The organism is Bradyrhizobium sp. 482_C4_N1_8, from assembly GCF_052075965.1.
Lineage (GTDB): Bacteria > Pseudomonadota > Alphaproteobacteria > Rhizobiales > Xanthobacteraceae > Bradyrhizobium > Bradyrhizobium barranii.
On record NZ_CP197231.1, the window covers coordinates 5,774,287 to 5,831,957 of the forward strand.

A 57,671-nucleotide genomic window follows, 5' to 3' on the forward strand; every position below is an offset into this window, starting at 1 on the left:
TCGATGTTTCCTGCTTATCGGTCCCTGCACGGATCGATGTGGGGGACGTGGGACCGCGCTCACAACACGCTGCTGGAGATTGCCTCTGAAGGAGGTCTCCCGCTTACGATGACGATCGTTGCAGCCTGGGGTTTGGCGCTCGCTGTCCTGATCAGAGGGATAAAGGTGCGCAGGCGAGATCGTATCGTTCCCATTGCCGCATTGTCGATTTCAGCGGTCGCTTTGGCTCATTCCCTGGTGGATTTCTCGATCCAGGTACCCGGATTTGCAATCACGGTATTTGGGCTTCTCGGCGTGGGACTGAGCCAATCGTTCCCGAGCGGCAATCGGATTCAATGAGCCCCGCGCTCCCGGCCCAGCACCTATCTGGCAGGATTTACGATATTTAAACTTCAACCGCCCGCCGAGCGATCGGGCGCGCGGACCAATTGTGTCTGCCTCCCCACCGTGATATTGATTTTTAATTAAACTTTTTCGTAAGTTAATGGGAGATTTAATATGCCATTTGATCTTTATCGCAAATGTGCATTTGCCGCCACTGGCTGGATCCTGTTACTGGCTGCCGTGGGGCTCTCCACGCATGGAGCTATGGCACAGCCGTCCCTGACCTCGGCCGATTTTCAGAGCAATCCCGGAAGCGTACTGGAGCGAAACAAGGATGGAGGCGCCATCCTGCTGACATTAATTCGAAATCTCGCGGTCGACGATCCGGCGACGCTAGCATCGATTTTAACTCTGCTGTCGACCGCCAACAAGGATCAAAAATTGGCGATCGGTGGCGGGCTCGCTCAAGCAGCCAAGATCGTGATCGTCTCTAATCCAACCTACGCCAACGAAATTCAGCAGGCGATCATCCGGACAAAGGATCAGGACGTCGTTCTCGCTTTTGCAGCCACATCCGGAGATCAGCCGACTGGCGAAACGGGTGCGGGTGGCGGCGCGGGCGACACAGGCGCCGGATCGGGTGGCGGATCTGGCGGGCAGACCGGCTCCACGAGCTCCAGGTTTGGGACGCCGTCTGCGCCATCGATCGGACAAGGTGGTGTGACGATCGGAAACTTCTCAATCTCATCGGCCGCATCCAGCGCGTCAGCCCCCAGTTCAAACACGACAAATAGAATATCGAACAGTGTAAGCCCCTAGAGCCACACTGACTCCCGATGGCCAGCATTCCACGATTAAGCGCGACGCTCGTCGGTTATTCGGCGACCAGATTTCCCATTGGAACGACGGCGCGCCTTGACGCAACACGTCGATCATCCGAAAGTCCCCATGTTGTATTCTGATAAGTCACGGGTCGATTTTGAGTTGCCGCGACCGCCCGAATCGGCGGCAGAAGGCCTCAATCGCCTTGTTGGATTCTTGCAACGCCAGTACTTGATCATATTGATCACAGCGCTCTCGATCCTTGCTCTCGGCCTCGTATACGTGGTGACTGCGCCCCCTCGTTTCACAGCCCAGACCACCCTGATCATAGACACCCGCAAGGTTCAGCTCTTTCAACAGCAGTCCATTCTGGGAGACATCCCGATCGACTCGGCGTCAGTGGAGAGCCAAATCGAAATATTGAAGTCGGAAAAGGTAGCTCTCTCCGTAATTAAAACACTTCATTTGATCGAGGATCCGGAATTTTCCGGATCACGATCCGGACTTTTTTCCTCAGCTTTTGGCTTGGTGTCCGCCGTGCTCGGCTCAAGGGACACCGCCTCAAACTTTGAGCTTACGCGGTCGGCGATCCGGACCTTTCAGTCTCAACTCACCATTAAGCGGATTGGCCTGTCATATGTGATTGAGATCAGCTTCAAGTCGCTGAGTCGCGATCGCGCTGCGGAGATCGCCAACGCCGTAGCCGAAGCCTATATCGTCGACCAGTTGGAGGCGAAGGACCAAGCAACCCGACGGGCAAGTGCCTGGCTGCAGGACCGCATCGGTGAACTACGCAATCAGGCAACCTTGGCGGAGCGTGCGGTTGTCGACTTCAAGGCAAAGAACAACATCGTAAACACCGGTGGCTCCGGCGGGCGGCTCGTCACAGAGCAACAGGTATCCGAACTCAACAGTCAGGTCGTGGTCGCGCGGGCGCAAACCTCGGAAGCCAAGGCCCGGCTTGATCGGATCGAAGCGGTATTGCGAGCCGACTCTCCCAATTCAACGGTCAACTCAACGGTAGCAGACGCCCTCAAGAGCGAAGTGGTGACAAAGCTGCGTTCGCAGTACCTGGACATCGCAAATCGCGAAGCGGATTGGGCACGCCGGTACGGAACGGGTCACGAGGCAGCCGTCAACCTTCGAAGTCAAATGGCTGAGATTCAGAACTCAATTCTCAACGAACTTCAGCGCCTCGCCGAAACCTACAAAAGTGACTTTGAAATCGCCAAGCAACGCGAGGTCGGCGTTCAACGTGAGTTGGAGAATGCGGTCAGCCAATCGAAGGCGACGAACCAGGCCCAGGTGTCATTGAAAGAGCTAGAGAGCGCTTCCCAAACCTACCGAACTCTCTATGACAACTTTCTGCAGCGCTACATGGAATCAATTCAGCAGCAATCCTTTCCAATCAGTGAAGCGCGCGTAATCTCTCAGGCGGCTCCTCCGACGCAGAAAAGCGATCCAAAGCCAGCGCTAGCGCTCGGCCTCTCCGGAATCGGAGGACTGATTCTAGGACTTGGCCTGGCGATCTTGCGCGATCTTTCGGATCGGGTGTTCCGAACCGCCGAACAAGTCGAGGCGGAACTCAACGCCACATGTATTTCACTCGTTCCAAAGATCAGCGCCGGAAAGACCCCTCGCGATACTTTGAATAATCGGGTGGGAACAAGCGATCGCGCCAACCGAACAATCACGAGAAATCGAGGCTTGATTTGGACCGCTTCGAACAATCCATTCTCGCAGTTCTCGGAAGCGGTCCGCGCAATTAAGCTGGCTATCGATGTAAGTTGGGATGCGAAATCCTCCAAGGTTATCGGAATAACCTCGGCGATTCCTAACGAAGGCAAATCGACGTTGTCGGCGTCGCTCGCACAGCTCATCGCCCAAACCGGAGCTAAGGTCTTATTGGTTGACTGCGATTTGCGAAACAGTGCGCTCTCCAACCGCATCGCTCCGGCAGCCGAATTTGGGATCATCGATGGGATAATGGGCAGAAAGCCGCTTTCCGAGCTTCTGTGGCGGGATTCGAAGACGAATATGTCTTTTCTGCCGGGCGCTGTCAGCTGGGACAATGAAGTGCATCCCAATGAGCTTCTGAATTCGAGTGAAGCCAGGCAATTCTTCGACGTCCTCCGCAAGAACTACGATTACGTTGTGGTCGATCTTTCGCCGCTTGCGCCGATCGTCGATGTACGTGCGACCACACAACTCATGGATGCCTATGTTCTTGCGATTAAGTGGGCGCATACGAAATTTGATGTCGTCGCCCAAGCGCTCAGGTCGGCGCCTACGATTCAAGATAACATGCTCGGAGTAGTGTTGACGCAGGCTGACGCTAAAGTGCTGCAACTCTATTCGGGATACGGGAATGTCTATTACGGCGAGAGGCCGGCCTCGTCAGTTTCCACTGCACGATAAAGATTTGAATGCTCGAACTGTCTAGAACACAGGTGTCTTTGCTTGTGCGCGCCTTCGTTGGCGGCTTTGCCCTGATCGCGATACTTTGGGGATGTTGGACGCTCCCGCTGTTTTGGAATCAAGGCTTCGATGAATCGGTCGCGCGCGGAATAATTTCTGGTCGCGCGTTTCGGCCCGAAATCCTTTCACCGCTCAAGTCGGACCTTGATGCGATCGAGCAGTTGCCGTTCTGCAGAGCTTCCGCCACGAGAAGCGCAGCAATCATTCGACTGAGGATTGCCGAGCAGACGCTCTCGGTAGGCAGGCCCGAGACCATCGATCAGGAGTTCGATGCGCTGCGGAGGGCCCTCGTCACCACACTGTCCTGCTCGCCAGCCGACCCATTCTCATGGCTCGCACTCTTTTGGCTAAGCAACAACCAGATTGGGTTCAAGTCCGAAAACCTCCAGTACCTGCGTCTGTCTTACGAGCTTGGTCCTAGTGAAGGATGGATTGCGCTGAAGCGCAATCATATCGCATTTTCCATTTTCGAGGCGTTGGACCCCGCGTTGGCGAAGACGGCGATCAGAGAATTTATTCAGATTTTGAATACCGGTCTCTACATGGAAGCCGTTGAGATATTCACCGGTCCAGCGTGGCGCGTTCGCGATCAGATATTGCCACTGCTAACCGAAGTTCCGATACGCAACCGCGAAATCTTCGCGGATGCACTTCGCAATCGGGGCTCCGAAGTCATTGTGCCGGGCGTATCCGACCGACGGCATCCTTGAACCTCACGCGGATCGATTTGACATGCGGAGACCAATTTGATTTCGCCCTCGACCCAAGATGATTCAATGCTCCGCAGCGGCGAAGAACGTAGTTTGCACCTGATTGAAGGACGACTTCGCGTCGCTGTTGCCACGCCGCTTGGTCTCGATGGGCGCGGTGGTATCGATCGCTTAAACGACAGCATATTTGAGACCATTGAGCAGCAACAACCCCACTTGAACGTTGAGGCAAGTCGCCTAGTCACGCGAGGTCAGCGCGGACTCATTGTGGCTCAATTTGTTTTCGCCATTGCTTTGTTGAAATTCGCGTGGCTGGTCCTCTTTCGACGAATTGACGTGCTGCACATACACCTATCGAACTGGGGAAGTAGCTATCGAAAGACGGTTATGGGGGCAGCAGCTCGCCTCTTGAGGGTCCCCTACGTGGTCCACTTGCACGGATCTGGATTTGACGAATTTCTGGCGGTTGCCCCAACCAGGTTGGCGAGAGCCGTTGACCTTCTCTTTCTGAAGAGTGTGCAGATCGTCGTACTGGGCGAGTATTGGGCTCACGCCGTTCTGATGCGTGTGCCTCAGGTTCGCGACAAGATTACAGTTCTGCCCAATGCCACGAAGCTAAGTTCGAAACCGCAACTTCAAGCCCCTGATTCCCGGATAAGAATTACGTGCTTGGGGCAACTCGGCGAGCGCAAAGGTACCCCGCAGCTGATAGCTGCATTGCAGATGTTGTCGCAGAGACAGGACTGGACGGCAACGATTGCAGGCGACGGCTCCGTTGAAGAAAGCCGCAGGGCTGTGGCGAAACACGGTCTCGTCGGCAGGGTGCTTATTCCGGGCTGGTTGAGCTCTGAGCAAGCCGACGATCTTCTTTGCAAGACCGATATCCTGGCGCTCCCCTCGTACGCCGAAAACCTCCCCATGGTGATATTGGAAGCATTCGCCCACGGCGTGCCCGTGATATCTACCCCCGTTGGCGCAATTCCGGAAGTCATTGCCCCTGAACGAAACGGCTTCCTGGTGCCGGCGGGTGATGTGTCGGCCTTGAGCAGAGCGATCGAACGATTGATCGAAGATCCCGAGCTACGGTTGCGATTGGGAAGCACCGCTCGCGAAGATCAAGCTCAACGATACGAAATCAACTCCTACGTCGAGAAACTAACCGTCGTCTGGCGGAAAGCGTCCTTTATTCGCAAGTCCATGTGACCGCAACAACACCGAGAATAGTGGTCAACCGGCGGCCCGCACAATTTTAGATTGTCCAGTAAAGCCACCCTCCCCTTTGGCGTTAAATCTAAGCAAATCAAACCACGCATCTAAAGTCTATTTATCTTCCTCATTAAATATGCATTAAATCAGATATATAAATTGCGGATTTATATCTTGGGTGTTTTCGTGAATATTAATGTTGATGTGTCAGCGGCGAATTGCGTACCACTATCTCAGGCATTGCTGGTAGGCACTCCCGTCTCGACAATCAGTCTGAACCAACTCCTCGCCGCTTTTGAGACATGGACCCTGGACTCGCAGGACCGATATGTGGTCTTTCGCGATGTGCACGGCATCATCGCAGCCCGCAACAATGCTCAGTTGGATCTTGCTCACCAAACCGCCGATATTGTTGCACCTGATGGAATGCCGTTGGTTTGGGCCCTTCGAGCGGCGGGAGATGGTCCAGTGTATCGCGTCTGCGGCCCGGATGTGCTGCCCGCGGTCTGCCAGCACGGATTGTCGCGAGGCTGGCGTCACTATTTCTACGGAGGCGCCGAGGGCGTCGCAGATCTCCTTGCTGAAGCACTCGTCAAGAAATACCCCAACCTAAAGATTGCAGGAACGCAATGTCCACCTTTCCGGCCTCTCACCCCTGAGGAGGATGAGATCGCTTGCGCGAAAATCCGAGCTGCTGCGCCTGACTTCGTCTGGGTAGGACTTGGAACGCCAAAGCAAGAGATCTGGATGGGCCAAAACAAGGGGCGATGCGGTGGCGCAACTATGCTCGGCGTTGGTGCAGCGTTTGATTTCCACGCCAATCTGGTTCGGCGGGCGCCATCTTGGATGCAACGGAGTGGGCTGGAGTGGGCCTATCGCCTTTTCACCGAGCCAAAGAGGCTTTGGAAAAGATACCTGGTAATGGCGCCCATATTCGTGGTGTTGGCGGCGCACGAGATAATCAGAAGGCGATGGTAGTCAGGAAAGATCAGGGACCACGATCGCGCCATGCACAGCAAGCCAATGCTTCTTCTAAGGACCGCTCGTAGCCGGCTGCGATAGCACCTGGGTCAACTTACAGGCTACAGCAGCTCGACAGACGCACACTCGCGCTGACCATTGAGAGCCCATGGCCTACGTCGAAACTCGCACAGCGCTCTGCGTCAACCGCAGATCCAAATCGTCAAGCGGATTTACGACGCCCAGTTGCATTGCGCTTGTTTGTGCTGATTAGAAAATCAACCAACTTCCGACCTGCCTTGAGATGAGGAACCAACCACTTTGGTTGCTTACCGCGACCGGACCACGTCTCGGATGGGTCGTTGGGATTTTGGTACTTGGGAAGCACCGGCGGATACTTCCGGCGATCGTTGGCCTTCAGCGGCCTGCCTGAGATCCTAGGCTTTTCGATCTGGGCGCCGCCACTAAGCTTCGCGAGACGCTCTTCTAACCCCTGCTTTTCAAGCAAGATCCGGTCAGACAAAATTCTGCAAACTTCCTCGTGAAGTTTCCAGAGTTCGTCGATAGATAGTGATTTCAAATCGAACGTGCTTGGCCGCATTTTTCGCTCACAATTGATGAAACAAACTTCGTTCCACCAAATCCCGTAATAGTGGTTCGATCTGTTCCGGCAACGCACCAGAAGTTGCAGCGTTCCTACTGCCCGTCCATCTTATGTAAACAGCAGGCGATTCGGGCAATATTGCGCATGCGCGAATTGGAATACTCTGCCGTCCGGAAATAAATTGGTAAATTCTCTTCCTTGAATTGATGCGATCGCTTGGGCGAATGCTTCTGCTGCCTAAAATGTCCCCACGCCCTGATTAAACCTTGCGCAATCAGCTGGCACCCAATGAAGCGCGGGATTGCCGGCACAACCGCATTCGAATTTCCGAATTTTTCGCTACAGCAATAATCTATTTAAAGTATCCCGGCGACAACAATTAAATGGATCGATACCACTTCTTTGGAGTACCCCGTTCTCGCAGGTCTGCAACGGTTGGCGTTCCGCTGCTGAGACGACATAACTTCGGCAAATATCTGCGACGACCCAAAGGGCGGCGGCCTATCTTGCGAGCGCCAATTGAACGGTACCATGCTGCTCAGGCGACAGGTGGCTGTCGGCTCGGGGTAAGGTTGACTTATTAGCTTAACGTATGAATTTAATTGCGTTGCCGCTCGAATATATTATCGGTCGGTGGGAGACAATTGCCACCTCGACTTCAACATTGGCAAAGCACGCAACTGCATATTTGGCTCGGCCTTACAGCCAGCTATCAGAAGAAAAGAAAACGGTTTGGAATCGCATGGAACACATTGATTTAGCGCAACAATTTCGAGAGTTAGTCGATTTGCGAAGGAGGGTTGGTGAAGCGGAAGCGAATAAACTCAGGCAATCTTCTCAATTGAGGCGCAACGTTCTTCAGAAGCCAAATCGGGGCCCTTCAAGACGCGTAAAACGGCCGAGCAGCCGACGCTAGCGTACCAGCAGATGATTACCGTAAAAACACGGGAATCAAAATCTTGCAAGCGCTGCATTAAATTGAGAGCTACCCGGAAGAACGCTGCGCCAAGCAGGGGAGCCGAGGCTTAAGTCCGGCTACCCCAACCGCAGGGCACGTATATACTCCATTTAATTGCATTCGCTCATTTGAGAACCTCAGAATCGTGTGGCTGTTAATTGGCTTGTCGCTCACCTTACTGGTCTTCGTTGCAGCCGCTTTCGTCGTATACGTCGCGTTTAATCTTCCTGAAGATATCTATTTCGACGAGGATTAGAGAGGAGGCCAGCTACGCGAAGCTGTTCACCTATCCAGCGCGCTACCTTCAGCAAACGCTGTCCTGGATTATTCGTCTCACCTTTCCTGCGGTCGGCTGCACTTCCGTTGACGTTATGCAAATCACTCATCGCAAATTGACGAGGGTTACCCTTGCTTGCCGATGCGCGTTGTTGGTTGCGAGCGTCCGGCGTCGGCATAAGAGCCGCTCGCCTGGGCCGGAGCCTGTCCAAGCCACGTGATCGGGGTCGAATTGGGCGCGGTCATGGCTAGACCAAAACAGCGGCGCATGGTCGCCGATCACCGGGCGGTCGGCTGTCGCCCTGGCAGGGTCGCGCGCTATCTTCGCGACGACAGCAAATGCGTCGTGCCAAAGTTCATCCATCCGGCAAACCTTGGGTCGCCCAAAGACGCCGCCGTCGATCCCGCAACGAAAATCCGTCAGAGCTGACTGGGCGCGACCGGAATATGTGTATTCAACGTGAGCTTATAGATACTGCCCCGAAGCTCACTACATACGGGGGCCGGGCCCGAAATGGCGAGAGAAGCGCGGTCTGGATCAATCCATGAAATCGTGAGCGCTTCATCGCAGATCGTGTTTCCGAACTCCTCCCCGCGCGACGCTCAACCCGCCGCTACAACAGCCGGCTTGGCCTTCGGCGCCTTGTCGACGCGCTTCGACCAGGAGCGGTAGTACGCCAGCACGGTCATCATCAGGATGCCGACAATGCTGACGACGATCTGCATCCAGATCGCGCCGGAGACCTCAACCAGCGCGACATGTGCAGCAAAGGACAGGAATATGCCGGAGCAAAAGACTTCGAGCGACTGCTGACCACATTTGATCGCGGGCCGAAAGATCGCCCATTCCAGCCCCGGCCAATCGCGTGGCAGCAGACGAACGACGAAGAACGCGAACACGACGAAGTGCAGCAGGCGATAAGGCGCAAGATTGGTCTTGTCGTTCGGATTGAAGGCGCCGTAGACCTCAGGCGGAATCAGTTCGCGCAGTTCGTCAAACCGGGCCGCCATTGTCATCACCAGAGCGAACAGAAGATAGCTGATGCCGAGCACCAACGCGGTACGCGACCGGATGAACGGCATCGCCTGTGCCGATCCGCCAAGCGCGAACCAGGCTCCGAATGTGAACAGAAATTGCCACGCGAATGGATTGAAATACCAGAGGCCAGTTGGATAGGCCGAGAGGTTCCATCCGAAGCGCCTGGCCATGACATAGAGCAACGCCGAAGCAGTCAGCGTCATGTTGGGTCTGCGCAGCATCAGCCAGAGTATCGGCGGGAATACGCCCATCAGCACGATGTAAAGCGGCAGCACATCCATGTTCACCGGCTTGAAGCGCAATATCAGCCCTTCGAACAGGAACTGCGCCGGATTTGCCAGGAAGCCCCGGATGTTGAAGTCATCGGTGAAACCAGAGTTGCCGGAGCGCTGCGCGACATATCCGATTTCGGCGAGATAGAGCACGAAGAGGAAGACGTGGGCGACGTAGATCTGCCAGACGCGCTTCAGAAGCCTCGTCGCGCCAATGACAAACCCGCGTTCGAGCATCATCCGCGCGAAGACGAAGGCAACGGTGTAGCCGGAAATGAATATGAAGAGATCCGCAGCATCGCTGAAACCGTAGTTGCGCGTTGTGACCCAGTTCACGATGTTGTTGGGGATATGGTCGAGGAAGATTCCCCAATTTGCCACACCTCGGAACAGGTCCAGCCGGAGATCCCGGCCTTTCGTCGGCAGCGTAGCGAGAATCTTCATCGTCAACGCACCGAAGCCTTGCCCATCTCTTCCATCGACGATTTGCCTGCACAGCGCCCGGATACGGCGTCTAGAGCCCGCCCCCAAGCATTGCGACATAGTCGCCGTCAGCGTAGCGGCCCCATGACTGCTCGTATTGGACAATCATGCGCATGTTGGATGTGAGGTCGGCAGAACAAGGACGAGGCTGGCAGAGCAGCTCCAACTTTCAATTTGCCTCCGGGAAATGCCAGCCTGTCCATGAGTCGCGACGCGCCACGCGACTGCGCGAGGCAGGCCTCGATCGTACCCGCCTGTCCATCGGCTCGAACCAGCAGCACTCCGCACTCAATCCCTGGAGCTCGTTGGGACTACGGGTTCTCGCCACATGGGCTGATGAACCGGCCCGAGCTCTCTTACGCTTGCCGCGCATAGGCGGATGCTCGGCAATGATCGGCCGCGCCAGGGGCTTCGATTCCGCCACGAAGTCAGCTGAGGAATCAGCGTGCATTTGATCAGTCCTCTCATCAGGCAGCTGCTCGGCCAATTCCTGGATCGGTATCGCCTCGAGGGACGATGGCGGCATTGCCGGCTGGCTGGTATCCAGGACGACCTTTTCCGGCCATTTGCGCGCGGATGAGATCCGGATGGTGGCTGCGTCGATACCATTCGCCCGATCAGGAAATCTGTCCGGCAGCTTCGGCAGAGACCAGCCAATTATCAGCAGAAGAGCAGCGAGTGCGCCGCCGACAACGGCAAAGTACCTTGCCATGGGCAGAGCCGATGGCTCCGGCAATTTCGCCAATCTCGATCTACCCATCACAGCAATGCTTGGCCACTCTCGCGCAGCACGGCATGCCATGCCCCGCTGGAGGGACGACCCGACTAGAGGAAATTTTCCTTCACCATCTCCCAGACGTCGCCTCCGCGACCGTGCAGGACGGCGCGGGCGGAATAGAGCGCCATCCCGATTGCAGGTTCGACCTGCATGAATGGCGGCATGACGAGCTGCATCGGGTTGACATGCACGTGCAGAAGCGCGGGTCCCGGTTGCGCCAGCCAGTCCTTGACCGCGGTCTCCAATTCGCTCGCGTTCGAAACGGTCTGGCCCCAGAGACCCAGCGCGCGCGCAACGCCTGCAAAATTCGGGTTCTTCAGCTTCGTGAAGGTATCGAGCATGCCCTCGGCCTTTTGCTCGATCTCCACGAAGCCAAGCTTGCCGTTGTCGTAGACGGCGATCTTGACGGGCAACTCCTGTTGGACGATCGTCATCAGATCTCCGAACAGCATCGAGATTCCACCGTCGCCGGCCATGCACACGACCTGCCGGCCGGGTTCTGCCTTTTGGAGCCCAATGGACGACGGCATGCCATTGGCCATCGTTCCATGAAGCAGGCTTGCGAAAATACGGCGCTGGCCGTTTGCCTCGATGTGGCGATAGGCCCAGGCGGCCGGGGTGCCGTCGTCGGCCGTGAACAACGCATCCTTCGCCGCATGGCGGCTGATCACCTGTGTCAGATAGCTTCCGGGAATATTGCCATCGTGACCGGCAGCGACCTTGGCCCGCTCTGTTTCCCGATATTTCGCATAGCGCTGGAGATATGCGCCTCGGAATGAGGCGTCGGTGCGCCCGGCGAGCTTCGGCAGCAAGGCCTCCAACGTCGCCTTCACATCGCCGACGACACCCTTCGTGATCGGATGCCGTCGCCCCAGATGGGTCGGGTCGATATCGACCTGCACGATCTTTGCCTTGTCCGGGTAGAATTGCCGCCAGGCAAAGTCGGCGCCCAGCATCAACAACGCATCACAATCCAACAGGGCATGATACCCGGCCTCGTTGCCGAGCATCCCGGTCATTCCAATGTTGTAGGGATTGTCAAACTCGAGGAAGTCCTTTGCGCGCGACGTATGCGCGATCGGCGCCTTCAGCCTGTCGGCGACCGCGAGAATTTCCTGATGGGCTCCTTTACAGCCCGATCCGCCATACACGACAACATTTTCGCTGCTGTTGAGGATATCCGCGATCTCGTTGATATCCGCATCGCTCGGTCGCGTGACGGGTCTGGCGACGTGCACCGCATAGGGGATGTTATCATCCACGACCGAGGCGGAGATATCCGCCGGTACGATCAAGACAGCAACACCGCGTTTCGTCAGAGCCGTTTGGCAGGCGATCACCGTTTTCCGGCGCGCCTGTTCCGGGGTATGGATCATATCGCAGAAGACGCTACAGTCTCGGTAGACCTGCTTGAAGTCGACCTCCTGGATGAATTCGAAGCCAAGTTCGTCGCGAATGATCTGACTTGCGATCAGGATGACGGGTGCACGGTTGCGATTGGCTTCGAATATCCCGTTGATGAAATGCAAGCTTCCGGGACCACAACTGCCGGCAACAGCGGTCAGGCGATCTGCGACCTGCGCCTCCGCCTGCGCGGCGAACGCCCCCGCCTCCTCGTGTCTCATCGATATCCACTCGATCTCGCTTTTTTCGAGCGAGCGGGCGATCAGATTGAGGGTGTCGCCGACGACGCCGTAACAATGCTTGACGCCTGCGCTCTGCAAGGTCTCCACAATGATATCCGCGACCAGCTTGCCCATGACATTCAACCGTGGCTATGACCGTTCCTGCCACAGCGTGCGCCCAACTGTGCTGTCAGGGCTTGGATCAAAATGCGAGGACTTGAACCCAACTGCGCAGACGGCGCACGGCTTCGGATGGCGCACCTTTCAACCGACGTCCTCGGCTGCGGATCGGAGTTGGCCGAGCATTTGCACCGCGCGGTTGCGGGCAGGAAATGATATCCCGGCCGGCACGCGATCAAGACTCGCGCTGAGATATTCGTGAGCTTCCGGCAAGCGATCCTGTTTCAGCAACAGCCCGGCCAGGTCCGTCGCGGCCGTCAATTCGAACAGGGTGGCGAACTGGCGTTTGGCCCAGTCGATTGCCGACAGCAGGCTTTCTTCGGCGTCGAAGCGATCCTCCGCATATCGAGACGCTAGGATGAGCCCTTTCATCCTGAACAAGGCAGACATGTGCAACAATTTTCCGGCACGCTGCTGTTGCTCGATCGCATTCACCGTGAGGGTCAGCGCCTGCTCATGCTCACCGAGGTCCATAAGCGCCGCGGCCAGATCGCAGGTAAAATCCATGTTCAGCATCTCGTGGCGCTGGACGTGAAGCTCTTCCAGGGCTCGCTTCAGCAATTGTATCGCTTCGATGCGATTGTCTTGAAGAAGCAACCATCGCCCCTTCAAGCCCGTCGCTATGGCGCGATAAGGCATCAGGGAATGCGCGACAGAGAGCTCACTCAGCTCACCAATGTACTGGTCCGATTGGCTCAGATCCGCCATGGCCAGAAACACGGGAAGGACCAAAGCCAGGGACCGGCACAACGTGACGGGGTTGCCCGACCTCTTGGCTTCCGCTCTGGCGCGCCTTGCATAGTCCAGCGATTGGTCGAGCAAGCCCCGGTACAGGAGAGAACGTGCCATGCCGACGAGCAGGAAGCTCGTATAATGAAAGAGATATGGTTCGGTTCGAGAGCGCGGTCGGGACGCCAGGTGCCGGAGACCCGCTTCGCAATGCAGTTGTGTGGCGAGGTGATTTCCCGACAGATGTTCGGAAGCCGCCAGCATTGCTTCCGCCAGCGCCATGTCGTCGTGACTCCCCGTTCCCAAAGCCAGTTTCTTGCTCCGGGTGGCGATCTCGCTCGCACCCCGGATGTCCATGGTCCAGTGCGAATACATGAAAAGTCCGCTTAGAACCCGCAGCTCGTGGGCGAGATCGCCCTGTTCGATTGCAATATCCAGCGCGTTTGCGAAAGCGGTCCGGACGCGTTGATCGTTGCCTTCCGTATGCATCAAGGCCAGCGGGATCGTTGCAGAGATCTCCAAGGCGCGGCGGGAGTATTGATGCGGATTTCCCAGGCCCGCCATCGCGCGTTCGGCCCATGCCTGGCATTCGATCAGCAGCGACAGCTCCAGAAACACCTGCGTGGCGGCGGCGGCCAGTCTCGTTGCCGTCGCGGCATCGCCGCACGGCCCAAAGCTCCATTCGAGGGCCGCACGGACGTTGCTCAATTGGTCGGAATAGGCCGCAGCTCTCTCTGCGCCTGGCAGGCTCGATAGAGCCTCCCTCAGCGTTTCGAGATGTCCGGCGAGGTATTCCGCATGCCGGCCGAAGACCATATCGACTTCGTCATGCTCCTCCAGTTTTGCCAGTGCGTATGCCCGGGTCGTGTTGGGCAGCCGATATTGCGCCTGCACGACATCAATCCGGGTTGCTATCAACGACTTCTCGACCAGCCCTGCGACGGCGTCGAAAATGTCCTCGACTCCCGCACCGGGTTCACCGGCGACAGACCGCGCGCCATCGAGGGTGAAACGTCCAACGAAGGGAGCTAAGCGTCGAAACACGATCCTCTCTGCGTCAGACAGTAGATCGTAGCTCCAATCCAGCGTCGCCTTGAGCGTCCGATGCCTGGCGACTGCCGTCCGATGGCTCAGTCTCAGCAATTCCAGCCGGGACACCAGGAGGTCAACCGTGTTCTCAAGGCCAAGGGAGGCGACCTGACCCGCGGCCAACTCGATCGCGAGTGGTATCCCATCCAGCTTTCGGCATATGTCCGCGACGAATGGCGCCTCCTTGTCGGTGAGAACGATGCGACCCGCTCGCGTGGCCACGCGCCGTACGAACAGCTGCACCGCCGGATACCGCAGAATTGCATTTGCCGTCTGCTCCGAGTCGTCTGGCGGAAAATCGAGAGGAGGAACCCGGCAGCAATGCTCACCCTCAACTTTCAGCAATTCCCGGCTCGTGGTCAGAAGATGAATCTGTTCCGTTTGCTGGTAGAGTTGTTCGGCAAGCGACGCGACCGCCTCGATCACATGCTCGCAGCTGTCGAGTATGATGAGGAGCTTCCGCGACCGGATGAGGTCGACCAGCTCCGGGCCGGGATCTTTCGATTTGAGTGAGAACCCCAGGGAGGTCGCAACGGCCGCAGCAACATGGTGCGGATCGGTGAGGCTTTCCAGATCGACAAAATAGATCTCGCCGCCGATCGCCTGGGCGACGACGCGGCCGACGGCCAGAGCGATGGTTGTCTTGCCGATGCCGCCGGGGCCGAGCAGTGTCACGAACCGGTCATTTCGAAGCCTGTCGCCGACCTCGGTGACGAACGTCTCGCGTCCGATCATCATGATCGGTCGCACCGGAAGCCTGCCTTGCCGCCAGGACCTGGCGGTCCTGCTTTCCGTGGCGCCCCCAAGGGAGGCCAATGCGCCGACGAACGAGTAGCCCCGTCCCTTGATGTTTGCGATGTAGCGGTTGCCGAATTGGCCGTCACCAAGCGCCTTGCGAATCGCGGCCACGTGGACCCGGATGCTCCCCTCTTCGACCGTCACGTCCGGCCAGACGTGATCGATCAATTCCTGCTTTGCGATCACCTTGCCAGGACGCTCGGCAAGGTAGATCAGGATGTCGAGGGCCCTGCTGCCGAGGGGCAGCGCCACGCCGTCGCGCCACAGCGCCCTTTCTTTGCTCGAAAGCTCAAAGGGGCCGAATAGCAGATTTCCGCGAGGCTCATCGTCAGCCATGGCTCTTGGCACCGGCTTGGGGTGCTTTTCCCGGATGTTCAGTGGTCCGCGCGAAACCCAAGCGTGCGTTCTCGATAGACATCGGCTGGCTTCCGGCTCCTCGCGTGGACTTTCAGGGATCAGCACGCAGCGACCGGCATGCGGCCTGCATACAACTGACAATGCCCGGCGCTTCCCTCTCGCTGACAGAGATCGTACAATTTCACCATGGTTTGCATCCCCCGAATGGGGGGAGGACTGACGTGGTTAGGGGGAGCCTTTGATCCAGCCGCACTCCAGCCATCCGACTCATGGAACGGGTCCGTCGCCCGGCGGAGGACAGCTGCCATTTCTCGCGACCAAGATCCTGCCGGCACGATTCGGCGGGCTGGTCGCGCGCCCCCGACTGCTCGCGATCTTGTCGGACCTCCCGGCCAAGCGACTGGGTGTCATCAAGGCGCCGGCGGGCTTCGGCAAGAGCTCATTGGCAGCCACCTGGGCCGAGACGCTCGAGCAAGACGGCAATGCCGTTGCGTGGCTGACGATCGATCCGGACGACGACGAGGCCACGCGGTTTCTGTTTTACGTTTCCCAGGCCCTGCATCACGCCTGCCCGGACGTCGGCGCCGGCGCGATCGCGCTGATCCTCGAGAACAATTTGATCGACCCAACGGCGATCCTGTCGAGCCTGATCAACGATCTGGCGGAGATGGAGGACGACGTTTACCTGTTTCTCGAGGACTATCACTGGGTCAGCGCTTCTCGCATCCATCAGACCGTCGCGTATTTTTTGAAGCACGCACCGTCCCACTGTCACGTGGTGCTGACGACGCGTACCGAACCTCCCCTGCCGCTCGCGACCTTGCGAGCCCAGAACCAGCTGATCGAGATCGATGCCGAAGCCCTGCGGTTCGACATGCTGGAGACACAGGCGTTTCTGGACGGCACCAAACCCGGAGTGCTGGAATTCCCCGACGTGCAACTCTTGCAGCGCAAGACCGAAGGCTGGCCGGCCGCGTTGCGGATCATTTCATCCATGCCTTCGCAGTCTGGATCCGGCCTGAAGGAATATGTCCACAATCTCTCGGGCTCGCAGCGTCCAATTGCCGCCTACCTGACCGAGATGCTGGATGGGCTCCCGGTCGAACTGGTCGACTTCATGCTGCGAACGGCCGTTCTCGACCGGCTCTCCGGCGCCCTCTGCGAGGCCGTAACGGGTTTGGGCGCGAGCCGCACCATCCTGGCATCGCTTGCCCAGCGCCAGATGCTACTCACGCCGCTCGACAACGACGGCGTTTGGTTTCGCTATCACACGCTGCTTGCCGAATATCTGCGACAGCGGCTCGAGGCGGACCGTGGCATTGAAGTTCCCGAACTGCACGGGCGTGCGGCTCTTTGGTATGCCTCCCACGAATTATGGACTGAAGCGGTCCAGCACGCGATCGCGGCCGGCGCTCCTGACCGCGCGATCGGCTGGATCAAAAATTGCGCGATGTCCTTGATCAAGAGAGGCGATCTCTTCACCTTGCTGGAGTGGCAACGCCAGTTTCCCGACGAACTCATGCGAGGTCAGTGCGAGGTCCGATTGGCGATCGGATGGGGATTGGCGCTTGCGCTTCGCTTTGACGAGGCCCTGAAGCTTGCAACCGACATCGAAGGCGACATCGCCGCAATGCCTCTGCCTGATGGCAACCTGCTGTGTGAATGCCAGGCGATCCGCTCCGTTGCCATCGCGCTGAAGGATGACAGCGAAAGCGCGCTGCCTCTGGCACAGGATTGCGTCGACCGTTCATCCGATCCCTGGACCGCGAACGTAGCATCAAACGTCGTTCGCTTCAGCCACATGAAGGCGGGCAGCCTCAAGCAATTCCATGCGACGCCATGGATTCCCTATTCGGTCGAGGAGGATCGCAGGAACGTATTTGCCTCGGTGTATCGACACTGCCTCAACGGGCTTACAGAAGAGCGGCAGATACGCCTCGCGGCGGCAGATAAGCACTACCGCGAGGGCTTCCGGGTCGCCGAGCAGGATGTCGGGCCGAATTCGATTGCAGCGGCCTTGCCAGCAAGTCTGATCGCGCGAATCAAGTACGAGCAAGGCCTGCTCGATGAGGCGGAAGCCTGGGTCATCGATCGCCTCCCGCTGATTAACTCGGGGACAATGCTCGACTGCGTGTGGAGCACTTATTTCGTGATCTCCCGGGTCGCCGCTGCACGGATGAACTTCGAGCGGGCCCGCACTCTGTTGGAACGAGCTGAAAATCTCGGCGTCGCGCGGGATTGGGGACGACTCTCGGCCGGCGTGATCGCGGAGCAGGCGCGGCTCTACCTGAACGACGGCCGGTTGGATGAAGCCGCCGCATGCGTCGATCGCCTGGAACGCCTTGCACGGAAATACCCGGCACCGAGGCCTGGCGCCTGGTCGGAGATCGGATGGTACCACAAACTGGCCCGCGCTCATTTGCTGGGCCTGCAGGCTCAATCGGACGAGGCCGCTTCAATCCTTCAACAATTGCAGCACGAAGCCGAAGCGATGGAGCACCGTCAGTTCCTGATCTGCATTGCGATTCGTCAGTCGACAGTTCAGCTCAGCGCGGGCAAGGCCGCGGAGGCGGTGAGCCGGTTTAGTCGCGTGCTTGCCGCGTGTGCGGCGGCCGGTCTCTATCAGACCGTCCTCGACGAGGGGCCAGCCATTTCAGAGCTTCTCCGGGCGACACGGGAGGGAGGAAACCTCAAGGCGGATCTGATCCCCTACGTCGATCGTCTCGCGGCGGGTCTGCAGCGAGCACGACAGGATCGCTCGGCTACGGACTCAAGCGCACGGATTCTCAGCGCATTGAGCCGTCGCGAGACCGATATTCTCACGCGGATCGCGGATGGATTGTCCAACAAGGAAATCGCCCGAAGCCTTGATATCGGTCCCGAGACGGTGAAGTCGCATCTCAAGAGCGTTTTCACCAAGCTGGGTGTGGAGAAGCGCGCGCAGGCCGTGTCACGCGCGCAGACCCTCGGCATTGTCACCACGCGGTGAAGCTTCGCCCCGTCATCCGGCTTGTCGCGCACGAACGCGGGTCCGCTCGAGGACCAGCCTCGCCGACATGAGATCCGGCGTTTCGAAGCCCTCGGTAAACCGGCCGTAGATGGCTCCGATGAGATCGTGGGCCTTTCGGGTTTGACCCCGATCAATCCAAATCCGCGCAAGCTCCAATCCCGCCCGCAGCTCGAACGAAAGCGCCGATTGTTGCCCGGCCAGGGTCATCGCTTCCCCGAAACACTCCGCGGCCAGACCAAGCTGTTGAGGCTCTCGGCACACAAAGGCCGCGCCTTTCGCCAGCAACAGCGCCGGAAGGTGAAGAGGCCTGTTCGATCCGAGCTGCGTGGCGATCGAACCGTCAATGAGAGCCAGCGCTTCCGCGCGCTCGTTCTGTTTCGCCAGGCCGAGCGCCAACTCGGAGACGAAATCCGTTACAAGCATTTCGTATCGCAGGATCCGCAGTTTTTCCAGGCCGTCTCGCAGATGACGCATGCCATATTCCGTCTGGCCGACACGGACCAGATAGCGCCCCCTAAGTCCTGTGGCGACAGCCCGGAATGGCTCCAGCGAATACTTCTCCGCAGTCAGCTCGAGCGCGGAGAGGTTCGGTTCGACCTGCCCCAAATCGTCAATCCAGAAATAGAAAGGCATCGTCAGCATGAGAGCTCGACACAGAGCGACCGGATGATCCGATCTCTCAGCCTCCTCGATGGTTCTTTCGGCATAATCCGCCGCCCTATCGAGATTGCCAGCAAACCAATGTGACCGGGTCAGGTTGAACAGCGAGGTGGTTCGCAGATCGAACAGATATTGAGTTGCGTTGAACCGTCGGGACGCCGGCGACCTGTGCAGAGCCCGTTCGAGGTATTTTGGCGCGCGGACGTGGTCCGCAAGGATATAATAGGCGGCCCCCAGCATCGAATCCGCAAGCGCCGCATCTTCCGGATTTCCGGTCTTGTTCGCGATCGACTCCGCGCGTCGCGCAACTTCAAGGCTGCCCGCCGCGTCGATCGTACGATGAAGATACATCGACAGCCCGCTGAGAAGACGCAGTTGCTGGTAGGCATCGTCGTGCCGCTCTGCGAATGCCAACGCCGTATTGAAGGCATCGCGAACCCTCTCACTGTTCCCGGCGGTAAACATCAGCGACAAGGCAAGCGAAGCGTGGACCTCCATCTGGTCGCGCGGGTCGCAGTCCGCAGCTATCCGATTGATCGCCTTCTCCATCCAGTCCCGGCACTCCACGAAAAGCGACTTGGCCAGAAACAGACGCGAGGCCGCCGCCGCCAGTCGTATGGCCGCGCTGCCGTTTCCACGGGGGCCAAAGCTCCATTCAAGCGCGGCTCGGACGTCTCCCAGATAGTGCTGTATCGCGCTCCCCGGAGGCCGTCCGGACTCCAGGTCGAAAAGATTGTCGCGGCTGTCCTCCAATGACCGGCTCAAATGGATCGCGTGGCGCGCCGCCATGGAATTGTGTTCGCCGCTCGCAGCGAGTTTCTCCAGGGCATAGGAGCGTGTCGTGTCGAGCAATCGATAAAGCATCTGTCGATAGCTGGGCCACGCCACGATGAGCGATTTGTTGACAAGGTTTGCGATCGTTCCCTCGATCTCGGACCGGTCAGTACCCTCCTGCTCTGCAACCGTACACGCCGCTTCCAATGAAAAGGGCCCGATAAAGATTGCGACTCGTCGCAGCACAATCCGTTCGGCCTCGGACAGGTGATCGTGGCTCCAGTCCAGCGTCGCCTTGAGCGTCTGATGCCGAGGATTCGCCGTCCGGCGACCGAACTTCAGGAGATCGATGCGCGAACCCAACCTTGCCACGGTATTCCCGACGCCGAAGACAGCGGCCCTTCCGGCGGCGAGTTCGATAGCGAGCGCAATGCCGTCAAGCTTGCGGCAAATCTCGGCAACCATAGGAGCTTCGTCGTCACTAAGCGAAAAGCTGCCGCGGCGAGCACTGACGCGTTCGGCGAACAACCGTGCGGCCGGATAAGCAAGCACCTCTGACGCAGTCGGCTGCGGCTGCTCCGGCGGGCAGTCCAGTGGACAAAGACGAAATACGCGTTCGCCAGGAACGCGCAAGGTTTCCCTGCTGGTCGCGAGTATGTAGACGGCCGGGGTATTCCGGACAATATAGTCGACTATCTCCGCGGATCTCTCGATGAGATGTTCGCAGCTATCGAGAACGATAAGCGCCTTGCGAGCGCTCAGGAAATTGAGCAGCGCCTCCTTCGGATCGGCTGGCTGCGGGACGAGCCCGACCGCGGAAGCGACAGCACCGATGACTTGCTCGTTGTCGGTCACCGTTGAAAGATCGACAAAGAATACCGCCCCGGAGAAATCAGCAAGCGCCGCGTGCCCAACCGACAGGGCAACCGTGGTCTTGCCTATGCCGCCGGCGCCCAAAATAGTCGTGAGGCGCTGGTCAGTCTGGAGCAAACGCTGAATCTCAAGGACGACCTTGCTGCGGCCAACCATGCGGCCCAATGCCGGCGGCAAGCTGGACAATCCCGAAGATGCGTTACCGCTGTCGAGGGCTGCGGGAAGTGGCGTGACCGGCGCAATGAATCTATACCCACGGCCCTGGATATTCGCGATGTACTTGTCACCAAATTGACCATCGCCCAGTGTCTTGCGCAACGCCGATAGATGGACACGAAGACTGCCTTCCTCGACGGTTACGTCAGGCCATACCCTGGCGATCAGTTCGGACTTGGGGACGACCTCACCGGCATTTTCGAGCAGAGCTATCAGAATGTCGTAGGCTCTGCCGCCCAGTGGAAGGATCTGGCCCGCCTTGCTCAGAGAGCGCTCGGATACATTCAGCTCGAATGGGCCAAACCGAAACCGGATTGCACACGATGAGCCAATTGGTTGGACGGACATAACCTATTCCGCCAAAAGCACGACGTCGGCAATTGCACCGTTCGTCGTCGGTCTTGGGCAAATACACCCGGCCCTCCGAGGGTTACCCCAAACCTTCTCCAGCGACAAGCCTCAGTGCATCGAGTTGGCGGCGCCATCGTGCAAATGTGAAACGGCTAGTACCTGCTTGGCCAACCGTAGGTCGACGGTCTCATGGCCTTCTCGGAATTTTGCGTGGGTGGACTGCAAGGTCTGCCACGCGCGCTCCTTCAGCTCGGCTGATTCTTCTGCAATGGCCAGGCTGGTCGCGGCCCTGAGCTCCCACGATAAGCTGGCTTGACTGGCGGCGAGTCCGAGCGCCGACAGAAAATACTGTCTGGCAACTTCAAGCCCCTCGTCGTTGTACACGGCCAGTTCGCCTCTGATGCGGCGCAATTCCGCGGCGTACCAGTGGGTCTCGTCAAGATTGATCTTGGCCCGTTCGAAGACGGCAAGCCCCAGCTGCGGATGCCCCGCGACGGCCGTGCATCTTGCGAACTCTGCTTGCAGAAACCAATTGAAGACTCCATATCGCGCCGCGGACAACTTCTCCAAACCTCGGTAGAGCGTCGCAGTAGCTGCATCGCCCTCCCCCCGCCTGACGCCGTAGAGAGCCTGCATGCCGAGGCCGAACCCCTGGTAGCTCTCCACATTGTATTTTCCGGCGTGGTCGACAAGTTCGTTGGCAAGCGATTCGGTCTCGGGATCGTCCGGGCTTGCCAGATAGGTATTGAAGCTTGCCCAAGCCAGCGCCACGCAGAGCGGTACCGCGTGATCCAACTGGCGTGCCTCAGCGATCGACGTCAGTTTGAGGCGTCGCGCCTGATCAGGACAGCCCCGGAGCCAGGTCACATTGGCCAGTACGGCCAGGGCATCTACTTTCCGATCGTAGCCAAACCGGGTGATGAGAGACCGACGGGACGCTTCGTCGTCGCGGTGCAGGGACAACTCAAAGCAAGCTTCAGCCTGTGATATTCGCCCACTGTGGTGGTACGTTACGCCACGCATGTAGTTGGCCATTGCGATCGCGCCACGATTGCCGCTCAAAGCAGCGACATCACCGCATCGATCTGCCAATTCCGTCGCCTCGGCATAATTTGGAAGCCGGATCTGGTGGGCCCAAAGAACAAGCAGGGAATCGAGCTGGCATTCGGTGTCGTCAAGGCACTCGGCCAGAAGGCGCGCTTTTTCCCAGCTTGCGTACGACTCTTCGGTCATGCCATCCGTGAACATCATGCAACTGGCGAGCGCGGACTGAACGATCATTTCTTGGCGCGAGCCGGCACTCGCATTGTCGAGCCGGCCGATGGCCTTCGTCATCCAATCCCGGCATTCGGTAAGAAGGGCCATTGCCATCCAGGTGCTTGCTGAGGCGGCGGCAAGTTCAACGCCAATTTTCGCATCACCTTCGACCGAGAAAGCCCAGTTCAGAGCCGCTCTGACATTGCCGACCTCGACCCCGAGCGCCTGGATCCTCTCAGGAATGTCCATTGAAGCACCCTGTTTGAACAAGTCGCCGAAGTAGAGGGCGTGACGGCGGCGCAAACCGACCTCCTCGGCGCTTTCGGCCAGCCGTTGGGACACAAAGGCATGAGTGGTGTCGAGCAAGCGGAGCCTCGCGCTCTGTCCCTGAGCGGCAATCATCGATTTCGAGCGGAGCTCCCAAATGCAATCCGAGACGTTTGCTTCATCGATCGTTTCGTCAGCGACCACGGCGACCGCTGCTTCGAACGTAAATCCGCCGGCGAAAACACTGAGCCGGCTCAGGACGCGCTTCTCGGTCACGCCAAGCAAGTCGTAGCTCCATTCCAGCGCGGCGTTCAAGGTCTGGTGCTTCGGCAACGCCGTTCTGCGCCCCACCCATGACAGGTTTAGTCGGTCGTCGAGTAAGCTTGCCGCCTTGCTAAGGCCAAATATGTCAACTCTGCCGGCGGCGAGTTCGATTGCCAATGGAATTCCGTCAAGCCGCCGACAGATCCTTGCCGCAATCGGCGCATCCGCATCTGTTAGCTCGAAGTCACCGCGTACGGCCCGCACGCGATCGACCAGCAGTTGGACCGCGGGATATTGCAGCACGTCGTGCGCCGACTTGTTGTCTTCCCCAGGGCATTCGAGCGCGCAGAGTTCGTAGATCTGTTCACCTTCGACTCGCATCGCCTCCCGGCTGGTCGCGAGCAGATGCAGTGTCGGGACACGGCAGATCAGTTCTTCCGCCACGGCCGACGCCTCATCGATAAGGTGTTCGCAACAGTCGAGAATGATGAGTGTTGACCTTCCCTGCAGCCGATCAATCAGGGCTGGTACGACATTGCTCGTTTGTACCGACACGCCTAGTGCTGCCGCTATTGCTGGAGCTACGCGCGAAGCGCCGCCCAGAGCACTCAGGTCGACAAAATAGATCTGGCCATTGAAGGTGGCGCTCATTTCGTGGGCAACCGCCACCGCTACGGTGGTTTTACCAATCCCGCCGGGGCCGACGATCGTAACAAATTTCTGCTCGGCCAGCTTCATCTGGATCGTGGCGAGCGCCTCTCTTCGTCCGAGCATCCGAACCAGGCGCGCAGGCAGTCGGGGCCTCGAAGATGGATTGAGATCCCCCGACATTGGCAGGGAAGCTGACGTTACCGGTACGACGAAGCTGTACCCTCGCCCGGGCACGTTCGCGATATACCGCCGACCGGGGTCACTCCGATTGAGGGCCTTGCGGAGCGCCGAGATATGAACGCGCAGGCTGACTTGTTCAACTCCGCTCTCCGGCCAAACGCGCTCGATCAGGGTTCTCCTGCCGACGACCTTGTTGGCTTGCTCCACCAGGACAATGAGAAGGTCCATGGCGCGCGCGCCAAGCGATACGGTCTCTGCGCCATTCGTTAGAATCCTGCCCCCGATCGACAGCTCGAAAGGGCCGAAGCTCAGCACTTTGCCGCGCTGATCGCTCATGGGATATTCTCGTCCAAGCCGGGTCTTAAGCTGACCTCGTCAGGGATGCCGCGCTCGCGTCGCCAATTGGCCGGGCTCCGGCCAAAAGCGTGCCTGAAGAGCCTACATAGGTGCGCCTGATCGGAAAAGCCAACGTTCAGGGCTATTTCGCTCAGCGAGGCCGCACTGGTCATCATCAGGTGGCAGGCTCGCTCCAGGCGCCTTCGCACCACATAGGCATGCGGCGACTCCCCAACAGCCAGTTTGAACTTCCGGGAAAAGTGCGCCGGGCTTCGACGTGCGACCGCACTGAGATCCCGAATGTGAATGGTACGGTGCAGATTGCTGTCGATGTAAGCTCGCACGCGCAAGATCTGCCAGGCCGCTAGACCGCCCCTTGTGGAGCCGCTAGCGCCCGAACATCGCTCGATCTCCGCTTGCAGGATGTGGGATGCCGTCGCCAGCGACACCCTCGCCGCATCTCGATCACGCTCCAGCTCTCGCCTCGCCGTTTCAAGCAGCGTGGCCAGGCTACTCGCAACCAAGTTGAATTGTTGGTCGGATGCGAGGGAAGATTCTGGGGCGGTAGCCGGAAGTCCTGTCATATTCGTTCCCTCGACGCTTAGCCCGACCGCCCGGATCGGCGAGAGAGTGCAGCAAGGGAAGCCCCTTGGCTTGTTAAGTAACGTTCTGAACAGTTAAATTCGGGCAAATGCTCTTTTGCTGAGCAAACGTTCGATGACGCGAAAGAGTTGTTTATTTTCAACAATATAGCCGCCGATAGCGGCCCTGCGACGGACCTCCTAGCGAAGCGGCGGCTGCGCACTTCGCCGTCCGGGCGCGAGAGGTCACTTATAAAGCACGGTCTTCGAGGATTTTCAGATCGCTGGTCGAATAGGAAAGCGAGTACCGGAAGCCCGACTCGATCCGACGCGGCGCGAGCGAGTGGAGCTCCTCACCGTTCGCATCCGGAAAATTGAGCTCTCCTGTTCCGATCCATGCACCGGCAACGGTGAGATTGTCGGTGACTGACATCGCCAGCTCGTCGACGGCAGGCTTGTCCCGGCGGCCGGCCACTAGGCTCGGAAAGTAGCGCAGCAGGACCGTGGGGCGGCCGAGCAGAGACAATCCGTCTTCGACCGGCTCGCGCAAGGTGACGCACGCTTCCGCAAGACGCTGGCCATGCGCCGAAAGGCTGGCGCCAAACCGGCTGCCTGACGCCATCGGCGCCGCGGCGGGCCCAGGAGCCACAAAGGAGCGTGTCTGAAAGATGCTCCCCGTCTTCTTGGGAAATCCCTGTGTCCAGCCGCGCGCCAGCGCAGCGTCATTGTCGACATAGATGTACGGACACCACATGACCGGGATGTCTACATACATTGCGTCGACCAGGACAAACGCCTCGCGATACTGATAGCGAGCCGGTTCGAGGTATTCGTCGTCCTGGGCGGTGAATTGCCAATCCAGAAACAGCATGACGGCGTGACCGTTTGACTCAGGATCCGGCGAAAGACCATTCGGCAATGTCGCTGCTGTCGCGTCGGGGTCGGTCCAGAATTCGACTCCGACAGCATCGCCAGCGTAGTGCCAGGGTGGCGGCGGGGTGAGAGCGGCCTGGCCGAATGGCGACTTCGGAACTGTAAAGCCCTTCAGCATTCCCGTGTCCTGATGCATCGCTTTCGGCATAGAGGCTACCGGAACCAGCCCCGCTTGATTTGATTGAAATGCGCCGGTTTGTTGATTCCTGCCGCAATCCGGAACACGTCTGTTGGCATCAGCCGGCCGCTACGCTGTCAGGTCTGCCAGAACTTCGATGTCGGTGACGGAATAGGAGAACGAGAACCGATATGCGCGTCCAACCTTGAGCGGACCCAGCATCTCCAATTCCTCTCCGTAGGCCTCCGGAAAATTGAGGTCACCCTCGCCGATCCAGATGTTTGTGACCAGGGAATGATCCGAGATACATCGAACGAGTTCGTCCACAGCCGGCTTGTCGTGCATGCCCGCCGAAAGCCGCGGAAAATACCGCCGCCCCACAATCCGGCGATCGAGAAGCCCGACAAGACGGTCAGCCTTTTCGCGCAAAACGACGCTCGCCCGCACCAGCAAGCGGCCGTGAGCAGACATGCAGGCCGAAAATCTGCTATCATTGGCGAGAGGCGCCGAAGCCATGCTCGCTGCGGCAAAGGTGCGGGTCAGGTGCACAGTGCCGAACTTTCTCGGATAGCCCTGAATCCAGCCTCTCATCAATGCAGCGTCGTTGTCCACATAGCAGTATGGGCACCACGCTATTGGGGTCCCCTTCCACATCGCGTCGAGGAGAACGCTGAACCCGCGGCACTGATATCTGGCCGGGTCCAGATATTCCTCGTTCTGCGCCGTGAACTGATAGTCCGTGAAGAGTGCGACCGAGCGGCCTCGACGTCGCTCATCAAGCTCCACGCCAGAGGGGAATATCTGGACCGATACATCGGGATCATTCCAGAATTCCACCGCGAGCACGTCACCAGCGAAGTGCCAGGGTGGCGGTGGGACCAATGCAGCAATCCCCCGAGGCGACCGAGGAGCCGTAAATCCCTTGAGCATGTCCTCGCCCCGCCAGCAGTCGGTGTCAGGCGCATCATTCCAGGATCGAACACTAGCGCCCGTATCAGGCGCGACGCTTGGACGAACGTGTGACGCCTTGGCGGTTCATGCGCACTCGCGGTTGCTACAGACCGGCCCGAACCGGGCAGATGCATATTGCCCGCTCCCCCACAAGGCCGTTCCAGGACGCGGTGGGCCGCGGCAGGGTCGAAAGCTACAAACGCTGACATTTTGCGACAAGCCCGTGCTCCGACGAGAGCGTATCGGTGTCAGCCTGACGAGGTCGAGTATCGGCCTCGATTGATCAGCACGAGATTCCAGATGAAAACGAAAAGTTCAAACAAGCGGATGCCACGGCGGTCGATATCCCCGGCGTGGGGTGTGTCCCTGTGCCTGCTGCTCGCCACCGCCTGGTCCGCGCCCTCGTTCTCGCAAGGAACACCGGAACAGCGCGCGGCATGCACGCCCGATGTGTTCCGACTTTGCAGTGCGTTCATCCCCAATGCGGACGACATAACGATTTGTCTCAGAGAGCGGAGCTCCGAACTCAGCGATACCTGCAGGCAGGTAATCCAGGTGGATATCCCGCAAATCCCCGGCGCCAGGGACAGCAATAGCACTCGCAAACGCCCCACAAGATAGTCGGCCCGTCACAGCATTACGACGCGATGGGCGCCGTCGAGCGCCTTCCGATCGATGTGGCCGACCAAAGCTGACGAACACGCACTGCGCGAGGACGGCATGCTCGAACGACAGCAGCCATCCCCGCGACGCCCTTCAGCGTTGCATCCTCATGCCCATCGGCATGCTCGACGGCATCATCATGTTCGTGTTCATGTCTGCCACGATCCACATCGTGCCGGCGATCACGACGAATACGATGAGAGCGCCAAAGGCGAGCGCGAGCACGTTGTTGGTGCTCTCCGGCCCGCTGGTGATGTGCAGGAAAAACACCAGGTGAATGCCCATCTGGGCAATGGCGAGGACGGCGAGACCGAGGACTACGCCGCCTGGCCAGAGCAGCGTCGTATTTGCAGCCCAGAATGACGTAGCCGTGAGAAGAACCGCCACAAGCAGGCCGATCGTGTAGACGAGAAGCTCGGATGGAGCCGATGCGTCCATCTCGCGGCTCGGCCTGTCTCCGGGTGCGCGTTCGTGTCGAACCTCGGTCATGAGCTCACTCCCATCAGATAAACCACCGTCAGTACCCCGACCCAAACGATATCGAGGGCGTGCCAGAACAAGGAGAAGCAGAGCAGGCGATGCTGCACCCTCGCGGCGAATCCAAATACCGCAACCTGCACCATCATCACGGTCAGCCAGACCAGTCCGAGCGTAACGTGCAGCCCGTGGCATCCGACCAGCGTGAAGAATGCGGACAGAAACGCACTCCGCTGCGGCCCTGCGCCGATGGCGATCATGCTCAGGAATTCGCGGATCTCGAGAGCAAGGAATATGGCTCCGAGCACGAAGGTGATCAACGCTCCCAAATAGGTCCTGAAATAGCGGCGCGAATTCACGGCCAAGGACATCAGCCCGCAAGTGTAGCTCGAAAAGAGAAGGCAGGCTGTCTCGATCGCGACCGTCGTCTGGTTGAACAGCTGGGCGCCGGTCGGGCCGCCGGCCGTGGAGCGCACGAGGACCGCGTAGCTCGCGAACAGCGCGGCGAACATGATGATGTCGCTCAGCAGGAAGATCCAGAAGCCATAGGCGACCACGATCCTCTTTGGAGCAGGTCCCGCTTCACTCGCACTTGGCAGTGCCTCTTGCGGAATCTGATCGATTGCGACGGCGATATTCATGCTGCAACTCCAGCCTGGTGGGCCTGCACGAACCGGGCGATCTCCTCGGCCGGCACCTCAACTTCGTTGTGTCGGCGGAATGAGAAGGTAAGTAGCGTCGCGAATGCGCCGAACATCCCGACGCCGGCCAGCCACCAGATGTGCCAGATCAGCGCAAAGCCGATGACGACCGCGAAGAAGGCCGTAACAAAGCCGGTGGCGCTGTTCTTCGGCATTTCGACGGGCTCGTAATTACGCGCCGGCGCTGGCTCGTCCCTTGTCGCCAGTGCGCGGCTTTTGCTGCTCCAGAACGCATCCAGTCCGGCGACCTTGGGTTGGAACGCAAAGTTCCATGCCGGCGGCGGGGACGCCGTCGCCCATTCGAGCGTGCGGCCGTTCCAGGGATCACCGGTCACGTCCCGCAATTCTTCGCGATTGCGGATCGACACAACGAGTTGGACGATCTGGCAAGCGACGCCGACCAGGATGATAGCGGTGCCGAATGCCGCCGCTATCAACCACGGCTGCCAGGACAAATTGTCGTAATGTTGCATGCGCCGGGTCATGCCCATCAGGCCGAGCACGTAGAGCGGCATGAAGGCGACATAGAAGCCGACGAACCAGCACCAGAAAGAGGCTCTGCCCCAGCGTTCGTCGAGCTTGAACCCGAACGCCTTGGGAAACCAATAATTGTACCCCGCCATCACTCCGAACACGACGCCGCCAATGGCGACATTGTGGAAGTGCGCGACCAGGAACACGCTGTTGTGCAGCTGGAAGTCGGCCGGGGGCACCGCCATGAGCACACCGGTCATGCCGCCGATGACGAAAGTCACCATGAAGCCAATCGACCACAGCACCGGCACCGAGAAACGAACCCGGCCGCCGTACATCGTGAACAGCCAGTTGAAGATCTTCGCGCCCGTCGGCAAGGCGATGATCATGCTCATGACGCCGAAGAAGCCGTTGACGTTCGCGCTGGCACCCATTGTGAAGAAGTGGTGCAGCCAGACCAGGAAGGAGAGGATACAGATGGCCATCGTCGCGGCGACCATCGAGCGATAGCCGAACAACGGCTTGCCGGAGAAGGTCGCCATCACTTCCGAGAAGACGCCGAACGCCGGCAGGATCAGGATGTAGACTTCGGGGTGCCCCCATACCCAGAACAGGTTGGAGTACAGCATCTGATTGCCCTGGCCTTCGAGCGTGAAGAAGTGAAAGCCGAGATAGCGATCCAGCGCCAGCATCGCGAGCGTCGCGGTCAGGACCGGAAAAGCCGCGACAATGAGCAGGTTGGCGGCAAGCGCGGTCCAGCAGAAGACCGGCATGCGCATATAGCCCATCCCCGGTGCCCGCAATTTGAGGATGGTCGTGACGAAATTTATTCCCGCCAGCAGGGTACCGATACCCGATATCTGCAGAGACCAGAGATAGTAGTCGACGCCGACACCGGGCGAGTATTGCAATTCGCTCAGTGGCGGATACCCCCACCAACCTGCTTTCGAGAACTCGCCGACCGCCAGCGAAATGTTGACCAACAACGCGCCCGAGGCGGTCAGCCAGAAGCTGACGGAATTGAGCGTCGGGAATGCCACATCGCGAACACCGAGTTGCAGCGGTACTGCGAAGTTCATGAGCCCGACCACGAACGGCATTGCCATGAACAAGATCATAATCGTGCCGTGCGCCGAGAAAATCTGATTGAAATGTTCGGGCGGCAGATAACCTTGTGCACCGCCGGCTGCGAGCGCCTGCTGCGCGCGAATCATGATCGCATCGCTGAAGCCGCGCAGCATCATGACGAGCGCCAGTATGCAATACATGGCGCCTATCCGCTTGTGGTCGACCGAGGTGAGCCACTCGCGCCATAGATAGGGCCAAGCTCCCTTCGCCGTGATAAATCCGAGAACGACCAGCACGACCAGGACCATGAAGCCCGTTGCACCCATGATGATCGGCTCATGGAGAGGAATCGCGCTCCAATCGAGCTTTCCGAGGAGATTCATCGCTCTGCCCTCTGCGAGGTTGAACAAACTGATAGAGAAGAGTCTTGATGGGAGTCTTGGGTGCCCATCCCAGCATTTACGATGCTGCTGAACAGATCGGAGACGACGCCACGATAGGTGAACGGCGCGACCGCCTTGCTCGGCTTGACCAGATCGGCGTAAGCTTGCTTATCGAGGATCGAACCGGTTTCGCCGGTCTGCCGAACCCATTGCGCAAATCCACCGTCGGTCACTGCTTCGACCGTGAAGTGCATGTAGGGAAAGCCCTCGCCGCTGAACATGGCGGAGATCCCTGGATAGGTTCCGAGATGGTCCGCCTGCAGGTGGAGGCGGGTCGCCATTCCCGACATGGTGTAGATCTGGCTCCCGAGCTGAGGCACGAAGAAGCTGTTCATGACGCTCGATGAGGTCAGTTCAAAGCTGATCGGCGTCCCCACCGGCACGACCAGCTTGTTGACGCTCGCGATGCCCTGCTCGGGATAGATGAACAGCCATTTCCAGTCGAGCGAGACGACTTCAACGTTGACAGGCTTGACCGTCGAGCTAATCGGCTTGCCCGGATCGAGATCGTGTGCGCCGATCCATGCGACGCCGCCGACCAGGAGCACCGTCATTGCGGGGATGGACCAGACCAGCAGTTCAAGACGTCCGGAATATGTGAAATCCGGCCGATAGCGCGCACGCTCGTTCGATGCACGAAACCAGAAGGCGAAGCCTAGTATCGCAAGGATCACTGGGATCACGATCGCAAGCATGATGCCGAGCGCGTTAAACAGAATTTGCCGCTCGGCCAGCGCGATCGGCCCTTTCGGATCGAGCACGCCTTCGGTGCAGCCGCCGAGCATCATGGCCCCGGTCAGGAGGGCTGCCAGTAAGCCGTATCGCATGTTAGAGCTCCCTGGGACTGTTGGTGCGCCATGCGCTCCGGGCGACCTCCGGCAGGCGATCAGCATGCACCGACGTGGCAATGCCCGCATGCGAGGCACGCGTGCGCCGGAATGACTCGCCGCCATGGTCAACCAGGAACGCTGCGAACAACGCGAACAGATAGAAGATGGAGAACACGAACAGCCTGTGGGCGGGACGGCGATCAGGCCCGATGCTTCTGTCCAGCAGAAATGCAAGCATGAGGAAAAGCGCCCCGCAGATCGCAACGGTGACGCCGTAGATCACGCCTGCGAACCCCAGTGCCCAGGGCAGCTCCGAACCGAGAGCCAGGAGACCGCTGTAGATCAATATCTGCCGTGTTGTGACCGAGCGTCCCGCAACAACCGGCAGCATCGGTACGCCCGCGCCGGCGTAATCCTCGGTGCGGTTGAGTGCCAGCGCCCAGAAATGGGGCGGCGTCCAGAGAAAGATGATGAGGAACAGCGCAAGCGGCTCCAGCCCGATATCGCCTGTTGCCGCGGCCCATCCGATCACCGGCGGCAGCGCGCCGGCAGCGCCGCCGATGACGATGTTCTGCCGCGTGGACCGCTTCAGCCACGCCGTGTACACCACGACATAAAAGAGGATAGCGCCCGCCAGTAACGCGGCTGCCACGAGGTTCGTCGCCAGGGCGAGAGCCACCACGGAGAACCCGCCAAGAAGGAGTCCAAGGACAAGCGCCGCGAACCGGGAGATCTTGCCGAGCGGAATTGGCCGCATGGCGGTGCGGCTCATGACCGCATCGATATCGGCGTCGTACCACATGTTGAGGACACCGGCGGCTCCGGCTCCCGCTGCAATGGCAAGAACTGCCGCAAGGGTCGTTAGCGGATCAAGGCGAACCGGAGCGGAGCTCAATCCGACGAGCGCGGTGAAGACCGCGAGCATCATCACGCGCGGCTTTGTGAGGGCGACGAAGTCAGACACATTCCAATGGTCAGCCAGCGAATGAGGGGTACGAGCGCGTCTTTCCACAAGCTGGCCAGCAATGGACTTGACGTTCATCTCGCGGCTCCAGGTTCATTCTGAATGCGACCTGTCGTGCTCCGTTCGAACAGCGACAGTGCGTGCGTTCAGTATGTCTGCCCAGCGGTGGCCGCGATTGAATATGGCTGCTCGATTGGAGCCAATCCTGCTCAAAACAATTGGCTGGGCGTCTGGTCGCGCCTGCATCTTTCGTGAACGCACGATTCAAAGTGATCTGAGCACTTTTCAACAAGCGCTTTGCGCCAATTCTTCCTAGAGCAGCCCTATATCTGTGACGCTCGATCCCTGGTTTGAACATCGGCGAAATTCGTTCCGTTTGCGTGGAAACGTTCGCCGAGCCTACGGAGAACTATCGATGAAGATGCCTTTGCTCTGGACGATTGCAGCTGTTTGCCTGATGGCCCCGGCCGCGCAGGCACGATCCGCCTATGACGGCTCCTGGGATCTCGTCTTCGTGACGCAAGGCGGCGCATGCGATCCCAGCTACAACTTCACCGTCAATATTTCCGACGGAATAGTCACGCATCCCAATCTCGTGAAATTCAGGGGCTACGTCGCGAAATCCGGTTCGGTCCGCGCTTCGGTAGAGGTTCACGACAAATTCGCGTCCGGCACGGGCAGACTTTCCGGGAACTCGGGTCGCGGAAGGTGGAGCGGCTATTCGGGAAGCTCACGATGCTCGGGCTACTGGACCGCGCAACGCAATTGACCGAGCGAAAGCCGGAGAGCTCGCGCGCCGAACCGCCGTCTTGCGAAACGGCGCTGAGCACGACCGTGCTGGCGGCCGCTCTTCTGTTTGCTCACGGTCAGACCACGGAACGGACGGTTGTCGCTGCCACGCGTCTTGGGCGCGCGCTCGGCGTCGCGGTGAAGGTGCTCCCGCAATGGGACGAACTGATCATCGAATTGGATGGCTCGCGCGTCTCGCAAGCTGTGCCCGCCAGGCCGCTCGGCGTCGACATGGGCAGGGTACTCGCCGTTACGACGGTGATAGATCAGATCTGCGACGGCACATTGCCGGCCGGTGCCGCGCAATCCGCACTTGAGTCGGCCGGTCGTCTACCGCCCGCTTCCACGCCACGCTTCACCTTGTTCGCAGCCGTTGGTGCGGCCTCGCTTGGCGTCATCTTCGGCGCGCTCGATGCGATGAGCCTGCTCCTGATCGCAATGAGCGCAGCCGCCGGCGCGCTCATCAGGCGCAGGCTGTCCGGCTTCAGCCATAACCCGCTCCTCCAGCCACTTTGCGCCGCGCTGGTCGCCGGTGCTGTAGCTGCTGTTGCCAGCCGATTTCGACTGTCGGATGCAATTGCGCTGGTCGCCTTCTGTCCCTGCATGGTGCTTGTCCCCGGTCCGCATATCCTCAACGGTGCCATGGACCTCGCTCGCACGCGCATCGCACTGGGCATGACCCGCCTGGCCTATGCCGGCATCATCGTGCTGCTGATCTGCGCCGGCGGTCTGTTCGGGTACACGGCCGCCGGCGGGCAACTCGCGATAGCCGGGCCATCTCCGCCCCTGCCGTTGATCATCGATGTGATCGCAGCAGGATGCGCAGTCGCCTCATTCGGTACTTTCTTCTCAATGCCATCGCGTCTGCTGCCTTTCCCGATTGCAGTCGGCATGCTTGCACATGCCGCACACTGGGCGGTGATCTCCGCCGGCGGAAGTGCTCCGGCCGGAACACTCGTCGCCTGCATGTTTGCCAGCGCCCTCACGGCTCCCGTGGTCGATCGCCTGCATCTGCCCTTCGCGGCGGTCGCGTTCTCCGCCGTTGTCTCGTTGATGCCTGGTTTCTTCCTGTTCAACACTGCGACGGGCCTCGTCGAACTGGTCTCAATCGGCCCGGGCGCACCGGCGGCTCTGGTCACCAGTATCGCTGCGAGCAGTGCCACGGCGCTTTTGATCATCACGGCGATGGCCTTCGGGCTGATCCTCCCGCGCATGCTGTACGAGCGGCTCAGACCCTTCCCCGGATGATCAGGCACGGTCGTTCAATGCACCGCAGCGCCATCCAAGATTAATCCGGAGCTCCGCTGTATCTGACCCTGGGGGGGGCGGCTGGCCCTGGAGAGTCGGTGTACCCATGACGACAATTCTCACCAAATCGTTCCCGCAAGAAAAGCCGCCGTCGACAAAGGCGGCCCCAGGCAAAAAAAGCGTCCTGATCGTCGGCGGTGGCTTTGCCGGTATCGCGGCGGCACGGGCTCTGAAGCGAGCCGATGTCGAGATCACGCTGGTCGACCGCCGCAATCACCATATCTTTCAGCCGCTCCTGTACCAGGTCGCCACCGCTGTTCTGGCGCCATCCGAGATCGCGGCACCGATCCGGCAACTCGAGGCAAAGCAGAAAAATCTCAGCGTCATGCTGGCCGAGGTCAAGGGCGTCAACCTGGGAGCACGCACCGTCGAGGCCATCTGCCCGGAGATTGGCAGTCGAAAGCTCGAGTACGATTTCCTGGTGATCGCGACCGGAATGCGTCCGAGCTATTTCGGTCATGACGAGTTCGCGCGGTTCGCACCGGGCCTCAAGAGCCTGAGCGACGCCGAAACGATCCGGACCAAGATCTTGAGCGCATTTGAACTGGCTGAAGCAACCGATGACGAGAACGAGCGCGCTCGCCAAATGACCTTCGTTCTGGTGGGCGCCGGTCCGACCGGCGTCGAGCTTGCCGCTTCGATCGCTCAACTGGTCTCGGTGACCCTGCGTAACAATTTCCGCAAGATCGACCCCGCCAAGAGCCGGATTGTTCTGCTGGATGGCGGCACTCGCATCCTGCCGACCTTTGCGGAATCGCTGTCGCGAAAGGCGGCCAAGCGACTGACGAAACTCGGAGTCGAGGTCTCGACGGGCGTAAAGGTCGAGAAGGTTGACGATCAGGGCGTGATCGCGGCCGGCGTCCGCATTCCCAGCGCCACCGTACTTTGGACGGCAGGCGTCAGCGCTTCCCCGGTCGTGAAGATGCTGGCGACCCGGACAGACCGCGCCGGGCGCGCATTCGTGGGCGCCTTCATGGACATTCCCGATGCGCCCAACGTCTTTGTTGCAGGGGATGCGGCCACGATGACCCAGGATGGTCACCCCGTCCCCGGGGTCGCGCAGGCAGCCATTCAGCAGGGACGATTTGTCGGTCAGGTCATCGCCAGCCGCGTCAAGGGACACAAGGATGGCCGACCGTTTCGGTATCGCGACAAGGGCAACATGGCGGTGGTCGGCAAGAATTTTGCGATTCTCGAGTCCGGCCATTTGCGCAGCAGCGGCTTTTTGACCTGGTGGGTGTGGGCCGCGTTGCATGTGCTCGCCCTGCCGCAACTCCAGAACAGGTTTCGAGTCCAGACCCAGTGGTTCTGGTCGTATCTGTCGGGGCAAAGGAGCTCACGGCTGATTTCCGAGGGACCGAGATCGTCCTCGTCATAGTTGCGGCCAATCAAGACCTTGCAAGCATTCCCGGAAATTCGTTAAGGACTGCACCTGTGGACGCTTCCATCATATCCGCGCTCGCCGCTCTCACCGGTGCAGCCGTGGGCGGCCTGACAAGCGGAATAGCCAATTGGCGGAGCCAGCGAAGCCAGGTCCGCGCGCAGTGGGTCCTTCACGAGGAGACTCGGCGGCAGACCCTGTACAGGGATTTCATCGAGGACGCCGCCAAATGTTACATCGATGCGCTCCAGCACGATAAAGCCGACATTCCGAGCCTGGTCAGCCTTTACGCCAAGATGAGCGCGATGCGGGCGATATCTTCAAAGCCGGTGGTCCATCATGCCGAGGACGTCACCCGAAAAATCCTGGACACCTATCTGGAGCCGGACAAGAGCTTTGTCCAACTGCGCGAAATGGCCATCGATGGCACGATCGATCTGCTGCATGACTTCAGCCGCGCGTGCCGCGACGAATTCGAGCAAATGCGGCCGATCCATTTTTGAGCGCGACGCTGCGATTTCAGCCCGCTCTTGCCGCGAGGGGGCAGACGCGCTGCCCCCGAGATCGGATCATTTGGGCCGAACCGTCTCGGCCCAATTGGCGAACGCCTGCATGAACGCCCGGAGGAATTTGCTGGTGCCGTCGCCAGCGAGCTTGCCGTGCTCATCGAACAGCTTGTCGACATGCCCGAGATAGGCCTCAGGCTGCTGCAGGGTCGGCACGTTCAGAAACACGAGCGATTGCCTGAGATGATGATTGGCGCCGAAGCCTCCGATCGCCCCGGGCGAGCCGCTGACGATCGCACCCGGCTTGCGGTCCCAGACGCTGCGTCCATACGGCCTGGAACCGACATCCAGCGCGTTCTTGAGCACGGCAGGCACTGACCGGTTATATTCCGGCGTGACGAACAGAACGGCGTCGGCGGCCTTCATGCGCTGGCGGAACGCGGTCCATTGCGCGGGCGGAGCTGCGGTATCGAGATCTTCATTGTAAAATGGCAATCCTCCGATCTCGACGATGTCGAGCCTCATCGAGGACGGCGCCAGCGAGATCAGTGCATTCGCCAGCATCCCGTTGAACGAAGCCTTCCGCAGGCTTCCAACCAATACGCATACGTACATCGGCTTTTCCTTGGTCATGCAGTCGCTTGAGACTTGATGTTTCGCGTGAAGTCGGGCTTGCGCCTTTCCACGAAAGCCGTGAACGCTTCCCTTGCATCTTCGGAGCGGACTTGCGTGCTGAATTCTTCGTTCTCGGCCTTCATCGCGGCCTTGATCTGCTCGCGAAATGGCTGCTTCATGAGCCGCTTGCTGGCCTGTAACGCAGCCGCGGGCTTCGCTGCCAACTTCCGGGCCGTGTCGGTTGCCTTCGCCCGGAGATCGTTGTCGGGGACAACTTCGGTCACCAGTCCCAGCTCCGCCGCACGCCGGGCATCGAATGGAGATCCCATCAAGATCAGCTCGGCTGCACGGACGTGACCGATCCGCGCCGGCACTGAGCAGCTCGATCCGAACTCCGGAACGAGCGCCAGATTGATGAAGGGCATCTGGAATTTTGCGCTCTCGCCCGCGTAGATGAAGTCGCAGTGCGTCAGCATGGTCGTGCCGCCGCCGATCGCAGCGCCGTGGACTGCCGCGACCAGTGGCTTGTCGAAGTCAACCAGTGCATGCATGAGGCCCGCTTGTGGCGATTCACCCGGTCCTGGAGGATTCTTGAGAAAGTCATCGATGTCATTGCCGGCGCAGAACGAATCTCCCGCGCCATGCCAGAGAATGACACGCGTACCCTCGTCATTCGCCGCCGCGTTGAAGATATCAGCGAGAGCCACGTACATGGCCGATGTCATCGCGTTCCGCTTTGTCGGGCGGTTCAACTGGATACGCAAGATGCCCGCGGCATGTTCGGTCACGATCTCATCCATGGTCGAACTCCTGAACCCTTTGCTGAGTTTGACCGCAACGCAGGGTCGCGGCGGCTAGCGCCGCCACACCCCCTGTCATCGCGCTAGGCCGCTTGGCCCTTTGCCTTCGGAACGGTACCGCTCGCGTGCAGACCATCAATCTCGGCCGCGCTGAATCCCAGCTGCCGGAGAACCTCGTCGTTATGCTCTCCGATCTTCGGCGCGCGCTTCGCGGGCACCTTGGCGACACCATGCACCTGAAGCGGGCTGGAGATCGTGGACGTCAGCTTGCCGCCCGCCCCCTCGAGGGGCACGATGATGTCGTTGGCCCGGAGCTGGGGGTCGTTGATCACCTCCTGTGGCCCGCGTACTGCTCCGAACGTCACGTGAACGCCGTTGAATACCTCGTACCAATGTGCCATCGGCTCGGCACAGAAGGTCTCGTCGAGAATCGCCGTGAGCTCCGTCATGTTCGCCGTCAGCTTCGCCGGGTCGGAGAACCGCGGATCAGTCAGGAGATCGGGGCGGCCGATCGCCTTCGCCACGGCCTCCACCTTGTCGGGCGTGATGATGAGAACGAACCAGGTATCATCCTTGGCGCGATACACGTTCATGGCCGCATTTGCGGGGTGCATGCGATCATGCAGCCCGAAGAATTTCGCATCGCACAGCGCGGCCTGGATCGAGACGCTGGCAGACCACACGCCCTCGGCGAGAAGCGAGGTGGTGACATGCGCTCCCTCCCCGGTCCGTTCACGGCGATACAGGGCCGTGACGATCGCCGAATAGAGCCCAACGGCGGTGGCGTTGTCGCCGCTGCCGGCCACCGGCCAGGTCGGCGGCGCACCGGCATCGCGCGTCATCGACAGCAATCCGCTGCGGGCCCAGTAGGACGTGATGTCGAAGCCGGGAAGATTCGCGTCCGGTCCCTTGTCGCCGAAGCCCGTGATGTCGGCGTAGATCAGGCGCGGATTCCACCCCACCACATCCTCATATTCGAGCTTCAGTTTCTTGCGCGCCGGATGCGGCGTGTTGACGATGAGCACGTCGGCCCATTTGACCAGTTTCTCGAGAACCTGATGGGCCTCCGGAGATTTCAGGTCGAGTGCCATGCCGCGCTTGTTGCGGTTGGCCAGGTGCCAGGGATAGGCATCGTCGGCGACCGGCTGCGGCGGGAGGTGGTTCGCATGTCGCCACAGCTCGCCGCTCGGCGGCTCCACCTTGATCACGTCGGCGCCAAAGTCGGACAGGATCACGGCGGCGCTCGGGCCCGCGATGAAGCTCGCGAGGTCCACCACCTTCAGTCCGGAGAAAATGTTGTCGTTTGCCATGGGCGTCCTTTCCAAATCCGCTCAGAGCGGCCTTGTTTCAGCGTCCGCGAAACTGCGGCGCACGTTTTTCGAGGAAGGCTGCGGTGCCTTCCTTCTTGTCTTCGGTGGCGGCGCAAATGCCGAAGAACGAGGCTTCCAGCACAAGGCCTTCGCTTTGGCTCGTGTCCATGCCCTTATTGGCCGCTTCCAGCGAGAACTTCACGGCGATCGGCGCGTTGGCCATGATCTGCTTCAGGACCGTCTCGGCGCGATCGATCAGACTGCTGGCAGCAACGACTTCGTTGACGAGGCCGATGCGATAGGCTTCCTGCGCGGAAATCGTCTCGCCGGTGAGGATCAGCTGCAACGCACGCCCCTTTCCCACCAGGCGCGGCAGGCGTTGCGTTCCGCCACCGCCGGGCAACAGGCCGAGCTTGACCTCGGGCTGACCGAATTTGGCATGCTCGGCCGCAATCCTGATCGTGCAGGCCATCGCCGTCTCGCAGCCGCCGCCCAGCGCAAAGCCGTTGATCGCCGCGATCACCGGCTTGCCGAGATTTTCGATGAGGTCCAGCACACCCTGGCCGAACCGGCTGGACTCCTCGGCGTCGTAAGCATCGACATGGGCGAGTTCACTGATGTCGGCGCCGGCGATGAACGCCTTGTCGCCAGCGCCGGTGAGGATGACGCCGCGCACGGACGCGTCCGCTTTGGCATCCTCGAATGCCGCGTGCAAATCGGTCCAGGTCGGCGTATTGAGTGCATTGAGCACTTTAGGCCGATTGACCGTCACGTAGGCGATCGGGCCCTTTTTCTCGTACTGGACGTTCGCAAGGGCCAGCGCCGCTCTCGGTGCTGAGCTTGGTGCTGTTGCAGGCGAAGGGGTGAACGGTGCAGTTCCCGAAACCATGGTCGTGTCTCCTGAGTAGGGCAGCCGGCGCCGATGCGCCGGCCCCGCTGAAAGGTCAGAGGAAAGCGCCGTGACCGGTGATGGCCTTGCCGACGATCAGATTCTGCATCTGATAGGTGCCTTCGTAGGAGTAGAGCGCCTCGGCGTCGGCGAAGAAGCGCGCGACGTTGTAGTCGGCGACGATCCCGTTGCCGCCCAGCACCTCGCGGCCCCATGAGACCGTCTCGCGCGACTTCGCCGTGCAGAATGCCTTCGCCAGTGCCGCGTGATGGTCGCCGAGCTTGCCTTCGTCATCGAGCTGCGCCAGGCGGAGCATCAGGCACTGGCACGCGGTCAGATTGCCGAGCATCTTGGCGAGCAGATCCTGGATCAGCTGAAACGAGGCGATCGGCTTGCCGAATTGCAATCGTTCCTGGGCATATTTGAGGGTGGCCTCGTATGCGCCCATCTGGATGCCGGTCGATGCCCAGCCCACCATGTAGCGCGTCATCCGCAGCACGCGCGCGGTGTCGCGAAAGGAATTGCCGCCCTGGAGGCGGTTCGCTTCAGGCACCCGCACGTCCTTCAGCGTGATCTGGCCGTTCTGGACCACCTTGAGCGCGATCTTGTGCTCGATCTTCTCGACGCTGAACCCGGGCGTCGACTTGTTCTCGACGATGAATCCCTTGACCTGATTGTCGGCAAGGTCGCGCGCCCAGATGATGGAGATGTCGCACCAAGGCGCATTGCCGATCCATCGCTTCTGTCCGTTGAGAATCCAGGTATCGCCTTCCCGCTTGGCCGTCGTGGTCAGGCCGCCGCTCGTTCCGGAGCCGACCAGCGGCTCGGTGAGGCCGAAGCAGCCGATCTTTTCCCAGCGCGCCATCGCCGGCAGCCATTTCTGCTTCTGCTCCTCGGAGCCGTCGAGATAGATCGAGCCCATGGCGAGGCCGCTATGCACGCCGAAGAACGTGCAGAACGAGGCGTCGGTGCGCGCCAGCTCCATCGCCACGAAGCCGAACAGCTTCTGGCTGCCGCCCGCGCAGCCATAGCCCTTGAAGCCGAGCCCACCGAGGCCAAGCTCCTTGAACGACGGCAGCAGTTCGAACGGAAACGCGTCGTCGGACCAGTACTTGTTGATGACCGGCTGGACCTTGGTCTCCATGTAGGTCCGCACCTTCTTGACGAGCGCCTTTTCGTCCGGGGTGAGGAGGTCGACCAGTTGGTAGAAATCGCCATTGGGTGCCGGCGGTGACTTCGGCGCGGCGGTCTTGCCTGCTGTGTTTGCGGTGGACATTTGCGATATCTCCTCGCTGCGGCTCGGAAGCCTGAAAAGTGAAGGGTTGAAGGTATGATTGATCTCGCGGACGCTGCCGATTGCGTCAGCTCGGCTTCGCAGCCTTCTTGCGCAGCTCGATCAGGCCGAGCAGAATTTCGTCGCGCTCCGCCTCCAGCTCCGCGATGGTGCGCGATCCGGCCTCGGCATGGACGCTGTCGATGAGTTTCTTTTGCACGTCCGGCGTCAGCACGGGCGAGCCGAGGGTCTTCCACCAGGCCGTCATCGGGCCGGTGAACTGCTGGAAGAAGTGCTCGATGCCGCCCGGACCGCCACCGAGATGGTTCAGCATCAGGCTGCCCATGACGCCCCAGCGCAAACCCGGGCCCCAGCTCAGGGCGGTGTCGACGTCGGCGGCGCTCACCACGCCCTCGGCCACGAGGTAATAGACTTCGCGGCTCAGCGCCGCCTGCAGGCGGTTGGCGACGTGCCCCGGCATTTCCTTGTTGAGGCGCACCGTCCGTTGCCCGATCGACGTGTAGAATTCCGTTGCGCGCCGGATCGTGGCTTCCGAGGTCTTTGCCCCGCCGACGATCTCCGTCAGCGGGATCAGATGGGGCGGATTGAACGGATGGGCGATGACGCAGCGCTCGGGATGGGATGCGGCACCCTTCTGGATTTCGCTCATGGTGAGCCCCGACGAGCTCGATGCGATGATCACGTCGGGCGGCAACAGCTCGTCGAGCTGGCCATAGAGCTTCTGCTTGAATTCGATCCGCTCGGGCCCGTTCTCCTGGACGAGGTCGGAGCCGGCGAGTGCCTGCGCGATGTCGGGCGTGAACGTGAGGTTCGACTGCGAAGCTCCGGGCGACAAGCCCAATCGCTTGAGCGCCGGCCAGGCCGTCTCGACGAACTTCCTTAGTGCTGCTTCCGCGTTCGGCGCGATATCGGTCGCAACGACCTGCAATCCCTTGGCGAGAAATAGCGAGCTCCAGCTCGCGCCGATCACGCCGGTGCCGATGATGGCGATACGGCGAATGGGCTTGGTGTCGGTCATGTCGTTCTCTCCAATGCGTTGGTCAGACTTCGGCATAGGCAATGCCGGTGAGATTGCCCTGGGCGTAGAGGAAGTTGCGCTCGCCGGACCCGTCGAGCCGCGCGGAGTAGACCGAGCCCGCGAAATCGGTCACGAACATGCGATCGTTGGGAACGTCGAGCGCGATACCGATCCCCTCCATGAGATGGGTCACCACGATCTCCGGCTCGGCAGGCTTGTTGTCGAGCGAGGCCCGGTTCACCGTGTTGCCGCGCGGAGGATCACCGCGATCGGTCCAGTAGAGAATTCGACTCTGGTGATCGATCTCCAGATCAATCGGCTCCGGCAGACCGTCGTAGAATATCTCGATGTCGGATCTCATGGCTGCGGTCTGGCCGGCGGGGATTTCGACATTGGCGCGGAAGATGCGACCGAGCCCTGCATTATCAGGCCCCTTTTGCGTCCAGTAGATACGACCGAATTTCGGGTCGATCGCCAGCCCGACGCACCATCGCATCTGGTCCTTGCGATCGGCTTCGCCGTGGCCCGCTTCGATGAGCGTCTCCAGCCGCGAGCCCTCGAGGTTACAGCGCATGACGCGCATACCCTCGCGATCGCACCAGTAGAGCTTGCCGCCCTTCTTATCGAGGATGATCTGCTTCGGCGTGTGGGTGTGTCCCCGCGGGACGATGGTCTTGCGGTTCTTGCCGTCGATGTCGGCGCGCTCGATGGACCCGTCATCCAGGCTCGGGATGCCCATGTTGGTCCAGTAGATATGGCCAGCCTCGACATCCACGACGATGCCATCCGGAAGGTGGCAGCCGGTGACGATGGTCGTGCGGTCGGAGCCATCCGCATTCATCAGGTGAATGCAGCCCGCGTTCAATTCGAGGACGAAGAGACGAGGGATCGTGGGGCTTGATTTCGTGACGGCGTTTGGCATGTCGCACCTGCATCCTGGCCCGACCACGGACCGGGTCAGGTGACGCGACTATGACGCGATCGCCGTCATTCATCTTGGACAGGAATGTCATCGCTGGGATGGGTCTGCTGCTTGATCACCTGGCGCCCCCCGGGACGTCGGGACGAGCACCACTGCGAGAGCAGCAGCTTTCAACAAGTCAGGGATCAAACATCCAAGCGTGGGTAACGGACAGGTTACATGGTCGGCTCCGACTCAAAAACATTCATCGCCTCGCGATTGCGGCTGGGCCTCACAACCGAATAAACTAGAGGCCATCCGGCCATCAGAAAGGGAGTCAGGCATGGACGTGCCGAGCTCTGACAAGGACGTTCAAAGCACGCCCGACGTGCCGGGTAACGGACCGGCGAAAGCCGCGCACAACCCGACACGCACGCCCTCTATCATCGTCGGTGTCGTGGCGGCTGCTGTCGTCGGGCTTTCCGTCTTCTATCTGTTGCGCCCGGAGCCCTTGCTGGTTCAGGGCGAGGTCGATGCAACGCGGCTCGATATCGCGGCGCGCGTGGACGGACGGGTCGGCAAGATTCCCGTCGAGCGCGGCCAGAACGTGGCTGCGGGCGCAGTGCTGGTCCAGATCGACAATCCAGAGACGCTGGCCAAGCACGAGCAAATGAAGGCGGCCAAGGCCGTCGCGGACGCCCAGCTTGCCAACGTACTCGTCGGAACGCGGGTGGAAGTGATCGCGGCACGGAAGGCGGAAATGGAGCGCGCGCAAGCGGCGCTGGTGCTGGCGCAAAAGACCTTTGACCGCACACACACCTTGACCGAGCAAGGCAATGCGCCGCAAGCCCGCCTCGATCAGGCCACCGATGCGCTGCACGAAAGCGAGCGCGCCGTCGACCAGGCCAAATCGGCCTATGACCAGGCGGTCAATGGCTACACCAAGGAGGAGCGGGCCATTGCCAATACCAATGTCGAAAAGGCCAGTGCCGATATCCAGAGTGTCCAGTCGATCATCGACCAGCTCGTGGTCTATGCGCCCGTAGCCTCGCAGATCTATCAGCGTAATGTGGAACCCGGCGAATACGTCTCGCCGGGCGTCCCGCTCGTCACCTTGATCAATCTCGCGGACCTCTGGGTGCATTTCGATCTGCGAGAGGATCTCGTCAAAGGCCTCAAGGTCGGCGATCGCTTCGATGTCCGCATTCCCGCCCTCGGCGACCGCTCGGTGACAGTCGAGGTCAAGCTCATCGCGACCAAGGGCGAATATGCAAGCTGGCGGGCCACGCGTGCTTCGGGTGATTTCGACCTGCGGACGTTTTCGATCCGTGCCTATCCGGTGCAACCGGTGCCCGAGCTGCGACCGGGAATGAGCGCCTATCTGGATTGGCGGTCACGGCCATGAGGCCGGCGCCCAAGCCCGGATTTCTGCTGGTCGCGCGGCGCGAGTGCCGCTGGCTGTTTCACGATCGCGTGGCGCTGCTCCTGATCTTCGGCGTGCCGCTGTTCGCGTTCGTGGTTCTCACCACGGTCTTTAGCCATCCGGTCATCCGCGGGCTCGGCGTGACTGTCGTCGACGAGGACAAGTCGGACGCGTCGCGCGCCCTGGTGGAATACATTGCGGCGTCGCCAAGCCTGAAGATCGTCGACCGCTCCGGCACGCTGTCCACGGCCGTGCAGGACATACGCTCCGGCAAGTCGATTTCGGCCGTCCACATCCCGCCGGATTTCGAGCGCGACCTGAAGGCCGCGCGCCGCCCGCAGATCGTCGGGTTTTATAACCAGCAGTTTTTGACTCCCTCCGGAATCGCATCCTCGGGTCTGAGCGATTCACTTTCCGCCGCGGCAGCCGTGGCCGCTCCCGCCAGTCGCGCGGCACCTGCGCCAGCGTCCCTGGGTGTGCTCAAGGCGGAGACCATGGCGCTCGTCAATCCGCAGAAGAACTATGCGCAGTTCCTGCTGCGCGCGCTGCTGCCGACCATCATCCATGTGGTGATGACCCTTGCCGCCGGCTATTCCGTCGGCTCCGAATTCCGCCGCCGCGACGCGCGGGCCTGGCTCGAAAGCGCCGGCGGCGATCCGCTTGTCGCGCTGGCCGGCAAGCTCGCACCGCTGTTCTGCATCTTCATTTTGATCATGCTGGCCGAGCCACTGTTCCTGGAGGGCGTGCTGGAGATTCCCTTCAAGGGCAATCTGCCGTTGATGATCGCCGCGGCCTCGCTGCTGATCGTCGGTTATCTGTCGCTCGGCGCCCTGCTCCAGCTTCTGGTCGGCGATCTCGCCACAGGGCTCGGGCTTGCGGGCCTCATTGCCTCGCCTGCATTCGGCTATGCCGGCGTCGGCTTTCCCACCATCGGCATGAATGCCTTTGCGCAGACATGGAGCGCGATCCTGCCGCTTCGCTGGTACATGGCCGTCCTGCTGGGACAAGCCGCGCGGGGATTGCCGGTCGCGGATTCGGCTATTCCCTTCGCGGCGCTTGCGGGCCTGGCGTTGCTGTTTGCCGGCCTGGCATGGCTGCGCATGGCGAACGTCACCCGCAAGGGCTGGTTTGCAACAGCGCGGCCTGTCGAGCCATCCGAGGCCATCTCCACACCGCACGGCGTCGGCGGCGCCTTCGTGGCGGAGTGGCGGCGCGTGCTGGGAACGCGGAGCGCCTTCACTCTGCTGTTTCTCGCTCCCCTGATCTACGGCATCTACTATCCGCAGCCCTATCTGAACCAGATCCTTCGCAAGCTTCCGATTGCGGTCGTCGATAACGATCTCAGCGATCTCAGCCGGCAGATCGTCGAGACGCTGGATGCGAGCGGCGCATTGAGCGTGACGGTTCGCGCCCGAACGCTGGCTGAGGCGCGCAGCGCGATCGATCGCGGGCAGGCCTTTGCCGCCATCGAGATTCCGCCCGACACGGAACGCGACGTGCTCAAGGGCATCACCGCCCACATCCCCGTCTATGCGGACGCAACCTATCTGTTCATCTTCCGATCGAGCGCCAGCGGGGTCGCCACCGCCATCGGAACCTTGACGTCCGAGCTCGTTTCGCGCGGCGCGCGGTCGGATGGCAGCCTCGTCAAGGCAAAGCTGGCAAGCTCGAGCCCGGCCGACGTGCTGCTGCAGCCTATCTTCAACCCGGTGGGCGGCTATGCGAGCTACGTCGTTCCGGCGGCGTTCATCCTGATCCTGCAGCAGACCCTGCTGATCGGCGCCGCGATGCTGACCGGCACGGCGCTGGCGAGCGGAGGCGCAGCCTTTGCCGGCGTGCTCGGCCGCGGCATCGCGCATCTGACCGTCTACCTTCCTGCGCTCGCGCTCTACGTCATCGTGCTGCCCCGCATCTACGGTTTTTCCACGCTCGGCCATCTTCCGCAGATTCTCGCGCTCGCGAGTGTCTTCCTGCTGGCGACGAGTTTCATGGGTCAGGCTGTCGGGGCCTGGTTCACGCGACCGGAGAACGCAACCATCCTGCTGCTGGCGACGAGCCTGCCGCAGTTCTTCATGGCCGGCTTCGCATGGCCGCGCGAAGCGATTCCGGACGTGGCCCTTGCGTTCGGCCGGTTATTCCCGGCCGACTCCGCGATCGACGGCCTCGTGCGCATCAACCAGCTCGGCGCCGGCATCTGGGAGGTTGGGCATGACTGGCTCGCATTGTGGTGCCTGGCGCTCGGCTATTTCGCGCTTGCGGTGATCTCGGCATTTGCCGTCAGGAGGAGACAGGGACATGCCCAACCTTAGACCTGCCGCCTTCGTCGCGATTCCGCTCGCGCTGGTCGCGGCGGGCGCGCTGCTCTATGTCATGCGCCACTCGGCACCACCCGCAGCCATCGTCGGCGTCGTGCGCGCGACCGAGATCAGGGTCGAGCCGGAGGTCAACGGCCAGCTGGTCTCGATTGCGGCCAAGAAGAGGTCCTCTGTGAAGGCCGGCGACGTCGTGGCGCGGCTATCGGCGGTGGAGTTGACGGCGCAGGCGGACCAGGCGCGTGCCGCGCTCGCGTCGGCAACCGCCAACCGCAACAACGTCTATGCCGGCGTTCGTCGCGAGCAGGTCGACTCGCTGAAAGCCGCCATCGCCAAGGCCAGCGCCCGCCTCGACTTCGTGCAGGCCCAGCTCACCCGGACCAGCACGCTGGCGCGCCAGAGCTTTGAATCCCAGCAGTCGCTCGACCAGGCCGAGAACGACGTCGCCAGCGCACGCGCCGGCGTGGCCGAGGCCCAGGCCAATTACGATGCGGCCGTGGCGGGCCCGACCCGGGAAGAGCGCGCTATCGCCGACACGCAGGTGCAGGCCGCGGCCGCCGCGGTCACCGTGCTCGAGCGCCGCCTCGACAAGATGGTGTTGCGCGCGCCGGCCGACGGCGTGGTCAGCGTCATCGCCGCCGAGGTCGGCGAGAACGTTCGCGCGGGCCAGCCGATCCTGATGGTCGAGGCCGCAGGCAGGCAATGGCTCTCCTTCAACGTGCGCGAGGACCACCTCGATCGTCTCGCGATGGGAGAAACCGCGAATGTGATGCGGAACGGTGCCAATAGCGCGACGAAGGCGGTCATCACCGAGCTGCGGCCGCTCGGCGTGTTTGCCACCTGGCAGGCAGAGCGTGTGATTGGCGATCATGACCGCAACACGCTTCGCCTTCGCCTCGATCCCAAGGGAGAGATGGCCGGCATTGAGCCGGGCATGACCGTCTGGATCGACCGCTAGGACCCCAGCGATTGAAATCGCAGAGCTACACTATACCGACCATTTGCAAACGGTGTGCGCACCAAGCTCCGACCTGGGACCCGCTGATTGAGAGCCAGTTGCTTCCCATCCCAGGATGCTCATCGTTGATCGAATAAGCCGCAGATAGCTGCGCGAATATGCGGCGAAGAAGTGACGCTTTCCCCGCGGCCGCTCGCCCATTTCAGAAGCTTGCTTACGTCGGCTATCGCAAGATTTTTCTTGATCTCCCGGTGCACACGTCGTGCACACGCGGCCCTCTACCCAATTGAAAGAATTAAACTCTCGTTCCAATCCATCATGGGGAAGTTTGAGCCAGGTCCAGGCGGCGAGAACTACTCAGATCTAACATCGAGGCGGTCTCTGATCGCGGAAACAGACGCGAACGGTCGGTCGACCACGGACATCTTGATAAGCTTGGTCGCGATTTTTGCGGACAAGCCTAACTGATCGCCTCTCCTAGCATCCCGGGCGCTGCGATGTAGCCGCTGACCGCCAGCCGTATGCTATTTTGCCGACGCAAACCTTCCGACCTCGTCGATCAGTTTCCGGAAGGGCTCTCGAACTTCGCCGAGCCCATCGATTCGTAGGGTGGCGTGACAACCCTTTACGGCTACGACTATACGGTCTGGGCATTCGACCACAATTCTTCGATGGTGAAGCCGGCCCTCTCCGCTATCTTTCGAAATGTACTCTCGTCCGCTCGCGATGACCTAAAGCAAAAGATGCGGTAACTGCACAACCGATCTGTCTCAGCAATTGGTCCAGACCTGAGCTCAGTCGGGCTGAAACGATAAAAACCCAAGACGCTCTTGCTCCGGCTCGCCAGCCCTGAAACGAGACGGGCTTGGTCAGATCAAGAATTCCATATCTACCAGCAAAAGACCCACATCCATTGAAGATTGCTCTTGCGCCGGCCGTCGGGAGGTAGTCCCGCAATCTCAGTTTAGCCTCCACCCGCTCGCCTCCATCGCTGAAATTTCCAAGCAAGCAACTACCTGGCGATAGCCTCAGCCATAATTTTGGCCGTTTCGTCGTAGAAGCGCCAGAGGTCGGGATCGACCGGATTGGGCGCGCCGAAATAACCATTCGGCGTCAATCGCCGGGCCGCCTCACCGCCCTGTCGCCAGACGGCGAGATCGTCAACGGTGAGCTTGGTCGGCTCCAGGCCGCGCAACGCTTCAAAATCGACGGTCTCAGGATAGTGGCGGACGATCGCCGCAGTCTCGTATTCGTCCGCATGGACACCAAACACGCCAGTGACCTTGAAGTCGTCGAGCGCGGGATCATGATCCCAACGCACCCAGATCGGCTCCTCGCCGGTCTGTCCGAGGCGTTTGATCATATTCCATCGCGTCGGCGCATATAGCCAGCGCGCGCCGGCCTGGCCGCGCAGATGCGCCTTCTGCAACACATCCAGGATCATGTCGTTGTGGGCTCGGTCACCGTGATGGCTGACGACGAAAACGTCGGGAAACCCGTTGGCCACCAAGGAATCGATGACGTCCGTCAGCAAGGCGGCGGCCGTCTCAGTCCGAATGCGAAAGCTCCCCACGAATTCGCCGAGCACGCCGTTGATCCCCCAATAATAGGGCGGCGCAATAACCGTCTCCTTGCCGCGTGCGGCCGCGTATTTCTGCGTCGCCCGGCAGAGCTGCAGCGCGATGAAGGCGTCGGTGCCAATCGGCAGATGCGGCCCATGCGCTTCCATGACTCCGGCCGGCAGCAGCACCGCGGCCTTGCGGCTGGCTGCCTCTGCAACCGCATTGGCCGTCATCTCAGCCATGGTGCTGGAGAACAGATTTTCGCTGGTCATGGGAAACTCCGGGATAAGTCAGTGCCGGCCTAGACCGACAGCCAACGATGAACCTGTTCGAAATCGGCGAGCAATTCCGCGGATTTCCCTTCGAGCACGATCTTGCCGCGATCCAGCACGATGGCGCGGTCGCTGAGCCGCAGGACATCCTCGGCGCGCTGCTCGACGATGATGATCGCAAAACCGCTGTCGCGCCGCAGGCGCATCAACGTCTCCTCGAGCTCCTCGACGATCACAGGCGCCAGCCCCTCGAACGGTTCGTCCAGCAGCAACAGGCGCGGGCTCGTCATCAGCGTGCGCCCGATCGCCAGCATCTGCTGCTCGCCGCCGGACAGCTTGTCGCCCATGTTGCGCCGACGTTGCTTCAGCCGCGGAAACACCTCGTAGATTCCATTGAGGTCGAAGCGGCCGCCTCGACGATGCGCGACAAGCAGGTTTTCCTCCACCGTCAGCGACGGAAAGATCTCGCGTTCCTGCGGCACCCAGCCAAGTCCGAGCCCGACCCGCTGGTTGGTGCTGAGCGTGCTGAAATCGTGGCCATCCCAGCGCAGCCTGCCGGCAAAGCGCGCGGCGTGCGCCATGATCGCCAGCATCAGCGTGCTCTTGCCGACGCCATTCCTGCCGAGCACGGCCAGGCATTCGCCTTCCGACACCGACAGGCTCATCTCCTCCAGCACCACGGCCTCCCCATAGCCGGCCGTGAGCCTCTCGATCTCAAGCAGGGACATGGGCCCCCCTGCGTCCGAGATAGACTTCGCGCACGCGCTCGTTGCCGGAGATCTCGGCCGGCGTGCCCTCCGTGATGATGCGGCCTTCGACCAGCACGGTGATCCGATCGGCAAAGCGGAAGACTAGGTTCATGTCGTGCTCCACGAACAGGAGCGTCAGATCGCGCGGCAGTGCGTGGATGCGCTCGAAGATAGCCTCGCTCTGCGCCGCAGGAACGCCTGCGGCGGGCTCGTCGAGGACCAGGATCCGCGGCCTTGCGGCCAGCGCCACCGCGATTTCAAGCAGGCGTTGCAACCCGTAGGGCAATTCATGAACCGGCCTGTCCGCGTGAGCGATCAGGTTGACGAAGGCAAGATGCTCACGGGCTTCCTCGATGGTCGCATTGTCGTGCGCGGCGCGGCGCCAGAACACCCGGGTCAATTGCTTGCGCTCGAGCACGGCCAGCACCACGTTGTCGAGCACGCTGAGGCCGCGAAACAATTGGTTGATCTGGTAGGTCCGCGACAGCCCGCGCCGCACCCGCGCGCTCTCGCCCAGCCGCGTGACGTCGTCTCCACTGATCAGGATCATTCCCGAGGAGGCCGCGACCCCGCCGGTCAGCGCATGGACCAATGTGGTCTTTCCCGCGCCATTGGGGCCGATCAGCGCATGCCGCGATCCCGCGGCGATGGCGAGCGAGACGCCGGACACCGCAGCGAAGTGACCAAAGCGGATGCTGAGATCCCGTGTTTCGATGGCGGTCATGACGGCCGCCCGAAACGCCGGCGCAGGCTGTCAGCCACGCCTGCAATGCCATTGGGAATCACGAACACCGACAGCATCAGCACGATGCCGATGCCAAGGTGCCAGTACTTCGGACTGACCGTCGACAGATAATCCTTCATGAAGCCGAACGCCGCTGCCCCCATCACGACACCGGGGATGCTGCCGGAGCCGCCGATGGTGGTCATCATCATCACCTCCGCCGAGCGATCGAAGCCGAGCATGTCGAGTGAGGCGAAGTGACTGGTCTGCGCGAGCACCGCGCCGGCCAAGCCCGCAATCGCGCCCGACATCGTATAGGCCATGGCAAGATGGCGTGCGACCGGCGCGCCGATCGCGGGCATGCGCTGCGTGTTCTCGCGAATGCCCTTCAGGGCCAGACCGAACGGCGATTCCGTGACCCGTTTGAGAAAGACGAAGACAATCGCCAGAACGCACAGCGCGTAGAAGAAGGCCGTCTTGCCGAGAAAATCGAAAGGAAACAGCCCGAGGACGGGCCCGATCGTGAAGTCGGGAAAGCCGTCCGCGCCGCCCGTAAGCCAGCGCGCGCTGTTGGCGGCCTCATAGAGCAGGAAGCCCATGCCGAGCGTCACCAGCAGCCGCGTAAAATCGTTGCCGCGCACGACGATGGGCGTCACGCAGAATGCAGCTGCCGCGCTCACCAGCATCGCGCCGGCAAGACCTGCGACCGGTTCCGTGATGCCGGCACGCGCCAGGATAGCCGCAGCGTAAGCGCCGAGGCCGAAGAACGCCGCGTGCCCCAACGAGACGATGCCGGCGTGCCCCTGGAGCAGATCGTAGGCGAGCGCAAAGATCGCCAGCACGAACAGGCTGCTGAGTAGCAACAGATAGTCCGGAAACAGGACATAGCTCGCCAAGGTCGCAAGCAGGAGCGCAACGCCGGGACCGCTATTCATGATCGTCCTCACGCGGCCCGTCCGGCAAGACCCCTGGGCAGGAAGATCATGGTGAGGACCAACAGGCCATACACCACGAACGACCCGACCGCGGGCAGATAGTATTTGAACAAGGCGTCGACAACGCCGAGTAACAGCGCGGCAACCACCGATCCGCCGATCGAGCCGGGGCCGCCGATCGCCACCACCATCAGGAGGATGGTGAGGTACTTGAAAGGAAATGTCGGATCGAGGCCGAGAAACCCGACCGATAGCGCACCGCCAAGCCCCGCCAGCCCTGCCCCAAGGCCGAATGTCAGCGCGAACAAGCGATCGACGTTAATGCCGATGCCTTCGGCGGTCCGGCGATTGTCGACCGAAGCGCGGATCTTCGCGCCGAACAAGGTGTGATTGAACAGCAGCATGAGGCAGACCGCCGTCACGAGGCCGGCAACAACCAGAAACAGGCGATAGCTGCCGAAGCGAATGCCGATGATATCGATATGGCCGGCGAGCCAGTCGGGCAGCAGCACGGCCTGCTGCTGCGGACCGAAGATGATGGTCGCGAGCGCGCTGGCGGCAAAGGCCAGACCAATGGAAAACAGCACCTGCTGAAGCGCCGGCATGGCGTAGACGTAACGGATCACCGATCGTTCGATCAGCACGCCGACTAAGGCCGTTGCCAGGAAGGCCGCTGGCAGGATCAGCAGAAACGGCAGATGCGCGGATTGCAGCAACGTAGTCGCAACATAACCGCCGCACATCGCAAAGGCGCCGTGCGCCAGATTGATGAAGCGCATCAGCCCCAGCGTCACCGACAGACCGACCGAGAACAGCAGGAGCAGCATGCCGTAGGCAACACCATCGGCGACGACTGAGGCAATCCCGTTCATCGACTACTTCGCTGGGTCCTTGACAGCCTCGATCGTGTCGAATGCGATGTTGTGCCAGCCGCCGTCCTTCTGCTCGCCCTTGCGGATGTAGATGTTCTCGACGACATCGCGCGTGGCGGGATCGATCTCCACGGGCCCGCGCGGGCTATCGAGCTTCGTGCCCTTGAAGGCCGCCATCAGCGCATCGCCGTCGAGATTGCCGTTGGTCTTCTCGACCGCCTTGTAGATCAGCGCCATGGCATCATAGGCCTGCACGGTGCGGACGCTCGGGACCGCGTTGGCACCAAACATCTCCTTGTAGCCCTTCAAAAACCCTGCATTGGCCTTGTTGTCGAGCTCGACCTGGTAATGCATCGACGAGATCACCCCATCGACCGCATCGCCCATCGCAGCCAGCATGTAGTCGTCGACGACATCTCCGGTCACCAACAGCTTGATGCCGGACTTGACGAGGCCGCGCTCCTTGGCCGCCTTCATGAAGGCGACCGAGACATCGCCGCCGGGATTGAACGCGAACACCGCGTCGGGCTTGGCTTCCATGGCGCGCTGGAGAAACGGCGAGTATTCCATGGCCGCGACCGGGGTCCGTGCGTCGCCGATCACCTTGCCGCCGCCTGCCTCAAAGCTCTTCTTGAACCAGGTTTCGGCGTCGATGCCCGGCGCGTAGTCGGAGACGATTGTATAGGCCGTCTTGATGTTGTTCTTGGCAGCCCACGCGCCGAGCGTGGCTGCCAACTGCGGCAGCGTGAACGACACACGGACAAAATAAGGTGACTTTTCGGTGATGATCGAGGTCGCCGCGTTAACGATGACCGCAGGCTTCCTGGCTTCCGTCAGCAAGGTCGCCGCCGACATTGCATTCGGCGTGAAACTGTAGCCGAGGATCACGTCGGCTTTGTTGCGGACGATCAACTCCTGGGTCAGGCGCCGCGCGAGGTCACCCGAGCCCGGTCCCTGATCGTCCCGCAACACCGTCTCGACGGTTAGTCCTGCGACCGTCGATCCGTGCAGCTTCTGATACAGTTTGACGCCGTTCTCGTAATACTGGCCCTGATCGGCGAAAGCGCCGGACATCGGCAACACCAGTCCGATGGTCAGCTTGCCGCTGGCGGCCTGCGCCATGCCCGACAGCATCGCGGTTATCGTCGCAGCAGTGGCGACACGCTTCAGCACGGCGGACATCAGGAACGGTCGAACAGTCATCACGTCACTCCGAAGGGACAGGGAAAGGCACGCATGCGCGGCGATTAGCGGGCGTCCGGCACCTGGCGCGTTGCAAGAAACTCATCGAAGGTCTCGCCGCGCATCGATGCATAGACCTCGAGATTGGTCTCTCCCACCAACCGCGCGAACTTCTCCAGCACAAAGAAATTCGCGCCGTACTGGATCAGTCCCAGCCAGTTGCGGTCCCGTACAAGCGTGGTCTCCTGATCGGTCAGACCCGCGTTGCGACATGCCGCAGCCTCGTCGCGTTCGAATTCCGCGCGGCTCGCCGGCGTCCTCATGTTCCAGAAGAACCGGTTCAAACGAATGCATTTCGTGCCGGTCTTGATGTCGAAGGCATAGGTGCCCGCGATATCCTCGATCCCGGACAGTTGCGGGTTCTGCGAGACGCCTTCGACCTTCTTCGGAGTCTGGTCGTTCTCCTCGAACACCAGGACCGTCATCGCCGTCGTCGTCGCCAGATAGTAATTCTGGTGAACCTTCTTGATGTCGTCGCTAAGCGCGCCGCGCATGGCCAACCACATGATGACCTCGACGCTCTCGGCGCCGCCGAGGCGGATGTAGTCGACGTGTTTCATCTTCGCGAGCGTCATCGGATCCTTTTCGATCAGATCGATGAAGCGCATGTCCCACTCGGTATCGTTGTAGCCGGTCCGTTCGCCGTGGATCTGGTGCGAAAGACCGCCGGTGCCTACCACCACGACGGACAGGTCTTCGGTATAGGATTCGATCGCGCGACGGAGCGCCTGCCCGAGCCGATAGCAGCGCATCGCTGTCGGCAGCGGATATTGAACGACGTTGACCTCGACGGGGATGACGGCGCCAGGCCAGCCGCCCTTGTGCGGCCACAGCAGCGGGAGCGGCGAAAACACACCGTGGTCGAGCGGACGATCCTGGAACACGGTCAGGTCGAACTCGTCGTTGATAACGCTTTCTGCAATATGGCGCGCGAGTCCGGGGTGACCGGGCAAGGTCGGCAGCGGACGGAGCCCAGCGCCCTCGTCGGCGACGTCGTAGCTGGGCGCCACGCCGAGCGCGAATGTCGGATAGAGATCGTAGAAGAATGCGTTCAAGTGGTCGTTGTAAAAGAACACCAGCACGTCCGGCTTCTTCTCCTCCAGCCATTTGGCCGCCGGCTCGAAGCCTTTGAACAGCGGCGCCCAAGCGGGCACATCCTGCTTGTTCTTGTCATAGGCGACACCGATCGTCGGCACATGGGAGGCGCCAATGCCTCCGATAATCCTCGCCATCTACTTGCTCCCTGCTCGCTGCCGTTCAGAAATTGACTAATCGCCGTGCGGCCCTATTTCCGCGACGTGCCTTCTAGGACGAGATCGTCGATGACCTCGTCGGTCGTCAAAACGTCGCCAAAGCTCTGGAAAACGGTCGAAAATCCGATGTTGTGGTCCTCAATGAAACGGGCCGCGTTGGCGTCGCTCACCATCACCACGCGAAAGTCCAGCATCATGGCGTCGCGCGCCGATGTCTCGCAACACATGTTGGTCAGCATGCCCACGATCACGACATTGGTGATCCCTGCCGCCGTCAATTTTTCGGGGAGGTCCGAGCGGGACGGAATGAATGCGCTGAAGCGAGACTTGGTCGCCATGATATCCCCCGGCTGCACATCGAGCGTGGGATAGATCCGGTGCCCGTCAGCCCCCGCGGTCAGGTTATCGCGATGGCGGGCAGCGTTCTCCTTGGTGAAGAAATAATCGTGGTAGATCGGCCACAGGCTCCTGCCGTTGTCTCCAGCCGTCATACTGACCCAAGCAACATGCCCACCCCGCGCGCGAAACGTTGCTGCAAGCTTGTTGATATGGGGCACGATGGCAACCGCGGGCGGGACATCAGACACGTAGAATTTCTGCATATCGATCACCACCAGCGCGGTCTCGCGCGGCTCGAACCGCTCGAATACACGCAAGCGCCCGCGCTTCTTCATGACGCGGTCGATGACATAAGGCGGCATTTCGTAGGGCGACGGTGATGTCATCAGGTTATCCAGCCTCGGGCTCATCGTTCGGACGCAGTTCGCCGGTGACGGAAAATTAGCTTGCTCTTCGGCGCTGCCTAGGCGCAAATCCCGCGGGATGCTATCTAAATTCGTTATGTCTTCCCGAGACGGACACCCCGCAATGAGGCTCGCGCGGACTTGCTGAATATCAGGAACCTTCGCGCTTTCGTGGCCGTGGCCCACTCCGGAAGCGTCATCAAATCGAGCCGGCTGGTTCGCCGCGCGCAGTCCGCCGTGACGCGCTCGATCAAGGAGCTGGAGGCCGATGTTGGCGTCCAGCTGTTCGAACGCAGATCGCAAGGCATGCTGCTGACTGAATTCGGACGAGCCTTGCTCGCTCGGGTCGAACGCGCGTTCGCAGAGATGGAAACTGCACGGTCGGCCTTCAAGACCGCCCAGCTGTCGGCAAGCCTGGTCGACAAGGCGCCCATCTTCTCCCTGTCCATCAGCCGCCAGCGTCTGCTCGTCTTTGCCGAACTGGTGGAGCAACACCACGTGGGCGCGGTGGCGGACAGCTTGGGAATATCCCAGCCCGCCGCCAGTCAGTCGCTACGTGAGATCGAAACAAGCATCGGTGCCAAATTGTTCATCCGCGGCGCCGGCGGCATGCAGCCTTCGCCATTGGGCGCCCTGCTCGGTGTGCATATCAGGCGGGCACTTGCCGAAATCCGCGCCGGCGAAGTCGAAATCCAATCGCTTCGCGGTGCGATCACCGGCAGGGTGATCGTTGGGTCGCTGTCGCTTGGCCGGACCCGGTTGCTTCCGAAGGCGATCATCGAGCTCACCAGAAATCATCCCAACCTGACGGTCACCACGGTCGAGGGGACATTCGAGCATCTGGCCACGCGGCTGCGCGCGGGCGATATCGATTTCATGCTCGGCGCACTCCGTCCCCCGGAACACACGATCGGCTTGGCGCGCGAGGTGGTGACCCAGGATGTCCTGTCGGTCGTCGCAGGCGGGGCACATCCGCTGGCGCGCAAGCGAAAACTGACATTCGCGGATCTCGCCTCGGCCGATTGGGTGCTGCCACCTCACGGCGCCCCAACGCGGGAGCTCCTGGAAAACACCTTGAGAAACCA

At 60.7% G+C, this 57,671-nt stretch carries 43 protein-coding genes (2 of these 43 only partly in view); 14 read left to right on the forward strand and 29 right to left on the reverse strand.

The features are described 5' to 3' along the window. The 6 genes from AB7Z56_RS27960 to AB7Z56_RS27985 form a co-directional block, all read left to right on the forward strand. A protein-coding gene (locus AB7Z56_RS27960) for an O-antigen ligase family protein (protein ID WP_441256593.1) crosses the window boundary here: on the forward strand, window positions 1–339 show its 3' portion. The gene continues 960 nt to the left of window position 1, outside the view; only the last 339 of its 1,299 coding nucleotides appear in the window; the start codon falls outside the window, past its left edge; the stop codon is at window positions 337–339. Between the two features lie 159 nt (window positions 340–498). Then, on the forward strand, window positions 499–1,143 hold the full coding sequence (locus AB7Z56_RS27965) for a hypothetical protein (protein WP_085404109.1): 645 nt from the start codon (window positions 499–501) through the stop codon (window positions 1,141–1,143). Window positions 1,144–1,272: 129 nt separating this feature from the next. After that, on the forward strand, window positions 1,273–3,564 hold the full coding sequence (locus AB7Z56_RS27970; protein WP_063986470.1) for an AAA family ATPase: 2,292 nt from the start codon (window positions 1,273–1,275) through the stop codon (window positions 3,562–3,564). A gap of 8 nt (window positions 3,565–3,572) precedes the next feature. After that, complete coding sequence (locus tag AB7Z56_RS27975; RefSeq protein ID WP_063984085.1) at window positions 3,573–4,334, forward strand: hypothetical protein; 762 nt, start codon at window positions 3,573–3,575, stop codon at window positions 4,332–4,334. A gap of 36 nt (window positions 4,335–4,370) precedes the next feature. Further along, the gene (locus AB7Z56_RS27980; RefSeq protein ID WP_231144555.1) at window positions 4,371–5,537 is read left to right on the forward strand and encodes a glycosyltransferase family 4 protein; all 1,167 of its coding nucleotides are present in this window, start codon (window positions 4,371–4,373) and stop codon (window positions 5,535–5,537) included. Window positions 5,538–5,699: 162 nt separating this feature from the next. After that, window positions 5,700–6,518: a WecB/TagA/CpsF family glycosyltransferase gene (locus tag AB7Z56_RS27985; protein ID WP_441256594.1), complete on the forward strand. Its 819-nt coding sequence runs from the start codon at window positions 5,700–5,702 to the stop codon at window positions 6,516–6,518. A gap of 205 nt (window positions 6,519–6,723) precedes the next feature. On the opposite strand, the gene AB7Z56_RS27990 is transcribed toward AB7Z56_RS27985, so the two are convergent. The 4 genes from AB7Z56_RS27990 to AB7Z56_RS28005 all read right to left on the reverse strand — a co-directional run bounded on the left by AB7Z56_RS27990 (window position 6,724) and on the right by AB7Z56_RS28005 (window position 15,667). Next, window positions 6,724–7,101 carry an H-NS histone family protein gene (locus AB7Z56_RS27990; RefSeq protein ID WP_441256595.1) on the reverse strand — a complete coding sequence of 126 codons (378 nt, stop codon included), beginning with the start codon at window positions 7,099–7,101 and terminating at the stop codon, window positions 6,724–6,726. Between the two features lie 1,840 nt (window positions 7,102–8,941). Then, window positions 8,942–10,093: an OpgC domain-containing protein gene (locus AB7Z56_RS27995; protein ID WP_063986471.1), complete on the reverse strand. Its 1,152-nt coding sequence runs from the start codon at window positions 10,091–10,093 to the stop codon at window positions 8,942–8,944. 864 nt (window positions 10,094–10,957) lie between these two features. Then, entirely contained in the window at window positions 10,958–12,670 is a 1,713-nt protein-coding gene (locus AB7Z56_RS28000; protein ID WP_063984090.1) for a thiamine pyrophosphate-dependent enzyme, read from the reverse strand. A 129-nt stretch (window positions 12,671–12,799) separates the two neighbouring features. Beyond that, entirely contained in the window at window positions 12,800–15,667 is a 2,868-nt protein-coding gene (locus tag AB7Z56_RS28005; protein WP_441256596.1) for an ATP-binding protein, read from the reverse strand. Window positions 15,668–15,926: 259 nt separating this feature from the next. Between AB7Z56_RS28005 and AB7Z56_RS28010 the strand changes: the two genes are divergently transcribed. Beyond that, complete coding sequence (locus tag AB7Z56_RS28010; protein WP_441256597.1) at window positions 15,927–18,677, forward strand: LuxR C-terminal-related transcriptional regulator; 2,751 nt, start codon at window positions 15,927–15,929, stop codon at window positions 18,675–18,677. A 12-nt stretch (window positions 18,678–18,689) separates the two neighbouring features. On the opposite strand, the gene AB7Z56_RS28015 is transcribed toward AB7Z56_RS28010, so the two are convergent. The 10 genes from AB7Z56_RS28015 to AB7Z56_RS28060 all read right to left on the reverse strand — a co-directional run bounded on the left by AB7Z56_RS28015 (window position 18,690) and on the right by AB7Z56_RS28060 (window position 32,808). Next, window positions 18,690–21,569: an ATP-binding protein gene (locus AB7Z56_RS28015; RefSeq protein WP_441256598.1), complete on the reverse strand. Its 2,880-nt coding sequence runs from the start codon at window positions 21,567–21,569 to the stop codon at window positions 18,690–18,692. A 111-nt stretch (window positions 21,570–21,680) separates the two neighbouring features. After that, window positions 21,681–24,527 (reverse strand): ATP-binding protein, encoded by a 2,847-nt coding sequence (locus AB7Z56_RS28020; protein WP_441256599.1) that lies wholly within the window; start codon window positions 24,525–24,527, stop codon window positions 21,681–21,683. Continuing rightward, window positions 24,524–25,111 (reverse strand): helix-turn-helix domain-containing protein, encoded by a 588-nt coding sequence (locus AB7Z56_RS28025; RefSeq protein ID WP_063984094.1) that lies wholly within the window; start codon window positions 25,109–25,111, stop codon window positions 24,524–24,526. The genes AB7Z56_RS28020 and AB7Z56_RS28025 overlap by 4 nt, the downstream gene beginning before the upstream one ends. A 247-nt stretch (window positions 25,112–25,358) precedes the next feature. Next, complete coding sequence (locus tag AB7Z56_RS28030) at window positions 25,359–26,159, reverse strand: acetoacetate decarboxylase family protein (protein WP_063986473.1); 801 nt, start codon at window positions 26,157–26,159, stop codon at window positions 25,359–25,361. A gap of 129 nt (window positions 26,160–26,288) precedes the next feature. Further along, window positions 26,289–27,089 carry an acetoacetate decarboxylase family protein gene (locus tag AB7Z56_RS28035; RefSeq protein WP_063984095.1) on the reverse strand — a complete coding sequence of 267 codons (801 nt, stop codon included), beginning with the start codon at window positions 27,087–27,089 and terminating at the stop codon, window positions 26,289–26,291. A 777-nt stretch (window positions 27,090–27,866) separates the two neighbouring features. Next, window positions 27,867–28,262, reverse strand: coding sequence for a cytochrome o ubiquinol oxidase subunit IV (cyoD, locus tag AB7Z56_RS28040; protein ID WP_063984097.1), 396 nt, complete (start codon window positions 28,260–28,262; stop codon window positions 27,867–27,869). After that, complete coding sequence (cyoC, locus tag AB7Z56_RS28045; protein WP_231144552.1) at window positions 28,259–28,891, reverse strand: cytochrome o ubiquinol oxidase subunit III; 633 nt, start codon at window positions 28,889–28,891, stop codon at window positions 28,259–28,261. Before cyoC ends, cyoD begins: the two co-directional genes overlap by 4 nt. Further along, window positions 28,888–30,876: a cytochrome o ubiquinol oxidase subunit I gene (cyoB, locus tag AB7Z56_RS28050; protein ID WP_441256600.1), complete on the reverse strand. Its 1,989-nt coding sequence runs from the start codon at window positions 30,874–30,876 to the stop codon at window positions 28,888–28,890. The genes cyoC and cyoB overlap by 4 nt, the downstream gene beginning before the upstream one ends. Then, on the reverse strand, window positions 30,873–31,853 hold the full coding sequence (gene cyoA / locus AB7Z56_RS28055; RefSeq protein ID WP_441256601.1) for a ubiquinol oxidase subunit II: 981 nt from the start codon (window positions 31,851–31,853) through the stop codon (window positions 30,873–30,875). Before cyoA ends, cyoB begins: the two co-directional genes overlap by 4 nt. After that, a complete protein-coding gene (locus tag AB7Z56_RS28060) occupies window positions 31,765–32,808 on the reverse strand; it encodes a heme o synthase (protein ID WP_441256602.1) in 1,044 nt (347 codons plus the stop codon). Before AB7Z56_RS28060 ends, cyoA begins: the two co-directional genes overlap by 89 nt. A gap of 453 nt (window positions 32,809–33,261) precedes the next feature. Here AB7Z56_RS28060 and AB7Z56_RS28065 point away from each other — a divergent pair, with 453 nt between their 5' ends. From AB7Z56_RS28065 to AB7Z56_RS28075, 3 genes are all read left to right on the forward strand, one after another. Then, a complete protein-coding gene (locus tag AB7Z56_RS28065; protein WP_441256603.1) occupies window positions 33,262–34,767 on the forward strand; it encodes a threonine/serine ThrE exporter family protein in 1,506 nt (501 codons plus the stop codon). Between the two features lie 106 nt (window positions 34,768–34,873). Next, window positions 34,874–36,205: an NAD(P)/FAD-dependent oxidoreductase gene (locus AB7Z56_RS28070; protein ID WP_084795194.1), complete on the forward strand. Its 1,332-nt coding sequence runs from the start codon at window positions 34,874–34,876 to the stop codon at window positions 36,203–36,205. Further along, the gene (locus tag AB7Z56_RS28075; protein ID WP_441254216.1) at window positions 36,130–36,711 is read left to right on the forward strand and encodes a hypothetical protein; all 582 of its coding nucleotides are present in this window, start codon (window positions 36,130–36,132) and stop codon (window positions 36,709–36,711) included. Before AB7Z56_RS28070 ends, AB7Z56_RS28075 begins: the two co-directional genes overlap by 76 nt. Window positions 36,712–36,777: 66 nt before the next feature. Here the strand turns inward: AB7Z56_RS28075 and AB7Z56_RS28080 are convergent, their stop codons facing one another. The 7 genes from AB7Z56_RS28080 to AB7Z56_RS28110 form a co-directional block, all read right to left on the reverse strand. Next, window positions 36,778–37,347, reverse strand: coding sequence for an NADPH-dependent FMN reductase (locus AB7Z56_RS28080; protein ID WP_441256604.1), 570 nt, complete (start codon window positions 37,345–37,347; stop codon window positions 36,778–36,780). After that, window positions 37,344–38,129 (reverse strand): enoyl-CoA hydratase, encoded by a 786-nt coding sequence (locus AB7Z56_RS28085; RefSeq protein WP_063984103.1) that lies wholly within the window; start codon window positions 38,127–38,129, stop codon window positions 37,344–37,346. Before AB7Z56_RS28085 ends, AB7Z56_RS28080 begins: the two co-directional genes overlap by 4 nt. Before the next feature lie 83 nt (window positions 38,130–38,212). After that, complete coding sequence (locus AB7Z56_RS28090) at window positions 38,213–39,439, reverse strand: CaiB/BaiF CoA transferase family protein (protein WP_063984104.1); 1,227 nt, start codon at window positions 39,437–39,439, stop codon at window positions 38,213–38,215. Window positions 39,440–39,476: 37 nt separating this feature from the next. After that, a complete protein-coding gene (locus AB7Z56_RS28095; protein WP_084795195.1) occupies window positions 39,477–40,328 on the reverse strand; it encodes an enoyl-CoA hydratase-related protein in 852 nt (283 codons plus the stop codon). A 55-nt stretch (window positions 40,329–40,383) separates the two neighbouring features. After that, entirely contained in the window at window positions 40,384–41,604 is a 1,221-nt protein-coding gene (locus AB7Z56_RS28100) for an acyl-CoA dehydrogenase family protein (protein ID WP_063984105.1), read from the reverse strand. Window positions 41,605–41,689: 85 nt separating this feature from the next. After that, window positions 41,690–42,640 (reverse strand): 3-hydroxyacyl-CoA dehydrogenase NAD-binding domain-containing protein, encoded by a 951-nt coding sequence (locus tag AB7Z56_RS28105; protein WP_063986479.1) that lies wholly within the window; start codon window positions 42,638–42,640, stop codon window positions 41,690–41,692. A gap of 22 nt (window positions 42,641–42,662) precedes the next feature. Next, the gene (locus AB7Z56_RS28110; RefSeq protein WP_085404124.1) at window positions 42,663–43,562 is read right to left on the reverse strand and encodes a 3-hydroxyacyl-CoA dehydrogenase; all 900 of its coding nucleotides are present in this window, start codon (window positions 43,560–43,562) and stop codon (window positions 42,663–42,665) included. Between the two features lie 322 nt (window positions 43,563–43,884). Between AB7Z56_RS28110 and AB7Z56_RS28115 the strand changes: the two genes are divergently transcribed. From AB7Z56_RS28115 to AB7Z56_RS28125, 3 genes are read left to right on the forward strand one after another with little or no spacing between them, the layout of a single operon-like run. Beyond that, the gene (locus AB7Z56_RS28115; protein ID WP_085404125.1) at window positions 43,885–44,946 is read left to right on the forward strand and encodes an HlyD family secretion protein; all 1,062 of its coding nucleotides are present in this window, start codon (window positions 43,885–43,887) and stop codon (window positions 44,944–44,946) included. Further along, entirely contained in the window at window positions 44,943–47,273 is a 2,331-nt protein-coding gene (locus tag AB7Z56_RS28120; RefSeq protein WP_441256605.1) for an ABC transporter permease, read from the forward strand. Before AB7Z56_RS28115 ends, AB7Z56_RS28120 begins: the two co-directional genes overlap by 4 nt. Next, window positions 47,260–48,234 (forward strand): HlyD family secretion protein, encoded by a 975-nt coding sequence (locus AB7Z56_RS28125; RefSeq protein WP_441256606.1) that lies wholly within the window; start codon window positions 47,260–47,262, stop codon window positions 48,232–48,234. Before AB7Z56_RS28120 ends, AB7Z56_RS28125 begins: the two co-directional genes overlap by 14 nt. A 1,012-nt stretch (window positions 48,235–49,246) precedes the next feature. On the opposite strand, the gene AB7Z56_RS28130 is transcribed toward AB7Z56_RS28125, so the two are convergent. From AB7Z56_RS28130 to AB7Z56_RS28165, 8 genes are read right to left on the reverse strand one after another with little or no spacing between them, the layout of a single operon-like run. Continuing rightward, window positions 49,247–50,068 (reverse strand): creatininase family protein, encoded by an 822-nt coding sequence (locus AB7Z56_RS28130; protein WP_063984111.1) that lies wholly within the window; start codon window positions 50,066–50,068, stop codon window positions 49,247–49,249. 29 nt (window positions 50,069–50,097) lie between these two features. Further along, window positions 50,098–50,796, reverse strand: coding sequence for an ABC transporter ATP-binding protein (locus AB7Z56_RS28135; protein WP_063984112.1), 699 nt, complete (start codon window positions 50,794–50,796; stop codon window positions 50,098–50,100). After that, a complete protein-coding gene (locus AB7Z56_RS28140; protein ID WP_063984113.1) occupies window positions 50,783–51,541 on the reverse strand; it encodes an ABC transporter ATP-binding protein in 759 nt (252 codons plus the stop codon). Before AB7Z56_RS28140 ends, AB7Z56_RS28135 begins: the two co-directional genes overlap by 14 nt. Continuing rightward, window positions 51,538–52,476: a branched-chain amino acid ABC transporter permease gene (locus AB7Z56_RS28145; protein ID WP_084795382.1), complete on the reverse strand. Its 939-nt coding sequence runs from the start codon at window positions 52,474–52,476 to the stop codon at window positions 51,538–51,540. The genes AB7Z56_RS28140 and AB7Z56_RS28145 overlap by 4 nt, the downstream gene beginning before the upstream one ends. 8 nt (window positions 52,477–52,484) lie before the next feature. Further along, entirely contained in the window at window positions 52,485–53,348 is an 864-nt protein-coding gene (locus AB7Z56_RS28150; RefSeq protein ID WP_063984115.1) for a branched-chain amino acid ABC transporter permease, read from the reverse strand. A 3-nt stretch (window positions 53,349–53,351) separates the two neighbouring features. Beyond that, a complete protein-coding gene (locus AB7Z56_RS28155) occupies window positions 53,352–54,551 on the reverse strand; it encodes an ABC transporter substrate-binding protein (RefSeq protein ID WP_354096859.1) in 1,200 nt (399 codons plus the stop codon). A gap of 44 nt (window positions 54,552–54,595) precedes the next feature. After that, window positions 54,596–55,822, reverse strand: coding sequence for a gallate dioxygenase (locus AB7Z56_RS28160; RefSeq protein ID WP_063984117.1), 1,227 nt, complete (start codon window positions 55,820–55,822; stop codon window positions 54,596–54,598). Window positions 55,823–55,875: 53 nt separating this feature from the next. Then, window positions 55,876–56,568, reverse strand: coding sequence for an isochorismatase family protein (locus AB7Z56_RS28165; RefSeq protein WP_063986481.1), 693 nt, complete (start codon window positions 56,566–56,568; stop codon window positions 55,876–55,878). 159 nt (window positions 56,569–56,727) lie between these two features. Here AB7Z56_RS28165 and AB7Z56_RS28170 point away from each other — a divergent pair, with 159 nt between their 5' ends. Further along, window positions 56,728–57,671: the 5' portion of a LysR family transcriptional regulator gene (locus AB7Z56_RS28170; protein WP_084795197.1), read on the forward strand. 259 nt of this gene lie beyond the right edge of the window; 944 of the gene's 1,203 nt are visible here — the first part of the coding sequence; its start codon is at window positions 56,728–56,730; the stop codon falls past the right edge of the window.

What these genes read in the sequence shown, in the direction of transcription:
- AB7Z56_RS28120 (WP_441256605.1), top strand. Translation starts at nt 44,943, where the DNA reads ATGAGGCCGGCGCCCAAGCCCGGATTTCTGCTGGTCGCGCGGCGCGAG.
- AB7Z56_RS28155 (WP_354096859.1), bottom strand. Translation starts at nt 54,551, where the DNA reads ATGACTGTTCGACCGTTCCTGATGTCCGCCGTGCTGAAGCGTGTCGCC.
- AB7Z56_RS27995 (WP_063986471.1), bottom strand. Translation starts at nt 10,093, where the DNA reads ATGAAGATTCTCGCTACGCTGCCGACGAAAGGCCGGGATCTCCGGCTG.
- AB7Z56_RS28095 (WP_084795195.1), bottom strand. Translation starts at nt 40,328, where the DNA reads ATGGTTTCGGGAACTGCACCGTTCACCCCTTCGCCTGCAACAGCACCA.
- cyoA (WP_441256601.1), bottom strand. Translation starts at nt 31,853, where the DNA reads ATGCGGGCATTGCCACGTCGGTGCATGCTGATCGCCTGCCGGAGGTCG.
- AB7Z56_RS28105 (WP_063986479.1), bottom strand. Translation starts at nt 42,640, where the DNA reads ATGACCGACACCAAGCCCATTCGCCGTATCGCCATCATCGGCACCGGC.
- AB7Z56_RS28060 (WP_441256602.1), bottom strand. Translation starts at nt 32,808, where the DNA reads ATGAACGTCAAGTCCATTGCTGGCCAGCTTGTGGAAAGACGCGCTCGT.
- cyoC (WP_231144552.1), bottom strand. Translation starts at nt 28,891, where the DNA reads ATGAATATCGCCGTCGCAATCGATCAGATTCCGCAAGAGGCACTGCCA.
- AB7Z56_RS28115 (WP_085404125.1), top strand. Translation starts at nt 43,885, where the DNA reads ATGGACGTGCCGAGCTCTGACAAGGACGTTCAAAGCACGCCCGACGTG.
- AB7Z56_RS28135 (WP_063984112.1), bottom strand. Translation starts at nt 50,796, where the DNA reads ATGTCCCTGCTTGAGATCGAGAGGCTCACGGCCGGCTATGGGGAGGCC.
- AB7Z56_RS28140 (WP_063984113.1), bottom strand. Translation starts at nt 51,541, where the DNA reads ATGACCGCCATCGAAACACGGGATCTCAGCATCCGCTTTGGTCACTTC.
- AB7Z56_RS27975 (WP_063984085.1), top strand. Translation starts at nt 3,573, where the DNA reads ATGCTCGAACTGTCTAGAACACAGGTGTCTTTGCTTGTGCGCGCCTTC.
- AB7Z56_RS28020 (WP_441256599.1), bottom strand. Translation starts at nt 24,527, where the DNA reads ATGAGCGATCAGCGCGGCAAAGTGCTGAGCTTCGGCCCTTTCGAGCTG.
- AB7Z56_RS28085 (WP_063984103.1), bottom strand. Translation starts at nt 38,129, where the DNA reads ATGGATGAGATCGTGACCGAACATGCCGCGGGCATCTTGCGTATCCAG.
- AB7Z56_RS28100 (WP_063984105.1), bottom strand. Translation starts at nt 41,604, where the DNA reads ATGTCCACCGCAAACACAGCAGGCAAGACCGCCGCGCCGAAGTCACCG.
- AB7Z56_RS28110 (WP_085404124.1), bottom strand. Translation starts at nt 43,562, where the DNA reads ATGCCAAACGCCGTCACGAAATCAAGCCCCACGATCCCTCGTCTCTTC.
- AB7Z56_RS28030 (WP_063986473.1), bottom strand. Translation starts at nt 26,159, where the DNA reads ATGCTGAAGGGCTTTACAGTTCCGAAGTCGCCATTCGGCCAGGCCGCT.
- AB7Z56_RS28160 (WP_063984117.1), bottom strand. Translation starts at nt 55,822, where the DNA reads ATGGCGAGGATTATCGGAGGCATTGGCGCCTCCCATGTGCCGACGATC.
- AB7Z56_RS28000 (WP_063984090.1), bottom strand. Translation starts at nt 12,670, where the DNA reads ATGGGCAAGCTGGTCGCGGATATCATTGTGGAGACCTTGCAGAGCGCA.
- AB7Z56_RS28150 (WP_063984115.1), bottom strand. Translation starts at nt 53,348, where the DNA reads ATGAACGGGATTGCCTCAGTCGTCGCCGATGGTGTTGCCTACGGCATG.
- AB7Z56_RS28015 (WP_441256598.1), bottom strand. Translation starts at nt 21,569, where the DNA reads ATGTCCGTCCAACCAATTGGCTCATCGTGTGCAATCCGGTTTCGGTTT.
- cyoD (WP_063984097.1), bottom strand. Translation starts at nt 28,262, where the DNA reads ATGACCGAGGTTCGACACGAACGCGCACCCGGAGACAGGCCGAGCCGC.
- AB7Z56_RS28090 (WP_063984104.1), bottom strand. Translation starts at nt 39,439, where the DNA reads ATGGCAAACGACAACATTTTCTCCGGACTGAAGGTGGTGGACCTCGCG.
- AB7Z56_RS28130 (WP_063984111.1), bottom strand. Translation starts at nt 50,068, where the DNA reads ATGACCAGCGAAAATCTGTTCTCCAGCACCATGGCTGAGATGACGGCC.
- AB7Z56_RS28165 (WP_063986481.1), bottom strand. Translation starts at nt 56,568, where the DNA reads ATGACATCACCGTCGCCCTACGAAATGCCGCCTTATGTCATCGACCGC.
- AB7Z56_RS28035 (WP_063984095.1), bottom strand. Translation starts at nt 27,089, where the DNA reads ATGCTCAAGGGATTTACGGCTCCTCGGTCGCCTCGGGGGATTGCTGCA.
- AB7Z56_RS27965 (WP_085404109.1), top strand. Translation starts at nt 499, where the DNA reads ATGCCATTTGATCTTTATCGCAAATGTGCATTTGCCGCCACTGGCTGG.
- cyoB (WP_441256600.1), bottom strand. Translation starts at nt 30,876, where the DNA reads ATGAATCTCCTCGGAAAGCTCGATTGGAGCGCGATTCCTCTCCATGAG.
- AB7Z56_RS28065 (WP_441256603.1), top strand. Translation starts at nt 33,262, where the DNA reads ATGCGATCCCAGCTACAACTTCACCGTCAATATTTCCGACGGAATAGT.
- AB7Z56_RS28005 (WP_441256596.1), bottom strand. Translation starts at nt 15,667, where the DNA reads ATGGCTGACGATGAGCCTCGCGGAAATCTGCTATTCGGCCCCTTTGAG.
- AB7Z56_RS28145 (WP_084795382.1), bottom strand. Translation starts at nt 52,476, where the DNA reads ATGAATAGCGGTCCCGGCGTTGCGCTCCTGCTTGCGACCTTGGCGAGC.
- AB7Z56_RS28080 (WP_441256604.1), bottom strand. Translation starts at nt 37,347, where the DNA reads ATGACCAAGGAAAAGCCGATGTACGTATGCGTATTGGTTGGAAGCCTG.
- AB7Z56_RS27990 (WP_441256595.1), bottom strand. Translation starts at nt 7,101, where the DNA reads ATGCGGCCAAGCACGTTCGATTTGAAATCACTATCTATCGACGAACTC.
- AB7Z56_RS28070 (WP_084795194.1), top strand. Translation starts at nt 34,874, where the DNA reads ATGACGACAATTCTCACCAAATCGTTCCCGCAAGAAAAGCCGCCGTCG.
- AB7Z56_RS28125 (WP_441256606.1), top strand. Translation starts at nt 47,260, where the DNA reads ATGCCCAACCTTAGACCTGCCGCCTTCGTCGCGATTCCGCTCGCGCTG.
- AB7Z56_RS27970 (WP_063986470.1), top strand. Translation starts at nt 1,273, where the DNA reads ATGTTGTATTCTGATAAGTCACGGGTCGATTTTGAGTTGCCGCGACCG.
- AB7Z56_RS28025 (WP_063984094.1), bottom strand. Translation starts at nt 25,111, where the DNA reads ATGACAGGACTTCCGGCTACCGCCCCAGAATCTTCCCTCGCATCCGAC.